Here is a 54825-nt window from a genome sequence, read left to right on the forward strand (position 1 = left end):
GATATCGGCGACAAAGGTTTCATACAGGATGTCGCGCAAGCGGCCCAGGGTGCGCACTTCCACGCTCGACAGCGGTTCCCCGCTGACATGGATGTTGGCGATGGTTTCCTGGAAATACGCCGTGCGCTGCGGCTCGCCCGTCAGCACTTGCAGGAAAGAAAAATGCTTGTAGCGCGGTGGCGCATAGGCGGTCATGCCCGCCGAATAGACCGGGTAGCCCACCTGGTATTTATAGCGAAACCGTTTTTCGTCCCTGAACCGATCCTGGGTACGTTGCGGCAGCCCGGACTTGTTCAGGCAGCGCTCGATAAGGTTCTGGATATAGTCCTTGGAGAGTTCGGCGTTCCACACACTGTTCAGCAGGTTGTCCCATTTTTGCCAGGCCTTGGGGGGCGTAACCGGCTGTGTCGACGTCGGCACGCCCTCCAGCCACTGTGCCAGGTCCCCAGGCAGTATCTGTATCGAAAAAGACGCCTGGGAGGCGTCGCTGCGCACGAACCAGAAATTCTGCTGGTCACTTTGAGCGCGGATCACGCCCTCTTCATCCATCACCCCGCAGTTCACCCAAGGACAACGGTGATTCAAATAGACCGCAAGATAATATTGCCAGCGTCCTGACGCTCGATATTCCTGGGCGACGGTGATCGAGTATTCCAGCGCCGGCGCACCGCCGGGAAGATTGCCGAGGGTCACCTTGAGCAATTGATTGGGCTCTATGTGAGTGTCTGGCAGCTGCACGTCCTTGAGTGTCCACCGCGGAAGGATACTCAAGATCGCAACCCCCACCGGCTCTTCGAAGGGTTTGAGCCACAGCCGGTTCTGGCTCGTATCGGCTGAATAATCGAAGCGGCTGCCTGATTGCGCACCAATGCGCATGCCCGGCCACTCCAGGCTGATCGCCTTGGGCCATTGGTTGGCCCCCCGGGATGTGGGAGGCAGGTCGAACCAGATTTCCGCCATCATTTCGGCGTGGGTGTTCCACACCGATAGCACCACCACCTCGGTCTTGAGTACCGCCTGGTTAGGCATCATCAACTCATGCTGCACCCAAAAGCCCGCGTGGATCTGCCCCCCGACCTGAATGCGACCGAGAAAAAATCGCGTGAAATTCAGCTCCCGTGCCACCTCGCCATAGAAATACGGCATCAGGACTTTGGTTTGTACGCTGTCGGTGTTTTGCTGTTTGCCTGCATATGCCTGCCAGGGAAACCGATCGTTGAGGATGTGCCACAGCGGCAACGAATCGTGCTCGACGATGATCGGCTGTCGCTGGCTGTCATCGGTATCGAATATCGAGAATTCGACGGGGATCAGGGCGTCTGCCCGGATCAGTGCCTTGGCCTGGGGTTCCAGCGTGGATTGAGCCACTACACGCTCTATCCATGCCTGCGTGTAAGCCTCGCTGCTCTCGGTGTTTGTCGCGCCCACGTCGATGTAAGCGTATTCCTTGCCCATGATGTGCTTCCGTTTCAGATCAATACGCCGCTCACTATCGCGTTGCGACCAGCGCCTGGCTGTCAGCCATGGGTGCGTCGACGGGAGGAAATCTCGACCGCGCGCCGACATCGATTCCAAGGATGGATTTCCCTTGCCATTTTTACGCTATATACCTATACATACAGCGCCTGGCAGCGCCCGTCCCTATAATCGGCACCAGGTTCTACACCTTCTCAAACGGAGCCGTTCATGACTTTCAATACCCCTCGCTTTGTACCCGCGTGCCTGGCGGCATTGGTTGCGTTGCTCGCGACCGCAGCGGCCCACGCCGATGAAGTCCAGGTGGCCGTAGCGGCCAACTTCACCGCACCGATCCAGGCGATTGCCGCCGACTTCGAAAAAGACACCGGCCACAAACTGGTCGCAGCCTACGGCGCCACCGGGCAGTTCTACACCCAGATCAAGAACGGCGCGCCGTTCGAAGTGTTCCTGAGTGCCGACGACACCACCCCGCAAAAGCTCGAAAGCGAAGGCGACACGGTCAAGGGCTCGCGCTTCACCTACGCCGTGGGCACCCTGGCGCTGTGGTCGGCCAAGGAAGGTTATGTAGACGCCAAGGGCGAGGTATTGAAGAAGAATGACTTCAAGCACCTGTCCATCGCCAACCCGAAAGCCGCGCCTTACGGCCTCGCCGCCACCCAGGTATTGGCCAAGGAAGGGTTGACCGAGCAGGTCAAGGACAAGCTCGTCGAAGGCCAGAACATCACCCAGGCCTTTCAGTTCGTTTCCACCGGCAACGCCGAGTTGGGTTTCGTCGCCTTGTCGCAGATCTATAAAGACGGCAAAGTCACCAGCGGCTCGGCCTGGATCGTCCCGGCCGCCCTGCACGACCCGATCAAACAAGACGCGGTGATCCTCAACAAAGGCAAGGACAGCGCCGCTGCCAAGGCTCTGGTCGAGTACCTCAAGGGGCCGAAAGCCGCTGCCGTCATCAAGTCCTACGGTTATGAACTGAGCAAGTAAATGCCCCTGTCGAGTGCCGATTTTTCCGCAATCTGGTTGACCCTCAAACTGGCGTCACTGACCACCGTGATCCTGCTGGTCATCGGCACTCCGATTGCCCTGTGGCTGTCGCGCACCCGTTCATGGTGGCGCGGCCCCATTGGCGCGGTGGTGGCCTTGCCATTGGTGCTGCCACCCACCGTCATCGGTTTCTACCTGCTGTTGACCATGGGCCCCCACGGCTACTTCGGCCAGTTCACCCAATGGCTGGGCCTGGGCACCCTCACCTTCAGCTTCGCCGGGCTGGTGATCGGTTCGGTGATCTATTCCATGCCGTTCGTGGTGCAGCCGTTGCAGAACGCCTTTTCCGCCATCGGCACACGCCCATTGGAGGTGGCCGCGACCCTGCGCGCCAATCCGTGGGATACCTTCTTCACGGTGATCCTGCCCCTGGCGCGCCCGGGGTTTATCACCGCGTCCATCCTGGGTTTTGCCCATACCGTCGGAGAATTCGGCGTAGTGCTGATGATCGGCGGCAATATCCCCGACAAGACCCGCGTGGTCTCGGTGCAGATCTACGATCATGTCGAAGCCATGGAGTATGCCCAGGCCCATTGGCTGGCCGGCGCCATGGTGGTGTTCGCGTTCCTCGTGTTGCTGGCGCTCTACTCCAGCCGTAAAACCAGGATGGGCTGGAGTTGATGCCGATGATCAATGTGCGCCTGAACTTGAAGTACACAGGCTTTGCCCTGGACGTGGACCTGCATGTGCCCGGTCGAGGGGTGACTGCGCTGTACGGGCATTCCGGCTCCGGCAAGACCACCTGCCTGCGCTGCATTGCCGGGCTGGAGCGGGCCGAAGATGGGTTTATCCAGATCAACGATGAAGTCTGGCAAGACAGCCGCAACGGTCTGTTCGTGCCGCCGCACAAGCGTGCGCTTGGCTACGTGTTCCAGGAGCCCAGCCTGTTCCCCCATCTGTCGGTGCGGGCCAACCTGGAGTTCGGCCTCAAGCGCATCCCGCGCTCGCAACGCCGGGTGGATATGCTCCAGGCCACGGAGTTGCTGGGGATCGGCCATCTGCTGGAGCGTCACCCCCAACACTTGTCCGGCGGCGAACGCCAGCGCATCGGTATCGCCCGTGCCCTGCTCACCAGCCCAAGACTCCTGTTGATGGATGAGCCCCTGGCCGCCCTCGACAGCAAGCGCAAAGGCGAAATCCTGCCCTACCTGGAACGCCTGCACGACGAACTGGACATCCCCGTGCTGTACGTCAGCCATGCCCAGGATGAGGTGGCGCGCCTGGCCGATCACATCGTGTTGCTCAGCGACGGCAAGGCCCTGGCCAGTGGTCCCATCGGCGAAACCCTGGCACGGCTCGACCTGCCCCTGGCGTTGGGGGACGACGCGGGCGTGGTGATCAATGGCAGCGTCAGCGCCTATGACGATCACTACCGTCTGCTCACGCTGCAACTGCCCGACAGCGCCCAGCACCTGCGCGTGGCCCATGCACCGCTGGCGTTGGGCAAGGTGTTGCGGGTCAAGGTACAGGCGCGCGACGTCAGCCTCAGCCTGCAGGCCGAAGAGCACAGCAGCATCCTCAACCGCCTGCCGGTGACGGTTACCCAGGAGATCGCGGCGGATAACAGCGCCCATGTGCTGGTGCGCCTGGACGCGGATGGCACGCCGTTGCTGGCGCGGATCACGCGGTTCTCCCGCGACCAGTTGCAATTGCGGCCCGGCCAGGCGCTGTGGGCGCAGATCAAGGCGGTGGCCGTGCTGGCATAAGAAACCTTTTGGCACGACCGCACACGGCTGCGGTCAATCAGGAATACCGGCCTGATCCGTTGCCAAAGGAACCCGCACCATGCCCGACTCCGCGCTGCCCGCCGACCTGCCCCGCGACCTGCATTACGTTGACGACACCCAGCCCGGCATCCGCCGCAAGCGAGTGCGCGGCAAGTTCCAGTACTTCGACGCCAAGGGCGAGCGCATCCGGGATGCCGATGAGATCAAGCGCCTGAACGCCCTCGCCGTCCCTCCGGCGTATACCGATGTGTGGATCTGCGCCGACCCGCGCGGGCACCTGCAAGCCACCGGCCGCGATGCCCGTGGACGCAAGCAATACCGCTATCACCCACGCTGGCGTGAGGTGCGTGACAGCGACAAGTACGCGCGGCTGCAGGAGTTTGGCAACGCCCTGCCGAAACTGCGCAAGCAGCTCGAAGCGCAAATCGCCGAACCCGGCTTCACGCGCGAAAAAGTCCTGGCCACGGTGGTGATGCTGCTGGACGCCACGCTGATCCGCGTCGGCAATACCCAATATGCGCGAGACAACAAATCCTACGGGCTGACCACCCTGCGCAACCGCCATGTGGATGTCAACGGCAGCGAGATCCAGTTCCAGTTTCGCGGCAAGAGTGGCGTGGAGCACCAGGTCAGCGTCAAGGACCGGCGCCTGGCCACGGTGGTCAAGCGCTGCCTGGAGTTACCGGGGCAGAACCTGTTCCAGTACCTGGATGAAGACGGCGAGCGGCACACCGTCAGCTCCCATGACGTCAACGCCTACCTGCACGACCTTACCGGTGCCGACTTCACTGCCAAGGATTACCGCACCTGGGCCGGCACCGCCATGGCGCTGGCGGTGCTGCGGGAGTTGGAATGGCAACCGGAATCCGACGCCAAGCGGCATGTGGTGGCGATGGTCAAGGATGTCGCCAGGCAACTGGGCAATACGCCTGCGGTGTGCCGCAAGTGTTATATCCACCCGGCCGTACTCGAGCATTTCAGCCTGGGCGAATTGTCCAGGTTGCCCAAGCCGCGGGTGCGCAAAGGCCTGAAGGCCGAGGAAGTCGCCTTGGCGATGTTCCTTGAACAACTGGCCGCCGACTTGCCCGGCAATGCCAAGGCGGGTTAGGCTCTGGCTCCCTTCTGACTTCCGGGACGACCGCCGAAGTGAATCACTAAGCCTTCCAGAATGTACCTGCAACGAGCCGCCTGGCGCGCTTGTTGGCCTGTCCGACATTTTTTGGAGGTGCTGATGACTGACGTCAACCGGCTGCCCGTATTGGTTTCCCTGCAACACCTGTGCTTCCAGTTCGCCAATGGCGAGACCTTGCTGGACGACCTGAACCTGTCCATCGACCACACGCCCACCGGGATTGTGGGACGCAATGGACGGGGCAAAAGTATCTTCGCCCAATTGATCGTCGGCGTGTTGTTCCCCTCCTCCGGCTCGCTCAAGCGCTCGGCCAGCGTGGCCTATGTCCCTCAGGACATGGCGGTTGCAGCAGGAGACACCCTCGCTGACCTGACGGGCACCACGCCCGTGCTGGCGGCACTGGCACGCATGGCGGCAGGGACGGCGCAGGTCGATGACCTTGAGTTGATCGACAACCGCTGGGACCTTGCCGAACGCTTGCGCGCCGCACTGGATACGGCAGGCCTTGCGCAGCTGGGTGTGGATACGCCGGCCGATCAACTCAGTGGAGGGCAACTGGCGCGGCTCAGGCTGATCGGCGCCGTGCTGGCCGCACCGCAACTGCTGGTGCTCGATGAACCCACCAACCACCTCGACAGCGCCGGCCGCCGGTGGCTGCTGCACCTGTTGCAGGAATGGCGTGGCGGCCTGGTGGTGGTGAGCCACGACCGGCAAATACTCAACACCCTCGGGCGCATCATTGAACTGTCCCCCCTCGGCCCTCACGTCTACGGCGGCAACTATGATGCCTATCGCCTGCAGCGCGACACCGAACAGCACGCCGCCGTCGCGGCGCTGGAGCACGCACGCCTTGAGCGCAACCGCGAACGCCGGCGCGTGCAGAAAGACCATGACAGCCTGCAACGCCAGGCGGCGCGCTCCCGCAAGCACGCCGAGACGGCCAATGTGGACCGGTTTACCAAGGCGCGCTGGAAAAGCGCCGCCACCGAAGTCGTCGGCACCGTGCGCAGTGCCCATCACGCGTACAAACACACGTTGGATGAGCAGGTGCGCCAAGCCTACGAGCGCGTGGTAGATGAGACGCCGACCCTGTTGGAGTTGCCGGGGTCCGTCGTGCCCAATGGCCGACAGGTCATGGCCTTGACGGAGGTCCGGTTACCCTGGCTGGAGCATCCCGCCCTCACACTCAACCTCACAGGGCCGGTGCGCGTGGCTGTGCTGGGACCGAACGGCTGCGGCAAATCCACCCTGCTCAAGGTACTGACCGGCCAATTGCAGCCCGCCAGCGGTGAGTGCACGGTGCCGTTGCCCTGCGCGTATATCGACCAGCACCAGGCGCTGCTGGATGACCGACGCTCCCTCGTCGAACAGCTCAACCTGCTCGACACACCGCTGCCCGAAGCCGAACTGCGTACGCGCCTGGCCTTGCTGCAACTGGATGCCCGGCGGGTCACCCAACCGACCGCGCAGCTCAGCGGCGGCGAGCGGTTGAAAGCCGCGATGGCGATTGCCCTGTGGGGTGAAACACCCGCGCAACTGCTGTTGCTTGATGAGCCCACCAACCACCTGGACCTGGAATCGGTGATCGCCTTTGAACAGGCGCTGCAGGGCTTCAGCGGGGCAATGATGGTTGTATCCCATGATGAGGCGTTCATCCAGGCGTTCGGGCCAACCCACCGTTTGCTCTGGCAACCTGAGGGTTGGCGCCTGGAGTGTGTCTGAGGTCATTGCGCGCGCAATCAAAGCGTCCTAGGGTAGTGGCCGGATAATCTCACCGAGGAACCCGGCCCTATGCTGCCTTCGCCCAACAAGCCTTATGCCAATGCCGCACTGGCCCATCAAAAGCGCTGGCGCGGCCGCGTCGGCCTGATGCTGGTGGCCAGCCTTTCGGTATTGGCGGGCATGACTGACGCCATCGGCTTTATGGCCAGCGGCGACTTTGTATCGTTCATGAGCGGCAACACCACGCGCCTGGCCGTGGCCATCAGTGTGGGGGATCTCGGCTTGACCGCACGCCTGCTGTTGCTGGTCGCCACATTCGTCGCCGGTAACGCCTTGGGCGTAGTGGTGGGCCGTCTCAGCCGGCGCCATGCCCTGCCCCTGTTGCTGTGTATCGCCACCTTGCTCTGCGGCGCAGCCTTGCTGCCCTTCGTCGACACCTTGCCGGCGCTGCTGGCGGCGATCATTGCGATGGGCATGCTCAACGCAGCCGTGGAAGAGGTCAACGGCTTGCCGGTGGGGCTGACCTACGTGACCGGGGCACTGTCACGCTTTGGGCGCGGGCTGGGACGCTGGATGCTGGGGGAGCGCCGCAACGGTTGGCGGGTGCAACTGATTCCGTGGGCGGGGATGTTTGTCGGCGCGGTGATTGGCGCGCTGCTGGAGCAGCACATGGGGCTGAGGGCGCTGGTGGTCAGCGGTGTATTGGCCGGCGTGTTGGGGCTGGTGTCGCTGAAGATTCCCCGGCGCTGGCATTTGGGTTTTATGCCGCGATAAGGACTAAAGGTGCCCGCCCGACGGTAAGGCCTCGACGTCCGTGTACTGGTAAAGAGCCATCATGTCGGGCGGGCGGATTGAATCATAAGCGAATGTCCGGCGGCTGTCCCGCCGGGCGTTTCCTGAAATGACTAAGGCAACGGATTACAGACAGGTCGCAAGTGCGGCCAAACGACGCTTGGCCGGCATCGTATCTTCAACGGCGTAGTACTTGACGGACGAACCGGCACCGGCGCTTTGCACGTCGACGAAGTAATCGCCACCCGTGGTATAGACGGTGAAACCACCGGCCCCGTTCGGCTCTTTGAAGCCACCGGCGTCGACGCCAAACACGCTTTCATCCTGCCAGCCGAACTGGATGCACTCGGCAACCACCAGCGTGGCCTTGTCCGATGCCATGGCCTTGTAGGGAGCCCCCAGGCGCGCCTCGTTCATCTTCGAACCCGCGCAACCGGCCAGTGCCGTCAATACCAATGCGCCCATTACCACCTTGTGCATGCCCTTGCCTCGTTGGAAAAAACGCGACTGTACCATTGCCGCAAGGCTGACTGACGCCCCCATGAATTTTGTTTCACTGTGGAGGGAGAATATGCCGCCTATAGTGGCCTGGCTCATTTTTAGAAGTGTCCTTCTGCCCGCCCTCCCGCGGGCTTTTTTTCGCCTGCGCTTCAGAGCCACCAGCGAAACAGGTAGAACAACGCCATGCTCAGCAGCACGGTCATCAATACGTTGCGCGTCCAGAACATCAGCGCCACGGCGCAGATACCGGCCAGCAAGTACGGATTGGCCGGGCTCAGGTTGAGCTGGTGATCAGCCAGGAAAATAATCGGCCCGCAGATCGCCGTGAGCATGCCCGGCACCGCAAACCCGAGAAACTCCCGTGCCCCACGGCTGAGGCGCACCGGCAGGCGCGGCTCGATAAACAGATAACGGTTGAAAAAAACCACCAGGCCCATGGCCACAATCATCAGGTAAATCATCGCTGCCCAACCCCCAGGCGTTTGCAGAAAAACCCTGCGCTCATGCCGAGCACACCCGACACCACCACCGCCGACTCCCAGTGCAGGAAGCTCAGCCATACCGAAAACAACAACGACACCGCCACGCAGACCACCGTTGGCACATCACGTACCACCGGGGTGATCAGCGCGATAAAGGTGGCGGCGATGGAGAACTCCAGGCCCAACTGATCAAGGCCTGGGATGCTTTTGCCCAGCACGATACCGGCCAGGGTGAACAGGTTCCAGGCGATATAAAACGTCAGGCCAACGCCCAGGGCGTACCAGCGATTGAAGGTTTCACGGTCATAGTGGTTGACCAGCGCAAAGAACTCATCGGTCAGCAGAAAGCCCAGGCTCATGCGCCAGCGGGTCTTGAGCGGCGACAGAATCGGGCGCAGGTGCATGCCATACAGCAGGTGCTGGGAGGTCAGCAGCAAGGTGGTCAACACGATGGAAATCAGGCTCGCACCGCTCTTGACCATGCCAATGGCGACCAACTGCGCAGCGCCGGCAAACACAATGGCGGACAAGCCCTGGGCTTGCAGTGGCGTGAATTGCGCATCGATGGCCATGGAACCGGCCAGCAGCCCCCAGGGTGCACAGGCCAGGGACAGGGGAATGACGGCGATTGCACCGCGAGCGAAGGCGTAATGAGGTAAGGCAGCAGGCATGGAAACGGCTCATCGACAGACAGTCCACAAGCATGCCAGCGTAGGATGGAGCTTGTCTTGAACGATCTTGCTCAGGCGAGCCTGACCGACACCTGCTCCACCGAGTCCCGCGCTTCACGCAGTTCGTGAGCGTCCTGGTTGAGCCGGTGAATGGTGTTGAGCAAGCGCTGGCGCAGCACTTCATCGCCGAGCTTTTCAACGGCACGCATCAGGTCGAATGCCGCGGTTTCGTTATTTTCCGCGACGGAATCCAGGGTTTTGCGCAGGTTGCGAGTGGCACGGGTCACGCGGGTCTTCCTTCATCAGCAATGGGGAGGCACTTTAGGACATTCGTGTTTCATTTTAATTTCAATCACTTGTGGCAGTTTTCCCGAGGTTTGATCCATATCAATTGAAACAGGATTTGACCAAAACATATGGATATACGTATATTCGAATTTCCATATGTATGTAGGCAATGGTCATGTCGGAACCCCTTACACCGCCCACCCTGTTCAAATGCCTGGCCGACGCCACTCGCGCACGCCTGACGCTATTGATTCAGCGTGAAGGCGAACTTTGCGTGTGCGAACTGATCCATGCCTTGGACGACAGCCAGCCAAAAATCTCCCGCCACCTGGCGCAACTGCGCAGTTGCGGTGTGCTGCTGGATCGTCGCCAGGGCCAATGGATCTACTACCGCGTCAACCCGGCACTGCCCGATTGGGTGACCCAGGTGCTGGACGTCACCCTGCAAGCCAACCAGCCATGGCTGCACAACGACACACAGCGTCTGGATGCCATGGGCGACAGACCACAACGAGACAGCACCTGCTGCTGAGCCACCGGAGCGTTAATTCATGCTTGTCGCAGTCGCCATTTTTATCTTCACCATCGTCCTGGTCATCTGGCAGCCCAAGGGTCTCGGAGTGGGCTGGAGCGCCACGATGGGCGCGATCCTGGCACTGGCCTGTGGCGTGATCAGCCTGGCGGATATCCCGGCGGTCTGGCACATCATCTGGAATGCCACCGGGACGTTTGTCGCACTGATCATCATCAGCCTGCTGCTGGACGAAGCCGGGTTCTTTGCCTGGACGGCACTGCATGTGGCGCGCTGGGGGCGCGGGCGTGGCCGGCGCTTGTTTGCCTATATGGTGCTGCTCGGCGCCCTGGTGTCGGCGCTGTTTGCCAACGACGGCGCGGCGCTGATCCTCACCCCCATCGTGATGTCGATGCTGCTGGCGCTGCGCTTTTCGCCGGCGGCGACCCTGGCGTTTGTGATGGGCGCGGGGTTTATCGCTGACACGGCGAGCCTGCCGCTGGTGGTGTCGAACCTGGTGAACATCGTCTCGGCGGACTATTTCAAGATCGGCTTCAACGAATATGCCGCGGTCATGGTGCCGGTCAACGTCGTCAGTGTCGCCGCCACCCTGGCGGTGCTGCTGTGGTTCTTCCGCCGCGATATTCCCCAGGCCTACGACCCCGCCGACCTGGCAGACCCCGCCAGCGCGATCCACGACCGCGCCACCTTCCGCGCCGGTTGGTGGGTGCTCGGCATCCTGCTGATCGGCTGCTTTGCCCTGGAACCCCTGGGCATTCCCATCAGCGCGATTTCCGCGGTGTGCGCCGTGCTCCTGCTGGTGATCGCCGCCAAGGGCCACAAGATCTCCACGCGCAAGGTGCTGAAGGAAGCCCCGTGGCAGATCGTGGTGTTTTCCCTGGGGATGTACCTGGTGGTCTACGGCTTGCGTAACGCCGGCCTCACCACCTACCTGGCGACCTGGCTCGATACCTTTGCCACTTACGGCGTATGGGGTGCGGCCATGGGCACCGGCGTGCTGACGGCCTTGTTGTCCTCGGCGATGAACAACCTGCCGACGGTACTGATCGGTGCGCTGTCCATCGAATCCAGCCATGCCGTGGGCGTGGTCAAGGACGCGATGATCTACGCCAACGTGATCGGCAGCGACCTGGGCCCGAAAATCACCCCCATCGGCAGCCTGGCCACCCTGTTGTGGCTGCATATCCTGGCGCGCAAGGGCATCACCATCACCTGGGGCTACTACTTCAAGGTCGGGATTGTGCTGACCTTGCCGGTGCTGCTGATCACCCTCGCCGCCCTCGCGTTGCGCCTGAGCATCTAACGGAGAAACCGCAATGAAAGTCCTGTTCATGTGCACCGCCAACAGCTGTCGCAGCATCTTGTCCGAGGCGATGTTCAACCACCTGGCCCCCCAGGGTTTTGCCGCGATCAGCTCCGGCAGCTTTCCCAAGGGCCAGGTCCTGCCGCGCAGCCTGAGCACGTTGCAGGCAGCGGGTATCCGCACCGAAGGCTTGTACAGCAAGGGCAATGATGCGTTTGAAGGCAGCCCGCCGGATGTGGTCATCACCGTCTGCGACAAGGCGGCGGGCGAAGCCTGCCCGGTGTATTTCGGGCCGGCGGTGAAGGCGCATTGGGGCTTGGCAGATCCCTCGGACGTTCAAGGTGACCAGGCCAGCATCCAGGCGGCATTCGATGCCACGCTGGAGACCATCGCCAGCCGTTGCCGGGCGTTTTTCGCCCTGCCCTTTGCCCGCCTCAGCCCTGGCGAGCTGAAGGTCGAACTCGAGCGCATAGCGCTGCTGGACATGAACACACCCTGACGGCTGGATGGATCCGCTGCGGCGATATGGATTCCCAGCCCTCTGCCAGCGTATGCTCTCGCACTTTCCTGAAAGGACGCGGGCATGCTGACGATCTTTTTTTACGCACTGGTATTCGGTTTTGTGTTTTGCCTCTCCCCCGGCGCGGTGCTGGCGGAGACCTTGCGCCGTGGCTTGCTGCACGGGTTTACGCCAGCCCTGCTTGTGCAGTTTGGCTCGCTGGTAGGCGATGCCGTGTGGGCGGTGATCGGCCTCACCGGCATCGCACTGTTGATCCAACATGACACCGTGCGCGTGCCGCTGACGATCATCTGCGCGCTGTACCTGGCGTGGCTGGGCGTACGCAGCCTGATCGACGCCTGGCACTTGCCCGAAGCCGATGATGCGCCGGCCAGTACTCGGCAAAACGCGCTGGCCGTGGGTGCGGCGATTTCCCTGGCCAACCCGAAAAACATCGTCTACTGGGGGGCACTGGGCAGCGCGCTGTCAGGCATCGTCGGCGCTACGCCCAGCCATGGGCAGACGCTGATGTTTTTCGCCGGCTTCATGTTGGCTTCGGTGCTGTCATGTTTTCTGATCGCCGCACTGGTGAACCTGCTGCGCAAGAATGCATCGCCCATGTGGCAACGCATCAGTTATGGCGCCTGCGGGTTGGTATTGATCTATCTGGCCGTTCTCGCCGCACAGGGCGTATGAAGTTATATATCGGGTAACTTTCGAGTGTCTCTTGTCTGAATGAACTCTGAACACCGGGCTATTTAATTAATCATACGTTGACATTTTGTAACTGCCTGAGTAGATTGCCCCTGCCCGCAACTGGGGCCTTTTTTAACCCTCACAAAAGAAGCCAATGGACACAGTATCCAGTCGCTGTCCGAGCACCGCCCTGGCGGGCATCGGGCGCCCAATCCAGAACATGACAGGACTCGCCTCCCCGGTCCGGTAAGCTGCGCTGGAGCTTGATGCTCCGCCGTAACTGCCTCGCCGGTCGCCCGTCCGGTCCCGAGGTGTGTTATGACCTTCCCAACCCTTGCTTTGCCCGATGTACCCACACTGGCCGCAGCCTTGCGAGCCAAGCGTTGCCATGCCCGCGTGGTTTTTCTGCCACGACGCACGCCCGGCGTTGCCCCCTCCCCCAAAGACCCGCAGAGACCGCCGCTTTTCAGCCTGGGATAGTGCAGAGCGCCCGCGCCGTTCAATCCCGCTGAAACAATAACTTCCTGATCAAGTCCCTGGAGTTCTTTATGAAACTTTCCAGTTGTAGTTCGCTGCGCGCCTTATAACTAACGCGCCAGTAGAAGTTATCCAAGCATCTTATTTAAACCGATCGCGAAGTCAGCGACTCGGCATGCTTTCGCTCGCCTGTATTCAGGCAAGTACCGGGTATGTTTTGTCGAGAATTGGCGACAGGAGCACAGACAATGAGCGCCGTAAAAAACACGCCACTGCAAAAGAAAACCGGCACCGCCAGCGACACCAAACTGTCGATGCGTGCCGCCCGCGAAGCCCACAACGGCCTGTCGGCCACCCTGGCCAACGTACGCGCCACCCAGGATGGCCTGACCGAACTGGACGCCACTGCCCGCCTGCACCGGGAAGGCCACAACGAAGTGGCTCATGACAAGCCGCCTCACGCCATCGTGCAATTCCTGCAGGCCCTGAACAACCCGTTCATCTACGTGTTGCTGACCCTGGGCGGCATCAGCTTTTTCACCGACTGCTGGCTGCCGATGCAGGACGGCGAGGAAGCCGACCCCACCAAGGTCGTCATTATCATGACCATGGTCCTGCTCAGCAGCCTGCTGCGCTTCTGGCAGGAGCACCGTTCGGCCAAGTCCGCCGAAGCCTTGAAAGCCATGGTTCGCACCACTGCCACGGTGCTGCGCCGTGAGCAAGTGGGCAGCCAGCCCACCCTGCGCGAAGTGCCGATGCGCGAGTTGGTGGCCGGCGATATCGTGCAGTTGTCGGCTGGTGACATGATCCCTGCCGACATCCGCCTGATCGAGTCCCGCGACCTGTTTATCAGCCAGGCGGTGCTCACCGGCGAAGCCTTGCCGGTGGAGAAGTACGACACCCTCGGCGACGTCACGCAAAAATCCGCCGGGCCGGTAGCCGCCGACCAGGGCAACCTGCTGGACCTGCCGAACATCTGCTTCATGGGCACCAATGTGGTCAGCGGCCGCGCCAAAGCCGTGGTGGTGGCGACCGGGCCGCGCACCTACTTTGGCTCCCTGGCCAAGGCGATTGTCGGCTCCCGGGTACAGACCGCATTCGATCGCGGGGTGAACAGCGTCAGCTGGCTGCTGATCCGCTTCATGCTGGTGATGGTACCGATCGTGTTCTTCCTCAACGGCTTCTCCAAGGGCGACTGGGGCGATGCATTTTTGTTCGCCCTGGCGGTCGCCGTGGGCCTGACCCCGGAAATGCTGCCGATGATCGTCAGCGCCAACCTGGCCAAGGGCGCCACGGCGATGGCCAAGCGCAAAGTAGTGGTCAAGCGCCTCAACGCGATCCAGAACTTCGGCTCGATGGACGTGCTGTGCACTGACAAGACCGGCACCCTGACCCAGGACAAGATCATCCTCGAGCATCACGTCAACGCCTTCGGCCAGCGCGATGATGCGGTGCTGTCCCTGGCCTGGCTCAACAGCTACCACCAGAGCGGCATGAAAAACCTGATGGACCAGGCCGTGGTGCAGTTCTCGGAGCAGAACCCCAGGTTCCAGGTGCCGTTTGCCTACAGCAAGGTCGATGAATTGCCGTTCGACTTTGTACGCCGTCGCCTGTCCATCGTGGTCAAGGACGCTGCCCACGACCACCTGCTGGTGTGCAAAGGCGCCGTCGAGGAGATGCTGGACATTGCCACCCACGTGATGGAGGCCGGCAGTGCAGTGCCTCTGGATGAGCGCCGCCGCGAGGAATTGCTGGCGATCGCCAATGACTACAACGAAGACGGCTTCCGCGTGCTGGTGGTGGCCACGCGCAACATTCCCAAGGCCCTGGCCCGCCAGCAGTACACCACCGCCGATGAGCGCAACCTGGTGATCCAGGGCTTCCTGACCTTCCTCGATCCGCCCAAGGAAACCGCCGGCGCGGCGATTGCAGCCCTGCAGCAGATCGGCGTGGCGGTCAAAGTCCTTACCGGCGACAACGCCGTGGTCACCAGCAAGATCTGCCGCCAGGTCGGCCTCGAGCCAGGCCGGCCGCTGCTGGGGGTGGAGATCGAGCTTATGGACGACGCCACCCTGGCGCGCCATGTGGAGGAGCGCACGGTATTTGCCAAGCTCACGCCGCTGCAGAAATCCCGGGTGCTCAAGGCCTTGCAAGCCAACGGCCACACCGTCGGCTTCCTCGGCGACGGCATCAACGATGCACCGGCATTGCGGGATGCCGACGTGGGTATCTCGGTGGACAGCGGCACGGACATCGCCAAGGAATCGGCCGACATCATCCTGCTCGAAAAGAGCCTGATGGTGCTGGAAGAAGGCGTGCTCAAAGGCCGCGAAACCTTCGGCAATATCATGAAGTACCTGAACATGACCGCCAGCTCCAACTTCGGCAACGTGTTTTCGGTGCTGGTGGCCAGTGCATTCATCCCGTTCCTGCCGATGCTGTCGATCCATCTGCTGCTGCAGAACCTGATGTACGACATCTCCCAGTTGGCCCTGCCGTGGGACAAGATGGACAAGGAGTACCTGGCCAAACCACGCAAGTGGGACGCCAGGAACATCGGCCGCTTCATGATCTGGATCGGGCCGACCTCGTCGATCTTCGACATCACCACCTTTGCCCTGATGTGGTACGTGTTCGCCGCCAACAGCGTGGAAATGCAGACCCTGTTCCAGTCCGGCTGGTTTATCGAGGGCCTGCTTTCGCAAACCCTGGTGGTGCATATGCTGCGCACCCGCAAGATTCCGTTCTTCCAGAGCACGGCCGCATGGCCGGTATTGATGATGACCGGAGTGGTGATTGCGCTGGGCATCTACGTACCGTTCTCGCCCCTGGGCGCCCTGGTAGGCCTGCAACCGCTGCCGCTGGCGTACTTCCCGTGGCTGGTCGGCACGCTGCTCAGCTATTGCTGCGTGGCCCAACTGATGAAAACCCTCTACATCCGCCGCTTCAAGCAGTGGTACTGAGTTCCCCCGCCGTTTAAACGGTGGCGGTCGCCCGGCCGCCACCGTGCATTACAAGGAATAGGATCATGCGCGTCTTGATCTGTGCCGGTCGTCATTACGCCGACTGCAAAAAGTCCCGCCAAGTGCTGGACGCTTACCACCGCCTGCGCCCGGTGCAGGTGCTGATTCACGGCGGCAACCAGTTCCTCGGCAGCGCCATCGAGGACTGGGCGCGGGAACTCGGCATCGACGTGGTGCGCTACCCGCCCAACTGGCAACGCCACGGCAAGCAGGCGGAGCGCCAGCGCAACCATTTCATGCTGACCGACAGCCGCGCGGATGTGGTCATCGCGCTGCCAGGTGGTGACGACACGTCGGAGCTGGTCTGCCAGGCCAGGGCCAGCGGCATTTCGGTGCTGAGCGTAGAGAACTGATATTCAAGCGAGGTGCATCATGCACAACAAACACACCCCGAAGCGCCCGGACGGGTTTGCCAAATACCGTGCGCGGCACTATCGCGGCGCGCGCCAGACCCTGCTGCTGTTGCCGCCGGCAAAACAGCGAGCGCTGCGGCGCAACCTGCTGTTTATCGGTATCACCCTGGGTTCGATCCTGTTAATCGCCCTGGTGTCCAAGGCCCATGCCGCCGGTGGCGCCTATGTGGTCGATGACGGCGCAATCAACGCACCGGGTGCCTGCAATCTCGACGCCTGGTACAGCGCCGACCGGCACGCCGGCAACACGCACACGGCAACGCTGTCTCCCGCGTGCACATTCAGCGCACTGCCTTCGGTGCAGTGGGGCGCGGCGCTGTCACGGGCCGACAGCGCAGGCCGGGGCGAGACCCAGGTGAGTCCGCAACTCAAGGCGCAGGTGCTGTCACGGCAAGACCTGGGGCTGGAAATGGCGATCTCCGCCGGGGCGCATCTTGCCCTTGATCGACGACACGGGTTCGACGGCGCCGACTTCACCCTCCCCTTGACCTGGCAACCGCTGGCACCCCTGCGCTTGAACCTGAATACCGGCTGGGCCCATGCCTACAACGACGGCGAGCCAACCCAGCGCCTGACCTGGGGCACCGGCGTCGAGTATCAACTGATGGATGTCCTTACGCTGATCGCTGAACGTTACGGCCAGGAAGGCGGTGACCAGGCCTGGCAAGCAGGGCCGCGCCTGCACCTCGGGGAATTTGTCGACGTCGACCTGGTGCTCGGGCGCGACCTGGGCGGTGAACGCAATCAATGGCTGACCACCGGTGCGACGCTCAGGTTTTAGGCCTGGCCTGCTGCTCCCGGTGCAGTTGCCGTGGCGGGTCGTCCAGGTAATTGCCTTATGATGGCGGCACCATTGCCAACGAGGGGTAAAGCACGTGGACCGTATCGAACAAATGACGCTGCTGGCGACCTACAACCAGTGGATGAACCACAAGGTCTATGACGCGGCTGCCAGGCTTACGGACGATGAGTTGCGCGTGGACCGCCAAGCGTTTTTCGGTTCGGTCTTCGGCACGCTCAACCATCTCACGTTGGGCGACACCGTCTGGCTCAAACGCTTTGCCCTGCACCCCGCCGGCTACGCGGCGCTGGCGCCGCTGAACAGCTTCGCCGCGCCGTCGGACCTCAAGCAACTGGCGTTCACCGACTTGGATGAACTCGCCGCCCGGCGGCGTTGGCTGGACCAATTGATCATCGATTGGGTACACACCCTGCGCGAACCCGACCTCGACCATCGCCTGCACTACCACAACATGCGCGGCGCGGCGGCCAGCAAGCCGTTCGGCGCCCTGCTGGTGCATTTTTTCAATCACCAGACCCACCATCGAGGCCAGGCCACCACGCTGCTGACCCAGGCCGGGCAGGACGTGGGCGATACGGACCTGCTCGCCTTGATTGACTGAACTCAGCGAGCGCTGAATTCGGCATAGGCCTGCAGCAACCGTGCAAAGTCCTCGGGTTGCGGCAACCGCTCGAAGCTTTCGACTGCCGGCGTGGTAGCCCAGGCCAGTTTTTCGCGGGTCCAGGTTTCCATAAAGGGCACGTACTCCGCGGCATTATCCAACAACGTCGCACGCACGTTGACGAACTCATCGATGCCATGGGGGCGGGTAAACAGCCAGCTCATGCAGTGCGGGCAGCAATAGTGACGATCGACCCCGTGCAGGCCGCCGACCACCGGGCAGCCCTGGGTCACCGTGAACGCGCTGGCGGGAACCAGTGCACTGAGGGAGAACGCACTGGCGGTCATCTTCTGGCAGCCGGTGCAGTGGCACGCCATGGTAATCACCGGCGCCTGGCTCACGCTGAAGCGCACCCGGTTACAACGGCAACTGCCTTCCAGGGGCAGGGTTTCGACGCTCATCACACACTCCTTTTCATGATCAGTGGCGTGGCAGGGTAGCGCCGAGGCGGGGGTGTTGAACAGGTCCGGGGGCAAAACCGAACGCCACTGCGCCCATGGGGTCCTAACTTCAGGTGCCGGGATTTTTCAGCCCCGCCCTCCCCGCGTGCATTGTGGGTTTACCGATGTGCGTACCCAATAAGAAGGAGACGCTTACATGGTCATTCACTTCAAGGTTGCCGGGCATCTGGCCTGCGGCCATCACGGCAATAACCTGCCCTCCAGCACCGAGCTGAATCGGGTCAAGTGCCGCACCTGCCGCAACACCGATGCCTACAAGGAAGCGCGCCGCAACCAGCGCAACGCCGCACGCCGCGCTTCACGCCAGGCCAAGACACACACCAGCACCGACTGGCGCAGTGCCTGGACGCAGCGCCTGACCGACCTGCCAGGGCGACAACGCCTGCCCCGCGGCTTCGGCGCACAGCCTTTCGTATAAGCCAGAAACGCAGAAGCCCCGGACAAACCGGGGCTTCGTTTTCAATCAATCATCATTGGACATCGGCCTGTTGCGTGCCTGGTAACCCGGCAACGTGGCGGCATACGCCAGTGCCTGTTCACGGGAATTGAAGGACGCCAGCCGATCCTGGGGCGTACACACCCGCCATGGCCCGAAATTGACCTGCACGATGTCGTATCCATTCAGGTGCAGCTTCTTCAGCAGTGGAGCGCTCATAGTCACCTCGCTTTCCTGAGATTTCCCAGCGTTGCACGCCCTACCTTACACCCGCATCCAGGCTCATGACTGACCGCATGTCGCGGCGGCCAGGCTACTTGACCTTGCTGCTCAAGGTATCCAGGCTGCGCTTGAGATCATCCAGGCTGCGCTTCAAACCGTCGATGTCGTTTTTCTGCCGTTCGATCGTGCTGTTCTGATCCTCGACCGTGCGCTTGAGGCTCGCCAACTGGCTGTCACTGGAACTGGCGCTCGAACCGTCCCTGCGCTTGAACTCATCGAACGCGCGGTCCTGCCCCTCCAGCTTGCCTTTCAGGCCTTGTACCTCACTCTCGGTACGTTTCTGCGCAGCCTGCAGCTGTTCAATATCCCCCACCGAAATGCTCGACGCCTTCAACACATACTGGTTGCCCGCCTCCAGCGAAGCCCCCGTCAACCGGTCACCGCCTGACGCGCTGAAATCCCCCCACTTCACCGCACTCCCAGCCTGTGCCGTACCGGCCAACAATCCCACGACACCTGCAATAACCATCCAATAGCGCCTGTGAACACTGAGCATCAACTGATTCCTTTCCAGACGGCCGGGATGGCATATCGCTATGACTGTCATTTATGCCGCTTGTTCCCGTGCAGTAGGAATCCTCTGGTTCGCCTGTTAAAGCCGATGTAGATCACTGATCTGCCAAGCTTTTTCATACGCCGTCCATGCAAGAAAGCGGCAGCCCGACCTTGCGTCGAAGCGCCTGGATCTATATATTCCCAACCCTGCAACAACGCGCTACCGCCCGAATGGCGAAACTGGTAGACGCATGGGACTTAAAATCCCCCGCTCGTAAGGGCGTCCCGGTTCGATTCCGGGTTCGGGCACCATCTCTAGTTCCACTGACAGCCAGTAAAGTCCATGGAACCCTTTAAAACCCGCCACTTGGCGGGTTTTTTCGTTTATGGCGTTCCGTTGGTTTCCAAGTGATTCCGGCATTTTTAAGGGGAAGATCTGGGGTACAGGTCAGTTCGATAATAGGTAGTACCCTTATGTCGCACACTACAACTCTTCTACCTGACGCAGCTTTTCGAACAGCCAAACCGCGAGACCGCGCTTATAACCTTTTTGATGGAGAAGGTCTCTCTCTTAGTGCAAGCCAACGGTGGAAAAGCTTGCAAGTTATCTAAAGAATCCGGGACGATTCCGTTTGCCAGATACGGGTTGCTCAACAGCATACGAAGGCGCACTGAATACCAGCCACTGCCATCCTGGAGTCCGTCGGAGATCGCCATCCGCGATCGCTCGCACATTCGGTGCGAATGGGGCCAAAAAAGCTTTATCGACCTGAAAACACCGCCCTAGAGCCCTGTCAAAATGTTCTTCGGCGACCCTGAGAGCCTTTAACGCCAGGTTACGCCGACGTTCAGACAAATAGTGTTGCAGGGCACGTTTCTCGATGTTGGTGCGCTTCCGACGTTACACGATCGCTACGGTATTTCTACCCATGCTGTGCGCGTGCAGATCAAGGGTTGATCATAGGATTTAAAACTGCAGGGGCTGAATCATCCCCCTTGAACACCGACAGTCTGTTTTGGGGTAAGCGTTATGCCTGAAAAGGCTGTTCCGAACAAAAAATTTCCGAGAAGAACTAGAGGAGAACGGGTCAGATTTGGGCAACTGATGGAATGACGTGCACGTTGGAACCACTTAAGCTGCTGGCTGCCATGCATTCTTCCAGAGGCTAACAATGTCATTTGATCTGCACCACTTACTGCTGGTATTCACAGCCTACATTGTGGGAGCTGCCAGCCCTGGCCCCAGCAACATGCGAATCATGGGCGTTGCCATGCACCAAGGCAGAAAACCTGCGCTGATGCTTGCAGCCGGAGTCATCAGTGGTTCTTTTTTTTGGGGATCAATGGCCGCCACAGGCGTCTCGGCCATTCTGCTTCAATTCGCAGAGGCACTCTTCGTACTCAAGATCGTCGGCGGAGCATACTTGTTGTTCCTAGCCCTGAAAGCGGGACGTTCTGCCCTGACACCTGACGAGAAAATTGAGAAAGCGCTGGCCGCAGCACCGCCTATCTCGGGTTTTGGCCTCTATCGGCGGGGCTTGCTTATGCACCTGACCAACCCAAAGGCTTTACTGGGTTGGATCGCCACGATGACGCTCGGTCTGGGACCACAAGCGACACCTGAAACAGTTATGATCATCCTGGCTGGCTGTGCCGTGTTGAGCATTTCTATTTTCTGCGGTTATGCGATCGTTTTCTCTACGGCGCCGATGATTCGGGGTTATCGCAGGGCGCGTCGATGGATTGAAGGCACCCTTGCGTTGGTCTTTGGCGCCGCAGGTTTTAAGCTTCTACTCTCCCGCACCTGATTTAACGCTTCCCTCTGTGGGGGATGGCCTATGTTCGAAAGCCATCCACCAACTGCTGGAGTCGTGTGGCTTGTCGTTCAAGATCATCACAGGCAAGCAGTGTGGCGTGCAGGTTTGCCACCCCTTCCTGGTTGAGGGTTTTGATCTCGGTGATGTCCATGTTCAGTGAGTCGATAACTGAAGTTTGCTCTTCCGTTGCTGTCGCTACCGACTGGTTGATTCCGTCAATCTCGCCGATGCGCTGACTGACACTGCCCAGCCGCTCACCGGCCTGGTTGGCGATAATCACACCGTCCTTACTGTAGCGCTCGCTTTCGTTCATGGTGAGTACCGCCTCACGTGCGCCCATCTGAAGCTCTGCAATCATTGAATGGATCTCCTGGGCTGAGGTCTGAGTGCGGTAAGCCAGGCTGCGGACCTCGTCCGCTACAACAGCAAACCCACGCCCGGCTTCACCCGCCCGCGCGGCCTCGATTGCGGCATTAAGTGCCAACAGGTTGGTCTGTTCGGAAATGCCTTTGATGACTTCAAGAATCCGCCCGATATTTTCCGTCTTACCATTCAGCGCTTCTATGTTGCTGCATGACGTGCGGATTTTCCCCGAGAGCGCGCCCATGGCATTTATCGTTTGGGTCACTACCTCACGACCATCTTCAGCCTGGCACCGGGCATCCGACGCCTGGAGGGAAGCATCACCCGCGTTACGCGCGATTTCCTGGGCCGCCGCGCCGAGTTGGTTAATCGCGGCCGCAATACTGTTGGTGCGATTGGCCTGGTCGTCCGAGTTTGCCATGGAGGCACTGGAGGTCTGCGTTACGTGCCTGACCACTTCATTGACGTGCTCGGTGGCAGAAGACACCTCACGTATTGAGCGCTGGATGCGCTCCACAAAAAGGTTGAAGTCTGCGGCCAACTCTCCGAACTCATCTTTCGAGTGTGCACCCAAGCGGCGGGTAAGGTCGCCCTCTCCCTGGGCGATATCCCGCATGGTTGTACCCATCAATCTCAGGGGCCGCATCAGTACGCGAATAAGCAGCCCCAGCAGAAGCAGCGTGGTCGCCACGGCAACAATCATCGATAAAATGGCGGAAGTGCGAAAATCATCAAGTGCCGCATAAGCTTTGCTTTTGTCGATGCACAAACCGATATACCAGTTCACCGAAGGCAGTCCCTTGATCGGCGAGAACATCAAAACTTGAGGTTTTCCGTCCTGCTCCGTCTCGCTGATATGAGAGCTAAGGGATGGCGTGTTCAGCGGGTAAATATCGTTCAATTGCTTCATCACCCGTTCTTTTTCGGGATGAACCAGCACCCTGCCATCTGCGTTGACCAGAAAGGCATAGCCCATTCCACCCAGGTCGAGCGAGCGGACTATGGTCGACAGCGTCTCAAGTGTCAGGTCCCCGCCTACCACCCCAAGCGCCTGGCCATCGTGACTGACCGGCGTTGCAATGGTCATCATCAGTTGCCCTGTCGTCACATCCAGGTAAGGTTCGGTCAGCGTTGTCCCTCCGGCAGCCATTGCGTCGGTATACCAAGGCCGGGTGCGAGGATCATAATCAGCAGGTAGATCGTCCTCTGGCCTGATGACGAAACTGCCGTCACGACTGCCTAGATAAGTGAAGGTGAACGTCGAGAGCAACGACTTCTGCTCCAGCAGCCGCGTGATGTGTTGCGACGCGGGATCATTGGCAACCGTCTGGGCAACATGATCAACCAGAAGTATTCGCCCGGAGAGCCAGGACTGAACACTTGCAGCAGTGATCTTGCTCATTTCCTCGAGGTGGTTTTCAAGGTTCGTTCGGATGGTTTTGCGTTGAATCGAGTCGTTGTAAAGCGTAAAAAGCGAAAACGCTGCGACAACAACGGATGATGCCGCAAGCAATACCTTATGACTGAACTTCAGGTTCGCAATCATCATGGTTTATCCATAGGCTTGGGGTGTTGTAATTGTTATTCGATACCGAGGTGCGTTGATGACGGCTTGATGACGGCCAACTGTGGATAGGCCACCAGTTTCTCGATGTGCAGTTCAGTGCTCTCAAACCAGCATTCAGTGATTGATCGGAAATGCTCCATATCCCGGCAGCGTATCCGCAGGCAGTAATCAAGCGCACCACTCACCAGGTGACACTCAATGACTTGCGGGCAAGCAATGATAAGGGCCTCAAATGCTTTTTGCGTGTTGCTTCCCCTGCCCTCAGCCAGTGTCACTAGAACCACCAGTGACAAACCGGGCGATAGCTTATGCTCGTCAATGAATGCCCCGTAGCCGCGGATGACGCCCAGCCTCTCCAGCTTGCGAACGCGTTGCTGACAAGGGCTCTCGCTCAAGTGCACCAGCGAGGCAAGTTTTTTATAGGTAATACGCCCGTTACGGCGCAGTACATCGACGATGGCCTCGTCGATGCGTCCCAAACACTCCGGGGGCCCGTGGATCTTCCTTCCGCTGGTCATAGCCAAGGTATTTCACTTCAGCCCGTTGGAGAGAAACTGCTGCAGACGTTCACTTCTGGGATTATCCAGGATCTCAGGTCCGCCCTGCTCTTCAACCAGTCCCTGGTGAAGAAACAGCAGCTGGTTTGACACTTTGCGTGCAAACCCCATTTCATGGGTCACCATGATCATGGTGCGCCCCTCTTCAGCAAGGCCCTGGATGACTTTGAGCACCTCGCCCACCACCTCTGGGTCGAGCGCCGAGGTGGGTTCGTCGAACAGCATGACCTCGGGCTCCATGGCAAGGGCACGGGCAATCGCTACCCGCTGCTGTTGACCTCCGGAAAGAAACGCAGGGAACTGATCGGCAACACGGGCAGGCAAGCCGACTTTATCCAAGTACCGCCGGGCACGATCTTCTGCGTCTTTTTTGCTGACGCCTAGCACCCGCCGCGGGGCAATGGTGATGTTTTCCAACACGGTCATGTGTCCCCACAGGTTGAAATGCTGGAAGACCATGGCCAAGCGGGTACGCAGCCGTTGCAGCTCGCGGTCATCCGCCACACGTAATCCTGCATGATTTTTAACCATGCAGATCTGCTTGCCATCCAAACTCATGGCGCCGTCGTTGGGTGTTTCGAGGAAATTGATACAGCGCAGGAACGTGCTCTTCCCCGAGCCACTGGCGCCGATCAGGCTGATGACATCGCCCGTTTTGGCTTGCAGGGAAACACCCTTGAGTACTTCATGGGTACCGTAACTTTTGTGTAGCCCGTCAACCGTCAATTTGTACATGTTCGCAATCTTCCTCTAAGCAGTTCGGGAGCGGCCCTGTCAGACACAGGACTCAGTGAGTCGGCCCTAAGAAAGCCAACCAATGACGTTCGGCAATTCGGAACAAACCGACCAGCGCAAAGGTCACCGCCAGGTAAATCAGCGCCGCAATCCCAAACGATTGAAAGGTCAAGAAGGTCGCAGAGTTAGCGTCACGGGCGACTTTGAGAATGTCCGGAACCGTGGCGGTGAATGCCACAGTGGTCGAGTGCAGCATCAGGATCACCTCGTTGCTGTAATACGGCAGCGACCGACGCAAGGCTGACGGCATAATCACAAACGCGTAGAGCTTCCATCCAGAGAGGCCATACGCTTTTGCAGCCTCGACCTCCCCATGGGCGATGTTGCGAATAGCCCCGGCAAATATCTCCGTGGTGTAGGCGCAGGTGTTCAGCGCGAAGGCAAGAATGGTGCAGTTCATCGCATCGCGAAAGAATGCATCCAACACAGGCTGAGCACGTATTGCGGCCAGGCTATAGATCCCGGTGTAGCAGATCAGCAGCTGGATATAGAGCGGTGTACCCCTGAACAGGTAGGTATAAAACTGCACCGGCCAGCGCACATAAAACCTGGACGACACGCGTGCGATGGACAGTGGGATAGACACGATAAATCCGATGAAAAGCGATGCACTGAGCAACCACAATGTCATGGCCAGACCAGTGATTTGCTGGCCATCGCTGTAGACGAATGACCTCCAGTACTCCTGCAGTAGTTCGATCATCGCACCGCCTCCCGTGAACCGGCGGCGTAGTATTTTTCCAGACAGCGCAGGATGAAATTGGAGGCGCTGGTGATGATCAGGTAGGTCAGTGCAGCCAGTACCAGGAAAAAGAACAATTGGTAGGTGCTTTTTCCTGCGTCCTGGGCAGCCTTTACCAAATCAGCGAGGCCAATGATCGACACCAACGCGGTGGCTTTGAGAATCACCATCCAGTTGTTGCCAAGACCCGGTAAGGCAAACCGCATCATTTGCGGGAACACCACGAAGCGAAAACGCTGTGTGCGACTTAACCCGTAGGCGGTAGCAGCTTCAACCTGGCCACGGGGTACCGCCAGCATGGCGCCGCGGAAAGTTTCGGTGAAATAGGCGCCGTAGATAAACCCAAGGGTGATGATTCCTGCGACGAAGGGATTGATTTCGATGTACTCCCAGCCCAACGCCACCGTGATGACCGTCAGCCAGGTTTGCAGGCTATAGAAAATCAACAGCATCAGTACCAGATCGGGCACCCCACGAATCAGCGTGGTGTAGAGCTGCGCTGGCAGGCGCAGCAGCCTAAGACTGGACAGTTTGGCGCTGGCCCCAATCAGCCCGAGCAATACGCTGAGCGCCAGGGCGGATAGGGACAGCTTGACGGTCATCCAGGCGCCTTCGAGCAGCAGTGGGCCGAAGCCTTGCAAGCTGAATGCAGACAGCCCCAATGCGCCTAATAGTGTTTCGAACATGATCAACAACCTATAGCGAAAAACGCCCATCCAGCGGACGAGCGCCGGGTGGTTATTTACCGCTGTAAAGATTCAGATCGCCAAAGTGCTGCTTCTGGATCGAATCATAGGTGCCATCGTCGTGAAGGGCCTGGATCGCTTTATCCAGCAGGGCCTTGAGCTCTGCATTGCCCTTGGCGATGCCGATGGCTGTCTTGGAGGGAAGATAAGGGCTCTCTACCGATGGGCTCATTTCGTAATCAGTGCCCAGGGGTGAGTTGATAAAACCCAGTTGAGCTTGAAGCGCATCCTGCAGGGATGCATCCAGCCGCCCCGCTACCAGGTCGTAATACACCTGGTCCTGGTTCTGATAGGACTGGATTTTTACCCCGGCTTTGTCCAGCACGGCCTTGGCGTAGGCTTCCTGGATACTGCCTTGAAAATAGCCAACCGTTTTGCCTTTGAGTGACACCACATCTGTGCTCAGGCCCGAACCTTTCTTGAACACATAGGACGTGAACCCGGAAAAAAGCTCGTTTGAAAAATCAATGGCTTTTTCACGAGTGGCCGTCACGGTCATGGATGACAGGATGCCGTCGAACTTGCCGGCCCTGAGGCCCGGAATCAGGCCATCAAAATCGCTTTCCACCCAGATGCATTTGACTGAAAGCCTGGCGCAAATCGCGTTGCCCAAGTCAATATCAAATCCCTTGAGGCTGCCATCGGCGGCCTTGGACTCAAACGGTGCGTAGTTGGCATCTACGCCGAAACGCAAGGTGGAGTATTCCTTGGCAGACACTGCACTTGTGCACAACGCCAAGCCCATTACTAAATACAGTTTCTTTAGCGAAATCATAATTACATCCCTAGATATTGTAGTTGGATTAAGGGCAGTAAACATCTGTCAGCATTAACCGTGACACTCATTATTATTTAGCGAGACCTGCGTCTCGACTTGAACGTTACCTGAGTACGACGACTTTACGAATATGGCAAATTGAACGTTATCACGAGCAAAATGCTCGCCTTTCAAGCAGACACCAGCTTCATCATTAACAACCCACTGACAATCAATACGGCCGCCACGATACGCAACAGCGTGGCGGGTTCACCCATGAAGAAAATACCCGCCGCAAAAGCGCCCACAGCGCCGATCCCCGTCCAGATGGTGTACGCCGTACCCAGCGGCAAGCTCTTCATCGAGAAGGATAAAAGCGCGAAACTGGCAATCACAGTGACAAATGTAATGACTGTGGGCACTAACCGCGTAAATCCTTCAGATTGTTTCATCGAAAAAGCCCACACGACTTCAAATAGTCCTGCAATGATCAAACTCACCCAAGCCATGAGCAACTCCCAAACAATAAAAAACGCAAAGACTGTCCGCGCCAGGCGCAATTAAAACGTCAACGTTATTAAAAAGACCCCCGCGAGGACGGGGGTAAAGACGGGTTGACCAAACCCTAGTTCCGTGACGCTATCAACTAAATCACTTGAATGTTGCGTCCAGCGCGAACGCAATATCCTTGATCAAGTCATCTGGATCTTCCAATCCGACAGAAAAGCGCAAATGACCATACTCGCGGAACTCTTCAGGGTACTTGTCAAAGCCACCTCGACCCTCTGCCCCTACGTGCACGATCAGTGATTCGTCATGCCCTAATGAAACGGCCGACGTGATGATGCGCAGGTTCGAGACAAAGCGATTCTGGGTGTCAGGATCGCCCTCTACGGCAAACGCCATCACAGCACCATAGCCTTTGCCCGCAAATTGCCGGCGCGCCAACTCATGCTGCGGGTGGGAAGGCAAACCGGGGTAGTAGACATAGGCAATCCGATCGTCGCCATCCAGAAACTGGGCCAACTTTTCGGCCGTGTTCAGCAATTGCTTCAAGCGCAGTGGCAACGTGACCGAACCGCGCATGATCATCCACGCGTTGAACGGCGAAATGGTCGCGCCGAGGTCAACCAATGCATCATTCTTGATCTTGTTGATCAACGGATCGGAGCCGATCACCACCCCGCCCATGGCATCACCATGGCCATTGATGTACTTGGTCAATGAGTGGATGACGAAGTCGACACCATGTTGACTTGCACGAAAAAATGGAGGCGGCGTGAATGTGGCATCCACAGAGATCAGCGCGCCATGGGCGTGTGCAATCTCAGCCAATACGGCAATGTCCGCAACTTTCGTGGTGGGGTTGGCAATCGTTTCAGTGTGGATCAGCTTGGTATTGGGGCGAATGGCGTTACGTACCGATTCCAGGTCACCGACGTCTACGAAGGTTGCCTCAATGCCGTAACGTTCAGGCAGTAGTTCGGCGAAAAGCCGCCAGACTGCCTGGTAGGTGATGTCACTGACGATGACGTGATCACCACTTTTCAAGAATGAAAAAAATACCGAGTGCAAGGCGGCAACACCGGTCGCGAATACCACCGCGTCTTCACACCCTTCAAGGGCTGCGAGTTTCTTCTCAAGGCAAACCTGGTTGTGGCCTTGATTGCGTGTGTACACGAGCCCGTCCGGGCTCGACCAGTCCATGGTCGCCGGATCTTCCGGCAAGAGATAGGAGTTTGCCATGACCAATGGTGTACGGACGGCGCCACTGGTGACATCCGCGACATTGCCGCCATGAACAGCCAGCGTCGCTGCAGATAATGTCGAAAGATTGTGCTTGTCGGGGCGCATGTCGTTTCCTCTTTATTGTTGTGTGTTTCATTCTTGAGTTGAGTGAGTTGCTTAGCTTCCACTCACACCGTTAATGCAAACGACCTTGGGTTGGGTCATGTCTTCGTAAGCGAAACGTACGCCCTCACGGCCCATGCTCCCGTACTTGAAACCGCCGAAAGGCATTGCATCAAAGCGGTAGTCGGAAGAGTCGTTGATCATCACCCCGCCCGCCTCCAGTCGTTTAGCGGCGGTCAATGCAACCTTCAGATTGCTGGTGAAGATCCCGGCATGCAGGCTGTATTCTGGTTCGTTAGCCAGCGCCAATGCTTCATCCAGGGAGCCGACGCGCTGGAGGATGACTACCGGGCTGAACACTTCTTCGCACCACAACTTGCAATGGCGGTCGACGCCTTCCAGCACGGTAGGTGAATAGAGCGAGCCGTTACGTGTGTTGCCAACCAACAACGTGGCGCCTTTGGCAATGGCGTCATTGACCACTTCCTCGGTACGCTTGGCTGACGCCTCGGTAATCATCGGCCCTACGTCCGTCTGCTCATCTGCAGGGTTGCCGACGATCAACTTAGAGGTCTGTTCAACAAAGCGCGTTTTGAAGGCTTCATAGAGTGAAGCTTCGATGAGGATCCGTTGGGTACCGATGCAGTTTTGTCCGGCCGCCCAGAAAGCCCCCGACACGCATGAATCAACGGTTTCATCCAAGTCACAATCAGCCATCACGATGACCGGCGCGTTACCGCCAAGGTCCATCGCCAGCTTCTTGAGGCCAGCTGTACGAGCGATCTGCTCACCCGTGACAAAGCCGCCGGTGAAAGACACCATGCGCACTGCACGGTGGGCCACAAGAGCCTTGCCCAGGGCGCCGCCGCCTGTCGCGACGGTGACAACAACCGGAGGCAGACCCGCGTCGACCAAGCACTCCACCAGCTTGATCGCTGATAGCGGTGTGAGCTCAGACGGCTTGAGAACAACTGCATTTCCTCCTGCAATGGCAGGCCCTAATTTATGCGCGACCAGATTAAGCGGGTCGTTGTAAGGGGTGATGGCGACGATGACGCCCAACGGTTCACGGGTGAACCAGCCCTGACGGGATTCAGACCCGACATAGGCGTCAAAAGGAATGACTTCACCGGCGTTGCGCTTGGCTTCTTCGGCAGACAACTTCAAGGTGTTGACGCAGCGCAACACCTCCTTTCGCGCCTGCTTCAGCGTTTTTCCCGACTCCGCGACGATCAGTTTGGCAAAGGCGTCTTTGTCACGCTCGACTGAGCTTGCAGCCTTTTCCAAGATACGCGCACGCTCATGGCGTGGCAGATCCTTGGCAATCAAGGCGCCTAAAATGGCGGTGTCAACTATCGTGGTAGCGGAGGATGCGGGTATGTCTGCCACTTCACCCACCTTGCTGCCGTCAAACGGGCTGAGCACCGTAATGGCCTTATAATCAGCAGCGAGCGAGAGACTCAAGCTATTCATGATTACTTACCTGACGTGGTTTTGTGGTTGTGGATGCTTACGATGTCGGCGAGCAAGGCAAATGCGGTTTCAAAACGACCTGCCCCCGCCCCCACTACAGTGACGGGACCGAGAATGGCCGTGTTGAAGGTAATTGCGTTGGTGGCTCCGCTCACGGCTGAGAGCGCGTCGTTCGCCGGTAAGAGCTGGGGACTCACCGATGCCGAAATCGAACCATCGCTCCGTTTCTCTGCGCTGCCAATCAGCTTCCAGCGGGCATTTGCTTTCGTCGCCTCGGCAATATCCTTGGCCGTGATTTCAGAGATCCCTTTGCACAAGACATCGCTTGGTTTGAGTTTTGCGCCCAGTAGTTCATTGGCGAGGATGACGACCTTCAAGCGCACATCGTGCCCTTCTACATCCGCTGTTGGATCGGCTTCGGCGTAACCCAACTCCTGGGCTTTTGCGACAGCACTCGAGAAGTCCAACCCCGTCTCCATGCTGGAGAGGACAAAGTTTGACGTGCCGTTGAGGATCCCCTTGAAGCCGGTGATTTCCGAGCCTGCCAGTGACTCCTTGGCCAAACGGATAACCGGGGTCCCGCTCATGACAGAACCTTCAAATTCAAAGCGGGCGCCGGTGCTATCGGCCAGCGTCTTCAAGCTTTGTGCATGCAGCGCCACGGGCCCTTTGTTGGTGGTCACGACACTGACGCCCTTTTCCAGAGCCCAGCGGCAGAAGGTCGTAGCCGGTTCACCATCCACAGGATTGGTGAACGTTGCCTCAGCGACAATATCGGCGCCAGAGAAGCGGATAACGGTTTCGTTTGCCGGCTCAGCAGTCCCGCCGGCCAGGGTCCTGAAACTGCCTTTAGCAGCAGGCACTGCTGCCAATTCACGAGCGTCCAGGCCGTCTTTGTTAATGATCGAACCGAGGTAAAGGTCACTGACACCGACAATCTTCAAGGTAAAACCTAATTCATCGGCCCAACGCGAATTCTTATCGGCAATAAGCTGGGTCAGCGCGCGGTTAACGCCACCAAATCCAAGCAACGCAATTTTGTATTCAGTCACGACAGGGTTCTCATTGTTATGTTGTGGTGCTGAGATAGTAAGCCGCCAACTTAACTTTACGAATATGGCAAACAGAACGTTGTTGCGAGCAAAATGCTCGTGCAACAGCGCAACTTGCTATTTTGTGCTCGACAGAACAAAAGACGTTACGGTATTCAGGACTCCCGGCAGCGTCGAGATCTCACTCCATACCCTGTGGATACGATCTGCATTCATCGCCTGAACCGTCAGTACAATATCGAGGTCGCCACTCATCACATTGCAGGAAATAACTTCAGGCATTGCACCAACGGAGCGAACAACTTCTGAATCTCGCATACGATCCTTACGGTAAACGAAGATTAATGCATTAATGGGTCCTGCATCGGCTGAGGGCATACCTTTAATAATTGTGTAGCCTCGGACATACCCATCGCGCTCCAATCGCTCAATCCGCAGCCTGACTGCGTTCCTGGACAAATTGACTTTTAGGGCAATATCGTTGTGGGCCAACCGTGCATTGCGAGTTAGCTCCTCCAAAATCTTTTCATCAACCTTATCTAAAACACGTTTCATCTCTGGCTCCGGACTTATAACGAGTGAGACTCCGTGTCTTTTGATAAGGCCCTGACCAGTGAGATCAGCGACCTGACGTCGTTGGGAATTGAAGTACAGTCTTGTTCGGCTACTGCAGGAGCACCAACAGTATTTATGTGGCCAACAACCTCTGACTTTTGGGTTGCAGTGCCAACTTTCGACGGATGTGTGGTTGCCAGGCAAATCATGGGGATCATCAAGCTGCGTCTGTTTATACGTGCAGCGCGCAAGCCGATAGCGGTATTGGGACTGACCAGATATCCACTCTCTGCAAAGACCTCATGAATACAACTGAATGCGTCTGCATCGTCCACAGCCAATGAGTCAAACAGTTTGCGTGCCTCCAACCATTCATCCTGCGCTAACTGAATAGTGCCCTCGCCTTCTAGCAGCTGCATATTACGAGCTACTTTTTTTCCGCATCGATTTAAGATGCTCCACTGTATGCGCTCAAAATTAGAGGCCAATGAAACATTCATAGTGGGGATTTTGGTAGCACGAATCTCATTTCGCCTGTAAAAATTTGATTGGAGAAAATTATGCAGTCCGGCGTTAGCATTCGTGGCAACGATAAGCTGTCGAATGGGCAGCCCCATTTGCTTGGCAATATAACCAGCATACAGGGCGCCAAAATTTCCAGTCGGGACACTGAAAGCAATCTCTCTTTTAGGCGCACCGAGTTGAAGAGCAGAATAGAAATAGAACGACAGGTGCGCAAGCACGCGAACCCAATGCACTGAGTTGAACGAAATGAGATGCTGCTGCGCATCATTATTTTTTTTCAGGAACTGCTCACACAAACGATGACAATCAGAATAGTCTCCGTCAATCTCAACATTCACAACATTATCTTCGTGCGTACTCAGTAAGCGTCGGCGGTCCTCCGCCGTCAACCCCGTGGAAGGATGCAATACCAACAGCGTAACGCCCTTCATTCCCGAAAATGCTTTTATTGCTGCAGCGCCAGTATCTCCACCGGTACAACCTATAACCAGCGCCTTCTTCCCAGACCTCAGCAAATTATGATCGATAAAGCGAGCCATCAATTGAAGGCCGACGTCTTGATAGACGCCTGACGGCCCATGAAACAATTCGAGTATCCACTCGTTACTCGCGGTCTGGTAAAGCGGTGTCACTGCGTTACTTTTAAAACAATCAAAAGTCTTCTCAAGGATACGAGACAACTGATCCCGCTCGATCCAACCTCCCAGAAAGGGCTCGATTACGTAGCGAGCCAATTCATGGAAGGGCAACCATTCGAGCTTTGAGAGCTCCTCCTTTTTGAAGCGGGGAACCTTGTGCGGCACGTACAAGCCCCCGTCAGGCGCGTACGCCCCCATCAGCACCTCGCTGAATTCGTACGTTCTACCAGGGGTCCGTGTGCTGACGTATTTCATGATCCAAGACACCCTCAAGCTATTCCCGAGCGGGCCACCTGCAAGCTGGGTCTTCGCCGGAATTCAATGCGGTAGCGTTAATCGCCTTTGATCCAGCTTCAAGCCAACGACCAAAAAAGTCAATATATCGACTATAATATCTCACCAACGGTATTCCGTTCCTGATACACGAGCCCCCCTTTTGCACCAGCTCATGGGATGTGCCACGGCCGACAATGCTTGAAAAATGGGAGAACACTATGTGTGCCAAGAATCTGCTGCACTCGCTTTATCAGTACAAGGCATGGTCTGAGGATGTGTTACTCAGGTGCTTGAAAGCGCCCGTTGCACAGTCCTTCCCTGTGGAGATGGAGAAGGCCTGTTATTGGCTCAGGCACATCAATATTGTGGACCAGCTATTCATCGCCAGACTGCAGGGAAAACCGGAGAAGTTTGACGACGTCGTCACTGAGCAGCAGCAAGACATTCGTCAGTTGGAAGAGGCATTCACAAAGGCAAATCAATGGTTTGTTGACTACACAAAATCAGTCACTGCAAAAGAGCTGTGTGAACCGGTGGAATTTTTCTTCAAGGATGGCAAACCGGGCAATATGACCAAGGAGCAAATCCTTGCTCATGTGCTTTCTCATGGGCTCCAGCATCGAGGAAGTGTTAGCACGATCCTACCCAGGGAAATCCTGGAGGGATACCAAGATCATTTCACAACGTTTTTAAAACTGTAGGCAGTTGGATGTCTGCCTCCTCAACCATGAGGAGGCAGAGTATTCACCGCAGTGCTCAGCTCAATTCAAGCGCGTCTATCACCGCTGCAATTTGCTTGCGTCCTTCCCCTTCGATGGGTCTAAGCGGCAAAGGCAGGCTCGGAGAGTGAGTCATGCCGCGTAGCTCTGCTGCAGTGGCTATCACGCGAAAGCTACCTCCAAATTGGCTGAACAATGCCCAAAGCGGCTTCAAGGATTCGGAGAGGCGCGTAGCCTCAAAGGCGTCACCTGACAATGCTGCTCGTGTGATGGCGAGCGCCGTATTGGGGAACAAACCGCCCATGACCGAATACCAGGCATCGCAGCCGGCGTTCATTCCAACAGCGGCAAACGCATCGCCGCTTATTCCAATAGTTACGTGACTCGGAATCAATTTTCGCAGGCGCTCCACGCGCTCCCTGGCCAGATGCGGCGCCTCGGGGACGCCAGGGATTTTGATTGAGCTGATATTGGGTAGCTCTGCAATACGCCCGTGTAACTCATCGGTAAATTCGAAATGGGTGGTACCAGGATTGTCATAGACACATAGCGGGATTGAGACGTTGGCCGAAACCATTTCGTACATCGAAAACACATCGTCCTGAGTCAGTTTTTGATACGACACGGGTGGCAGCAGCAAGGCTTTGACTCCCACGGCTTGCGCATCCTCGGCCAGCAGCAAAACGTCGCGTGTACGCAGCGCACCGATGCTCACCATCACTGGCACGCCCTCCGCGGCCTCTACTGCCAACTGAGCAACTCGAGAACGTTCGGCTCGAGAAAGATACGCATAGCCCCCAGTGGATCCTAGAGCCCCGATGGAATCTACTTTGGCTGCCACCAATTGCTGCACAAGACGAGTAAAAGCATTTTCGTCCACACCCTGCTCATCCATAGGCGTCAGAGGAAATACACTAAGGCCGGTAAACATCGTCATCACTCCTTGCAGTGGTCTATGGACTATTTGGCCCCAGGACCAATCAGTGAGCTTTCGATCTGGACGCCTGGCATCATTTGCTGCAACCCTTCGATGAGTTTGTCCCCCGCTTCCGTCAAGGCTTCAAGCGGCATCGCCGGCAGACTCTCCAGAATGAACCACATGCTCTTCGCGTCAGCACCGAGACGGGTCCTGACACCTTGCCGCCAATTCCAGCGACGGCAGGTCACGCCTTTGTCATCGCGCCAGACAACCTCGCCGGGGTCTGGATATTCGAAAGCAGGAGCACCTTCTTTCATCGTGTCAAAAGGCTCAGTGCCATCAGCGACTACGAGCCGAGGGGAGCCCACATAGGCTTCAATGTTTTCCCCGCCAACAGGGATGGCGTACTCAATACTGATTGCGTTGTAGAGATCGACGATGGGATCCAGGCTAGGCAAGCTTCCGTCACGTAAAACCCGTTTACGCAGCGCCTCAGCTGAACAGGGCGTACGCTGCGGCTTGGCGCCGAACTTTCGGAATGTCTCCGCCCATGCGGCCAGGTGAGCTTCTCCCCAGCTTGGCCCACCTTCCTGTACAGCCTTGCAAGCACGGTCCAGGGCTGCCTGAGCAACCTCAGGATGGGTCAGTGACGCAGCGTCCACCACAATGCTCAGGGCCCTGAACTCCGGAGCCAATTCTGCAACGGCTTGATCGATCAACGGCAGTAGGGACAGCATCAAAAACCTCCAGAAATCCAAATGTCATTTCATGCTAGTCAGTGACGACCAATAAAGTCAATATAATGACCAATATCATCTACTATAACGCGTGCGCAGATTGACGGGGCAATTGGTAAAGGCCGAGAATCCCACTACATTTTTTTCATGACATTCATCAATGACCACGAATACCAGCCTGTCGATTACCCCTGGCGCTGATGCTCAAGCCGTCAGCCTGGCCGTTGCGCGCACGCTCAAACAGGCGCGCAAAGCACAGAAGATCACGCTGGATGAGCTTTCTCGCCGCTCAGGGGTGAGCAAAGGAATGGTTGTCGAAATAGAGAAATGTACGGCGAACCCCAGTATCGGCATCCTTTGCAAAATCGCCGCCGCGCTGGGCCTGTCCGTTGCAGACATCGTCAACGTGACCGAAGCCCCATCCGCCCATATCATCGACAGCCAAGACATCCCCACGCTCTGGACCGGGGACCTGGGAGGAACGGCGCGGCTTCTGGCAGGAACGTCCGGTCCTAATATGATCGAGCTGTGGCGTTGGGAAATGCACCCAGGCGAATTTTTCGCTTCACAGGGACATCCTCAGGGCACGCTTGAGCTGTTTCATGTGGAGAAAGGCACGCTGAAATGCGTGGTAGGGGAAACAGAGCTGGTCATCCCTGCGGGGAGTTCGGCAGTGGCCAGAACCGATGTTCCCCATTCCTATTCCAACGCTGGCAGATCCAAGTTGGTATTCACTATGTCCGTGACCGAGATGCATCAGTAGATAGCAGCAGGCTGGCCGTCAGTAAGCATCTGCAAAGTGGACGAACCTGCCAATTTCAAAGGGGTTGTACCACTGAGCCCGATCAAATACTGCGGTGGATCACCGCTAGGGCGCGAATTCACAATTGCTCGAGCAGCGCATGTGACTGGGGGCACAATGGGGGGCAAATTTCGGTTCCTTAAAAAGGATGCCCCCACCGATGCCCCCAGATATTGCGGTTGTTTTCAAACGAAAACTCAGCGATGCCTTGATCCGCTCGCTGGCCGAACCGGGTAAACACGCCGATGGCGAAGTCCCTGGGCTCTACTTGGAGGTAAGGGCGTCAAGCAAGGTCGACAAATCTCCTTCCAAGGTTGGGCGATTGAAGTATCGCCTGCATGGCAAGGAAAACCGCTTCTCCATCGGCGCTTACCCCGACATTGGTCTCAAGGAGGCGCGCGACATTGCCCGCGGCGCACGCCGCGATGTGGCTAATCACATCGTCCCGCTCAAGGCCAAGACCGCCAAGATCGAGGCGAAGTTGCTCAATGAAGAGCGCACCTTCGCGTACGTGGCCAAGCAAGGGTTGGCATTCAAGCCTGCCGAACTGGTGACCAAATCCATCTCGGGTCGACCGGAGCGCTGAACAACCACATCTTGCCCGCCATTGGCAAAAAACCGGTCAGCGAGATCAAGCTGGAGCACATCACTACGATCATCACCGAGTTGCGTCGTCAACGCACCCTGGCCATGGCCCGGCGCGTGCGCACCATCATCCGCGCCATCCTGGGGTTGCCGAGGGCCGCGGCTGGGTGGAGCGCAACGTGGCGCTCAGCAACATCGAGGAGCTGAAGATCCGCCATATCGTCACCAGCAATCCGGCAATCGAAAGGCCAGTCGACCTGGGCAGGTTTCCGCTGCGTCTGGATGACTGCAACGACGGCAGCGTTGCGCCTGCTGGTCATGTTGCCGGTCCGCCCTGGCGAATTAGTGCAGATGCGGTGGGAAGACGTCGATCTGGGCGGCGCCGATTGGCGTTACGTGGTCGGCAAGACCGAACATCTGATGTAGTGCCCTTGAAACCTTGGATAAGCACTCTATTCATCACACACTGCGGCAACCCAACAAGAAGTATCAGGAGTCTGTCCGCAGTTTAGAAGGCAGCTTCGTATCGAAGCTATAGCGCAAGTGTGCTGCAGCCAAATCGTGGCGTTTCCCTTTAGAACCAGAAATCCGATCAGCGCGTGCAGGCAAAGCTATTTATTGAGTTTTATATTGCGCTAAAGCTATGGAACGACCGAGTTGGGCAAGCTTTGCGCACGAGCTCATACGGGTTCCTTGTGATGGACAGACCGTAGCAAGCCAACAGCCTACTATCCGGAAACCTGCGGTTTACTTGCCCAGAATGTTCTTCAACGCAGCGGTATGGCCGGCCGGGTCGTTTACGCTGGACATCACTTCGATGATGGTGATCGTCTGATCGTTCATCGCCATCAACGAGGCCATCAGTAGTTTCAGGCCGTTGAAATCGTCGGTGCCGTCCAGGCGGTACATCTTCAAGTCGTTCACCTGAATGGTCTTCTCGCTGGTCATGCGAAAGTTGGGTGAAGCGGCCTGCTGCTTTTCCTTCAAGGTATCCACGGCAAGGCGAAACGCAGCGTCCGGGGTGGTGCCCGCAGTCGGCGCCGGACCTTCGGTAACGATGATGGCCCGCTCGCTTTTCGGATCGAAGTACATCGTGCCGCCGTTCTCGCTGTTCAAGGCACGGGCCTCGACGCCTTCCAGCACGAACTTCAGCTTGCCGCCTGCCAGGGACACCGATTGCATGTCCGATGGCGCCGTAGCGGTTTTTTCAGGCGGGGCAGCAACTGCCATGGTGGCCGCGCCGCTCAAGGCAGCAAGCACGCACAAGGAACGGGTCCAGCCCAACAGCAAATGCTTTGACATTCATAGCGCCTTTATTTTCAGGCCATCGAATATCGACGGACTGTCGTGCGAACAGCCTAGCTTACTTGCCTGCTCACTTGCCCATATGTTGTTCACAGCCGCAGCGTGTCGCTTATATTTGCGGTCAGCATGGGGATTGATTTGTCAGCTGGAGCAGCTATGCGACGTTCCTGGTAATTACCACGACGAAGCGAATGACTTTGCTCACAAGGCGAATATCAGATTCTCCATGGGGCTCCAAGTCTCAAATGAAGCGATAACCAAGCCGCTACACATCGTTGCCTCATCTTCAGGCTGCGCGAATCGTAGCTCAGATCGATTTGGTAATCCCCCCTGTGAGCTACTCGACCTACAGCTGCGACCAAGCTGCCCCGGATGTCCTCCGTGCCAGCGACTTTAAAAACGGCCGGTTCGGTATCGTTAAGCGCATAGATTGAATCTGAGGCAGGACTCTCACTTATGAAGAATACCCTAATCGCAACTGGCATCACTCTGCTACGTCATACGGCCTTACGTGCCACGATCGGGCACTAAACAGTGAGCAGGAAACGAAATGGCTTTCAGCGATGACAACGGTGTTTTTGCGTTCGCGTGCCGCCCGCTGGAAGACATTGGTGGTGCACCTGGGCATGACGATTTTCTGGCAGCGTTGGCGGATCCGAATCACCCTGAGCATGAGGCAATGTCGGAGTGGTATGGGGATGATGGGTTCGATCCGACGGCGTTTGACTGCGAGTGGATCAATCAGAGGTTGAAGCAGGCAAAGGTCTGATCAGCAAGAGGGTGTCGGGCGGACGCTTACAGCCAAACTTTTTTCGGACTTTCCAATAAAAAACTCACTAAAATCACTTCACAAAATGACCAGGATCCGAACACGCAGCAGACCTGGAAAATTAGGATATTTTTAGGGATAGAAGCAGCACACAAAACGCAAATACTCTATACATATCAAAAGCTTATTTTTTTTATGATTCCGGGTTCGGGCACCATCATTACGTTCCACGACCTCCCAAGAAGTCGCTGAAACCCACATAGAACCTGCCTTGTGCAGGTTTTTTGTTGCCAACATTTGTCCCCCACACTCACTTCACCCCAACATTTTTCTAGTACATCCTGAGTTCGATTTTGGGTGATGTACTAGTTGGCACTCCCTGATACCGCCGCCAGGCAAGCAAAACCCAAAGCTTACGCCTACAGCCTGTGAGATCGAATACATGAAAGACAGGACATGACCATTTGTGGATGAAGGCTTGGCAAACAGGTGAGGCCATTTACGTATTTGCGAGTCCCCATCCGATCTGGTCACCAGAACAGCATCCTCAATGCCAACGCGACCACGACTAGATTGAAAACTGCTTCCATCCACTGGTCGCCCTTCTTTAAGGCAAACTTCGCGCCGGCATTTGCACCCAATAGCGTGCCAATAATCAGGCAACATCCGTACTGCCAGTCAATGAGGCGGCTGACGCCGAAAATCAGTAATGAACCCACGGAGAGAACCAGCCCACCGACTTTGCGGGTCCCCACCGATTCGCTGATGGTTTTTCTGAAAAAGATAATGAATAAATACGTCGAGAGTTTGGCTTGCCCACCAAATAGCCCGCCGATCATTCCCACGGGGATAAAGAGGATATAGCCAAACAGACGTCTGATCGCTGAGGGAGGTGTTTCGCCGCTACGAGGTTTTTTTATAAGAGACAGTGCGACGAGCAGCAATGTCAGCCCGCCAATTACCTTGTGCAGCAGCGCGGGATCTATTTGAAGAAGCAGGCTCGCGCCTGCCAGAGCCCCAACCAACCCCAGTACCGCAGCTGGAAAGGCCAGCGCATAATCGACCTTTCCCTGGTTATGGAAGTGCCGCAGTCCGGCAACGATGGTGCCTACCGAGGCCAGGCGCGCAGTGGCGATCGACGACTGAGGTGCAATCCCCAGCCAGATCATCACCGGAACGGTCAAAAACACACTGCCACCGGTGTTGGTCCCGACGAATCCCGTTATTATTCCAAGGAAAATCAGACCGACGCCTGTCAACCACTCATGCCCCATCATGTTGAGGTGCTCGCATAAGATTCATGGCACGGCTTACTCGCTCAAGTAAACCGGGTCTATCCAGTGATAGCAGTTTCTATTTCGGGAGCCGGCGGTCACATGAAGCTTTGCGGTATGTACGAAGCTGTACTCGCCGATAATCGGGCGGCGTAGCGAACTTTCAGGCCCAGTGATTTTGCATACAGTACACCTCGGTTAATGAGATCTTGTATCTGTGCTTTTGATTTTCTAATTCGATATTTATGTGACGTTTCATTGATACCAGAAAATATGCCTACCCAGTTTGCTCCTATCGCCGTAACCGCATCAATACCATCTTGATGCGCGCGGGAAGAAGGTAACTTCCTGTTGGTGAGCGTTGATACTGGAAGTTAAATGAAATGTACTTGAAGGGTTGCAGCAATATCAAGCATCGCAAATCAGGGCTCCTCAGCCACCAACATGAATAAAACTTCATGGTTTCGCATATTGACTTTCTTAAAGTTACTGACTGCCTGTTCTCACCCATTGAATCAAAAGAAATTTTATTTATGACACTTTTTCGCACAAGGCAGCTTAGTGCCTGACCTTTTAACCCTCTTATGACTTCCAACAGCTTTGCACTCGGCAAGCTATATATATTTAATCTAACAGAGGACCTGAGATAGATGGCACTGATTAAAAGCCGTCCAGTTGCAGCTTTTCGGGTGCTTGCTTGCTGGAGGGGGTCGAGGGAGGACGCCCCCCAGCGACTCGCCGTGCACCTTGGGCAATCGCCGAGAACGGGCGGACAAAGGTCGCGAAACCCACAGGCCGCAGATAGCGCGATAGACGCCTGCGAAACCCGCTAGAAAAACTTAAACCATAGAATGAGTGATCGGAATGTACTTTTGCGCAGAATTAAGTCATTTAGGGACCTACCTGGCTCACCCCTCAGCACTTTAAAGTACGCCAATCATTCAACTATCGGCGTCTTTATGAATCTCTGGTTTCGACTTCTCCTCATGCTGCTTCGTCGACCTTGGCGCAGACCGGCAAAAGCGCTGGAATCAACCGTCATCCGAATGCGCGTCTGGCCACTGGACCTCGACTTCAATCGACATGTCACCAACGGCCGATATTTCAACCTGGCCGATGTCGGACGCATGGATTTCGTTTTGCGCAGTGGCGCCTATCGAGTAGCTATTAGAGCAAAGGCGCTGCCCATCGTCGGAGACACTTGGGGTAAATTTCGTCGTGAGCTTAGACTGTTTGAAGCGTTTGAAATCCACACAAGGATGCTTGGCTGGGACGACAAGTGGAGCTTCATGGAGCATCGATTTGTGAGCAAAGGCAGAGTGATCGGCGTTATCGTAATGCGAGGTCTATTTCGTTCAGCGAAAGGTATTGTTCCGCCAAGCGAGTTTGTTCGAGAACTGGGACTGCCCGAACGGTCGCCAGAGATGCCGGAATGGCTGGCCTCGTGGTCGCAGAGCTGCGATGCCATGAGCCGCCAACTCAGGGATGAAGAAAGCACCAATGATTGACTTGACGTGCAGGCAGCCCATGACCAGCGCGCTATTGGGACCGTTGATTGCTCCGCCGTTGGCGTGTGCGGCGTAACTTCGCCAGCCCGTGTAATTCGTCAATAATGGGCTGTATGTACTTTTCTCCGAGCAGGTGCTGGTATACCTCGAAGTGGTCCTATCGCCAAGCGCACTTGCTTCTTTATTTCCTCTATGGCCAGGCACGCCTCATGCACGAAGCGTTCGTCGAATACGCCATGCAACTCAAGCTCAATCCCACTTTTGTCATGGTGTATTTGCACATGGCAGTATCGACCACCATATTGGCCGCCGCTGCAAAATAACATCAAATTAAAACCATGACCGAGGAGCTTACGTAATTGATCCTGAAGACTGTCTTGGTGCAAGCCAGATATTTCCAGCTGCCGAGACACACATGGGCCATTGGCGAATTGCTTACTCAACATAACCACCTCCACTTTTATCGGTTACGCAGTGCCAGCACTACTGCGCACTATCACGAACAAGCTTACGACGTACCCAGCCTGAAAAATGTCAGAAGTCGGTAAGGTTATGGTAAATACCACGAGCGCTTCGAGTTACTTCCCACTCTGTTATTTACCCACCTTAACCATAAATTAACGCTACCAAACAGAACAACCTATTAAGCTTGGCTAATGCGCCTCTCCTGCCCCGACAACTCATGAGGTGATGGCGACCCATCGAGCCTGCCGGCCGGGTCGCAAACGGCGCACGACCGATATATCATTCTGGAGTGTTTCACTAATGCCTGACGACAACGCTCATTCGGCAAAACATGCCTTGTTCAGTATTGCCCTGGTTAATTATAAAACGCTGCACATGACACGCCTTTGCTTAGGATTGCTACGCGACTACGCTATATACCATCAAGTTCCGGTCTGGGTAGTGGATAACGGTTCCGCCGATGAAAGCATCCACTACTTGCGGACACTTGATTGGATCAACTTGGTAGAAAGGATCCCCCACCCTCGAGAAGCCGGATATATCGCGCATGGTAAAGCCCTTGATCTGATTTTGGGATATGTTGAAACTCCGTACTTATTCCTGCTTCATACGGACACATTTGTATTTGATACCGATGTGTTCAGTATGATGATGAGCCAAAGCACTGCAACGCCGCGTACAGTGGCAGTCGGTTGTACAGAACAGATCAATCGCGGTTTTTTAAGAACTGCCTGGCGGTTCGGCACTCGACTGATGAAGTACCACTACCGAACACTCATGCGTTACGTGGGGCTACCCTCTAAAAACCCCAAGCCTTTCAGAGAAACCCACTTGAAAAGTTTTTGCACCTTATGGAACTGCGATGTAATTAAACAACATAACTTGCGCTTCATGATGGATAACCGGGTACCGGGATACGCGCTACAAGACAAGATGGTCAAGCTGGGTTATGCGATCAGCTTTCTGTCAGCACGAAGATTGTTCAGTTACCTGGACCATATTCAAGCCGGCACTGTCGCCGCTAACGGCGGCTATGACACGGACCATCGTCGAAGAAAAACGTATCACGATACCCTGCTGCGCTTTCAAAAAGAGGCGTCAAATGATGCGAAAACGACCAGTACGGAAAAATGATGGTTGCTGATAAGACCGGCCCGCGAGATTCGAACTGAGTGGGAGCGCACAGCTGACTTGAAAATCGAACCTGATAGAACTTTATCCACGGCCCAGCCCATAGGGCGCTTGTTCGATGCTCATCGCTTACTCTGCGGCGCATCAAGAGGGGTCTCGAGAATGAAGGTTGCGCCCTGCCCTGCCCCGTCGCTGTGCACGGTCAAGCTGGCACCCATTTCCTGCGCGGCGAGCGCGCAGCTGTGCAGGCCGAAACCGTGACCGTCTTTGCGAGTCGTGAAGCCATGGGAAAAGATACGCGTCAGGTGCTCTGGCGTAATCCCGTTGCCATTGTCGGCCACCGTGATACGCAAGACTGCCCCGTCAGCGATGAGGGAGGCGCTGAACGTGATGCACGGGCTGCGATCGACCACGCCGTCCAACGCCTGCCTGGCGTTTCTGATCAGGTTTACCAGAATCAGCAGCACCCGGTGCCGGTCCAGCGACAGCAGGGGCAAGTCGGCAATGTCCTTGACCACCGTCACCTCCTGATTCATCCGTGAGCCGGCACTCATGCGCCAGGCATCATCGATTAATTCCGAGACCGGTATTGTCTCGACGACACTGACGGCAACGGCATAGGACTGCTGGGCAGCGACAATGGTCTTGATGTGGTCAATGCCTTTGGTGAGTTGCTCGAGCTCTTCGATGATGCCCTGCTGTTCTGCCGCCACCGCCTGCGCCAGCTTGAGCAGGTAGTCGGGCAGCATCTTTCCCCGCTGGTCCTGGGTGAAGAAATCGCTCAGCTCATGGATGTGTTCGTTCATCATCTGCGCCACCTTGCCCAGGCCCTGGGCCTTGGAGGTGCGCATCTGGCTGCTGACCAACTCGGCCGAAACGTTCACGCTGTTGAGGACGTTGCCGACATTGTGCAGCACCGTCGTGGCGATCTCGGCCATGCCCGCCTGACGGGATTTCGCATTCAGCTCGGATTGCACCTGGCTCATGCGTAGCGCCGCGCGTACGCGAGCCTTGAGCTCCAATGGCGAGAAAGGTTTGGCGATATAGTCATCGGCGCCACTCTCCAGCCCGGAGATGCAAGCTTCGCTGCCGCCGCGGGCGGTCAACAGGATGACGGGCAGATGGGCAAAACCGGCGCTCGCCTTGATTCTGGCGGTCAGGCCAAAGCCGTCAAGCTCCGGCATCATCACATCCGAGAGAACGACATTGATCGGTTGACGCTGCAGCATGGCCCAGGCCTGTTCTCCATCAGCGGCGGTGACGACGCTGTAGTCGTCGCGCAAAAGCTCGCTGAGGTAGCCAAGCATTTCCGGGCTGTCATCGACCACCAGGACCCTGGACTGCGAGGTGCGTTCCGGGTGCCGTTCGTTGTCTGCATCGGCCATGGACGCCTGGTCGTTGCTACTGCCACGGCGGCCGTCGTCGAACAGCAAGTGGCGCTGCTCGGTTGTGATCATTGCGGTGGGTGACGATCCCTCATGCAGATGACCGGCTTCGGTCGGCACCGTGTCTTGCTCGGTTCCCCGAGGAAATCGAACAAGGAAGCACGAGCCCTTTCCAGGCTCACTGTTGACACTGACTTCGCCCCCCATCAGTTCGACCAGATCCTTGACCAGGGCCAGGCCGATACCGGTACCGCTGTAATGCCGCGTGGCGGAATTGTCGATCTGGGAAAAACGCTGGAACAGCAGGGGTAATTTGTCAGGCGCGATGCCAATGCCCGAGTCTTGCACCGCGAGCTCAAATCGCTCGTCATCAAGCGCAGTGACTGCCAGATGCACCGTACCGCCAGCAGGGGTGAACTTGATGGCATTACTCACCAGGTTGAGCAGAATCTTCTCGAAGTGTCGGGGGTCCAGGAACACGGTACCGAGGGCAGGATCGATGCTGCAGGTTAACGTGCAGCCTTTGCCCTTGGCCACCATGGCGGCGTCCTCGGCCAGCACACCCACCGCCTTGTTCAAATCAACGGGCGCCGGACACAGCTCAAACTTGCCTGCTTCGGCCTTGGAGAAGTCAAGGATATCGTTCACGCGGTTCATCAGGCGCAGTGCGTTTCGTTGTGCGCGCTCGATTTGCACGCGCCAGTCCGTCGGCGGCGTGATCGCCACCGAGAGCTGCTCCAACGGGGCGAGAATAAGGGTCAAAGGGGTGCGCAGTTCGTGGCTGACCGTGGCGACGAAATCACTCTTTGCCTGGTTGGCCGTCTCGGCCTGGTTGCGCGCCTGAATAAGTGCAACCGCCTGCGCCTCCAGCACCTCGGTCTGCCGGTGCAGCGTGTCGGTCCGCTCGGCGACCATTCTCTCCAGAGAGGCCTGCACCTGCTGTCTTTCGGCTTCGGCCTCGGCCTCCAGCACCCGGATGCGCAAGGCATTCTCCTGGAACACCCGGACGGCGCGAGTCATGATCCCAATCTCATCGCCGCGTCCAGCACGGGCGATTTCGGCGGTCAAGTCACCGGCAGCGAGCCGGCGCATGGCCGAAGCCAGGGCGACGATGGGCTGCGCGACAAACCGCGAGGTGCTCCAGGCAATGGCTCCGGCCAGCAGGATGGCGACGGCGCCAGCGACTATTGTCGCCAGCATGCCGCGATCCTTGTGGACCAAGGCGTCTGAACGCGCTTCGCCTGCGAAGCGCGCAACCAACAGGCCAGCGCTGCGTGCCTCGATACGAACCTGGTCGCGCGCGTCGCCCAAGGCGTTGCTCGCCTGATGGAACCCGGCAAATGCCGCCCGGTAGCCAGCAATCTGATCGCTGACCGTCAGGGGCGTAGCGCTGGCCTGCTGCCCCACAGACGATGGCAGAACCCGGGCGAGACGGGAGAGTTCATCGAGGATGACGCCTACAGAGCTGGCGACCTCGGCCGACGGCACCAGGCGAAACGACAAGGTCTGCGCTTCCAGGGTGGCAACACGTTCGGCGAAACGCTTGGACAACGCGGCGGCGTTTTGCAGCAAACCGATGGCGGCCTGAATGTCACTGGCGTCATGGGCAATGTGCTCGTCCACTTCAGCCAACATGACTTCAAGGCGCTCTGCCACGCCTCCAACAGCCCCCAGATGCCGCAAAGCCTCGCCGCCCCGGAGCCTGGGAGCCTCGCCAAGCTGCTCGAGCGCCAGGCTGGCTGCAGCCACCGCCGTCGCCAACTGCTCCAGGGTCTCCACCTGTTGCGGCGCCCCCATCAACTCACGCAATTGCTCGACCACAGGCGGCAGCGCCGCACAGGCGTTGCGCGCCGCAGTGGCGGCGGCACCATCACCGCTCACCAGCACCTGGGCCACATTGGCGGTAATGATGCGTTCGCCGTTGCGCAGGATATCCAGGATGCGATGGGCGCTCTGGGCGTTGCTCACCCGCGCCTGGTGGTCGGCGGCGCGGGAGTCCAGGCCCTTCAGCCCAGCGGCGATACCCAGTTCAACGAGGGCCGTCGCCTCTCGCATCCGGGCGTAATGGGCGGTCATATTCTCGGTTTCGCCATCCATGGTCAGGGTCGCCGCCCGCAAGGACGCGATCGCCGCAGCGAGCCTCTCCAGGCTGCCCTTGAGCGATTGCGCCTCTGCCGCCGGGATGGCGTTAAGGCCGTTGATAGCGGTCGCGACCAAGCCCTCGGCCTGGGACACGCTGCCCTGGTCGCGGGTGGCAATGAAGTTTTCCACCCGCCCGGTAGCCCCGTTGACCGAGGCCAGAATTTCCGCGGAATGGCTGGCGGAATCCACCGCACGTACCATGCCTCGCAGGCCGTAGAGGTTCACGAGCGATACCGCCAGCATCAGCAACACCAGTGCGGCAACCGCCAGGCCGATCCTGACGGCAATGGGCCTGGCCGTGGCTGATTTGAATGTCAACATGGGGCCTCGCCTCCTAGCCCGCCGCTACTGTTTCGTCACCTCCGGCAAAGGCGCCGGCGGCGCCGTATGGTTGATGGCCGCATCGATCATCGCCGCAACGGAAGCCTGGCCGTAGAACGGATTGGCGGCACCGCCCACCGGCATAGTGGCAAGCCAGGCGTCCAGGTCTTTGGCATCAATACGTACCAGCGGCACTTCGACGAACTTCGGCACCTGCTTGCCCGCCAGTATCTGCTGGGCCACCCAGAACCCCATCTGGGAGACGCTCGGGGAGGCAGAGACAGAGACGGTCTCGTAGCCATTGGCATCGCGTTCCTGTTTCCACAGGGCAAGTTCGTCCTGACGGTTCCCCATCACAATGATCGGCAAAGGGCGTCCCGCCGCCTTGAACGCCATGGCCGCACCATATCCGTCGCCACCCTGGGTAGCCACGGCATCAATGGTGGGCAGCGACGGCAGCGCCAGCGTCACTTCCCTGCGGGCGACAGAAGCCGTCCAGTTCCCGTAAACGGTCTTGACGAATTTCAGGCCCGGATAGTCGCTGGCGGCCTTGCGAATGCCATCGCTGATGTTTTTATCCGTGGCATCGCCAGCGATGCCGCGGATCTCCAGTAATGTCCCGTTGCCCTTCAGGCGCTCGGCGATGTAGTCCATTTCCACACGGCCCATGGCGGACCAGTTGTAATCCACGGTATAGACACAGGGCTCGGTGATCAGGCTGGCCATGACGACCACCACGATGCCGGCGTTGCAGGCATCGCGGATCACCCCGTTGAGGGCCGTGTCGGAGGCAGCGAGGATCACGATGGCATCGACGCCCTTGACGATCATGTCCTGGATATGGGCCGCCTGTTCCGAAGCCGAGTTATTGGCGCTGACGACGGGAGCCTCACGGATCAAGCCCTCCTTTTGCGCCTGGAGCGCAATTTCCTGCCAGTTGCGCACCATCACCTTGCGAAAATCGCTGCCTGCGTAGGAATTGCTGAAGGCAATGCTGTAGCTCGCGGTAGGGCCGCTGGCGATGCCCTCGGCGGCAGCCTGGGCCGGATTGGCGGCAACCATCGCCAGCCCCGCCACGCAGCCGGCGAAGCGCCTCAAGATCGTGTGGATCGACTGGGTGTTCATGCTGTTCTCCATCGTGCTTGGCATTTACCAACAGTTATCCACCCGCTCCGGCTTACAGCCTGGATCGACGGCGTGTTCTGGTTGGAGCCGTTGGCCCCCACATTGGAGATTTTCAAGCAGGTGAGGTGTGGGGCAGGCATTGAACGTTTCCCTGTATGCCGCGTGCGGGTTGTTGCGTGAGCCGTTGAAAACGCCTGAAGACCACCCACCGGCTGTCGCCAACGTCAATGACTTTGCCAGGGTCGGAGCCCTTGGCGGCCGAACATTGAAACCCGTAGATGGCTCGCATTGGCAATGAGCATAGTATCAAAGTGCCCGCTTTGCTTGCGGTCTGTAAACGGATGCGGCGCTCTTAGCCATAGTTTTGTGTTTGACTGCCGCCCCACCCAACCCTGCCTGCTGTTCTACGCTTGTTGCTCGACCCACTTATCGGAGACCCGACATGAACCCACACACCACCGCCCTGGTGCTGATCGAATACCAGAACGACTTCACCACCCAAGGCGGCGTGTTCCATGACGCCGTCAAGGACGTCATGCACACGTCCAATATGCTCGCGAACACCGCCACCACGGTTGAACAGGCGCGCACGCTCGGCGTGAAGATCATCCACCTGCCGATCCAGTTCGCCGAGGGCTACCCGGAGCTGACCACCCGCGACTACGGGATTCTCAAGGGCGTTGCCGATGGCAGCGCTTTCCGCGCCGGCAGCTGGGGTGCCGACATCAGCGAGGCGATTACCCGGGAAGCCGGCGACATTCTCGTGGAGGGCAAGCGCGGGCTGGACGGTTTCGCCACCACGGGCCTGGACCTGGTGCTGCGCAACAATGGTATCCAGACTCTGGTGGTGGCGGGCTTCCTGACCAATTGCTGTGTCGAAGGCACGGTACGATCAGGTTATGAGAAGGGCTACAACGTGGTGACCCTGATCGATTGCACCGCGACCTTTACCGACGAACAACAACAGGCAGCCGAACGCTTCACGCTGCCGATGTTTTCCAGGACGTTGCAACACACCGAGTTTCTCGACGGGCTGAACGCCCGGTAGCCATCGCCCAGGAGGCGGCTTTACAGCCGCCTTCGGATTCCCAGCCACCTGCGACACCCTGGCCGGGTTCGTTGATCTGAAACACCTCAGTTGTCAGGGTGTTCGCTCGCCACTGAATCGGCAGCGTCCACATCAGACATATCCTCCTCAAGGGGGGCATCGTCGTCCGGCGGCAGCGGGATCTTATCCTCATCACGCCTCGGGTCGTGCCCTGTCTCGTTGTCCGTCCCGCGCGTTACAGCCTGCTGTGAAATGTTGCCCGGGGCATTCTCATTGATTTCCATGCTGGCTCTCCGTTCTTGGGCTCGGGATATCCGTGCTTAAGGTTGAGAAACGCCATGCCCCCCAGAGTGCCGGGCAACAGACGAATGGACGCGCCCAGGCTGGCACAAGGTGACACTGCCGGTGCGTGTTTCGATCCATTCGACGCCGTGGGTATTTGCTGGATGGCGCTGACGGCGGCGCAATTATCGATGCGATTGAAAGGTGATAGTGCCCGGAGGTGCTTCGTTCATTTGTCCAGATTCATTGGTTCATGCATCCGTTCGCCTATTATTGCGCGCAGCCATGCAGCATGAAATTCCATGTCTTCCAGAGAAGTCCCCTCAGCCAATCGATATTCGAACTCCTTGCCCCTCCGCCCCTGACACACGACGCTGAAATGGCCATGGCGGTCATAACTGGCGAGCACGTAAGGGCTGATACAAATGATATCGCTGAAGGGCACCTGCACTTCGGCGGGTTTACGGCCGCGACGGGTGACGGTGAGAGTCAGCAGTTGCCGGTTTTCGTCAAAGGTGAAGGCCAGCACTCTGGACGCAGAGAACATCCACGCGAAAACCAGCCCCATGAGCACAACAACACCAAGCATAGCCAGGATGAGAGGCGACGTGGTGGGACTCGCCCCATCGCTGGACGATGCGCCTTGCATCGCTTCGAGACCGAAAAGGATCAGCACCGTCACCCCTATGACCGGCAGGAACATAAGCAGCACAAAACAGAAACCCAATATGGCCGCCCCAGTGCTGCCAAAGGTGGGTAAGTCCGGATTGCCATGCCACATAGGTGGGTGAGCGCGCGGTTCTTCAGCGCCTGGCGCGGCTGGAGGCGTTGCGATGGGGTGAACTGAAGTTTGATGGGGCATCCAGCAGGCTCCGGGGGGACTGCGTAGACAGTAGCACTATCGCCAGACAGTCTGGTCCGGTACCCACCGATAAACGTCAACACCTGGCTCGCACTGCCGGCCGGCAGACTGGGGAAAGCCCTCCCGCAAATGCTCAAATCGCAGCCCGCAATTCACGGGGTGACAGGCCATAGTGTGAGCGAAAGCGCACGGCAAAACGGGAGGCGGAGGCGTAGCCGCAGGCGCTGGCAATTTCACCGATCGGGCGAGACGTTGTCTGCAGCCGTTGTAATGCTGTCGACAGTCGAACGCCCTCCAGAATGTTCCTGAAACTATTACCCTCGTTCGCCAGTTGGCGACGCAAGGTCGACTCCCCCAGGTTCATGTGCTGTGCGATGCTCGCAACCGTCCAGTCTCTCTCCGGGCTGGCCATTACCAGTTGCTGCACCCGCTCGCACAAGGGATCGTTGCGCCCCATCAGCAAAGGTCCGGCCTGGCCGCCAAGGCTTAGGCTCAGCAGCACTGCTTCCCCATAATGTGTGCAGAGTGCCTGCGGGGCGTTTGCATGGATGGCGACCAGCAACTGCTCCCATGCCTGGGTGGTGTGCCTGTCCAGGGGAACGCATAGATCGCTCTTCAGTGCCCCGCGACCACTCTTGATCTGCTGGCTATATCGGCTGCTGAATTGACGCAATGTCGAGACGGGAAAGGTCACCGCATCGGCGATGTAGTGACCCTGAGGGCCGGGGAAGTTTGAGATACCCAGCTCGCGCCCGGCCGGCATCAGAATCAGATGCCGAGGCCCTGCGCGCATTTCCCGGTCATCCCATTGCAACAGTTTTTCCCCCTGCCGCACTCGACACAAGGTGGTCACGAACACCGGCACCCTGGGCAAGGTAAGGGCATGTCGCGCCCGAATGACACAGGCATCGATAATATTTTCCCGGTGCTGTATGCCGTCACAAGGGCGCATGGTTCTTAACGTCCGTAAGTGGAAGTAATGGTCGCTTTGGCCAGGACGTTGGCGTTGAGCATGTAACCGACCAAGGCTCCGCTGGCCTGGTTGTCGAGCGGTAGCTTATCGGCTTTCAAGGCCCACACGGTGAATTGATAGCGATGGGGTTTATCGCCGACAGGAGGGCAAGCGCCACCGAACCCCGGCTGGCCATAATCGGTTCGCCCTTGCACAGCACCCGCAGGCAGGTTCGCCCCCACGCCGCTTGGCAAACTATGGGTGGAGGCTGGCAGGTTGACCACCGTCCAATGCCACCAACCGCTGCCGGTGGGGGCATCGGGATCGTAAACGGTGATCGCGTAACTTTTGGTCCCTGCGGGGGCGTTTTTCCACGAAAGCTCAGGAGACGTGTTGCCACCTTCGCAACCGAAGCCCTGGAACACTTCGCGACGGGTCAACGGGCGGTTGTCTGCAATATCCCGGCTGGTCAGTGAGAAATCCGCAGCGTAGCCACTGAGTGTGACGGCCATGGAAAGTGCTGGCAGGATCAATCTGATGTTCATCGCGGCTCCATCTGAGTCTGAAAGTGAAGCTCGAGTCTAGGTTGAACAAAACCGGGAGACTGTGCCGAAATGCTCGATAACAGTGCCGAAATGCTCGATTGTCCGGACGAACGATGGCTCTCCACGTGCCCGACGACCTTCAGATGCTCAAGAGCTCGCTGACGGGCAGTCGATGAGTGGTCTTCATCTCTCGCAGGGAGAGGTTCGAGCGAATACTGGAAACCCCAGGGAGCTTCCTCAGCACTGTTTCGACAAAGCGGCTATAGCTGTCCAGGTCCCGTGCAACCACCTCAAGGAGAAAGTCCGCCTCCCCCGTTGTGTTATGGCAACTCAATACCTGCGGGGCCGCCTGGATAATCTTTTCAAACGTTGCCGTGGCTTCTTCGCTGTGATCCGTGCAGGAGATCTGGACAAAGGCCTTCAGGCCCAGCCCGAGTTTCTTTCGATTGAGAATGGCCTGGTATCCCTCGATAACCCCGCATTCCTCCAGCCGTCTTTGCTTGCGCCAACAGGACGCTTCGCTGAGGGACAGCTGCTCGGCCAGCTTGACATTCGACAGCTTGCCGTCCCGCTGCAAACGCTCCGATATTGCAATGTCCGCCTTGTCGAGCTGCTCAATCATGAAATACCCCTTCAAATTCTCGCCTAAAAATGAAGGTTAATTTCAATTCTTGCGTTCGGTCAATTGCAAATTGAAAGGTAATTTCAAGGCGCTCATTCATAATGGCAATGCCTGAATCGCCCCTCCAAGCCGAGGTAATTTGAATGAAAGCAGTCGTCTACGAAGCCTTTTCCAAGCCGCCGCGCCTGATGAACGTGGCAGACCCATCCCCGGAACGCCATGGCGTGGTGATCCAGGTGCTTGGCACCGGGGTGTGCCGCAGCGACTGGCATGGCTGGAAAGGTCATGACCCCGACATTGAACTGCCCCATGTACCGGGTCATGAGCTGGCGGGCATCGTGGCCGAGGTGGGCCACGACGTCACGCGGTGGAAGGTCGGCGACCGGGTGACCGTGCCGTTCGTGGGTGGCTGTGGTGCTTGTGCGCAGTGCAACAGCGGCAATCAGCAGGTGTGCCACACGCAATTCCAGCCGGGCTTCACTCATTGGGGCTCTTTTGCCGAGTACGTCGGCATCCACCAGGCCGATCTGAACCTGGTCGCGCTGCCCGAGAGCATGGACTTCGCAACCGCTGCAAGCCTGGGTTGTCGCTTCGCCACCTCGTTCCGTGCAGTCGTCGACCAAGGCAACGTCAGCGCCGGTCAGTGGGTCGCGGTTCACGGCTGCGGAGGTGTCGGCCTGTCTGCGGTGATGATCGCCCAGACCATTGGCGCGAACGTGATCGCCATCGATATTTCCCAGGAAAAACTCGATATGGCACGCGCCCTCGGCGCTGTCGCCACCATCAATGCCCAGTGCGTCGCGGACGTCACCGAAGCCGTGCTGGAAATCACCCAGGGCGGTGCCCACGTCTCGCTGGACGCCTTGGGCCACCCAACCACCTGTTTCAACTCCATCAACAACCTGCGCCGTCGCGGCAAGCACGTCCAGGTCGGGCTGATGCTCGCTGATCACGCCACGCCGGCCATCCCCATGGGCAAGGTTATCGCCCATGAACTTGAGATCTACGGTAGCCACGGCATGCAGGCGCATCGCTATGGCGCCATGATCGAGATGATCACCTCAGGCAAGCTGGCGCCTGAAAAACTCGTGGGCAAAACCATCAGCCTGGAACAGTCCATCGACGCGTTGACGAACATGGACCGCTTCGAGACGGCAGGGGTAACCGTCATAACCGAGTTTTGACCCATAGCGCCACCCTGAACATCCACCTATCAAGGGCTTGCCTGATTAACCTCATGCAGGCCCTTGTTTCCTTCGCACGAATTTCCGGCCGCTTTGACAAAGGATCAGGCGCCCACGGAAATATTTAATAGACTAATGATTAGCGCGCAATAATTTATCGCAACTATCACCTCGATTCATTTTTTTGAATTCCTCACTGTACGCATCGCCGCCAGGATGACAGTCAGCGCCAATGTGCCGCCTGCAAAGGCAGCCCTTGTTCGTGATCAACAAAAACTGACGCAGGGGCTGCCCCCTCCCCTGACACCTCGGCCTTCGGAGGCCTATATGAAACTAAGATCCTTGAATATCGCGCGCAGAGCGTTCGTCTGCTTCGGTCTGATCACCCTCTTGCTGATCAGTTTGGCAGGCTTCTCCTATTTACAAATCGGTCATTTGCGCACGGCGGAGCAGAACATCGAGCAAAACTCCCTGCCGAGCATCCAGGTGATTGACGATATTCAGATCGCCCTTC

58 protein-coding genes, 1 tRNA gene and 5 pseudogenes (2 of these 64 running past the window's edge) are annotated in these 54825 nt (G+C 57.9%); 29 read left to right on the forward strand and 35 right to left on the reverse strand.

Going from position 1 to position 54825, the window contains the following annotated elements; translation table 11 throughout:
* Positions 1-1455, reverse strand: the 5' end (the start) of a protein-coding gene (locus FX984_RS02600; RefSeq protein WP_146476321.1) for a hypothetical protein. 2295 nt of this gene lie to the left of the window's left edge; only the first 1455 of its 3750 coding nucleotides appear in the window; the start codon lies at positions 1453-1455; the stop codon falls past the left edge of the window.
* A gap of 231 nt (positions 1456-1686) precedes the next feature.
* On the opposite strand from FX984_RS02600, the gene modA reads away from it, so the two are divergent.
* From modA to FX984_RS02630, 6 genes are all read left to right on the forward strand, one after another.
* Positions 1687-2460, forward strand: a complete 774-nt coding sequence (gene modA, locus FX984_RS02605; RefSeq protein WP_146476320.1) for a molybdate ABC transporter substrate-binding protein — start codon at positions 1687-1689, stop codon at positions 2458-2460.
* Positions 2461-3141 carry a molybdate ABC transporter permease subunit gene (gene modB / locus FX984_RS02610; protein WP_065927477.1) on the forward strand — a complete coding sequence of 227 codons (681 nt, stop codon included), beginning with the start codon at positions 2461-2463 and terminating at the stop codon, positions 3139-3141.
* 5 nt (positions 3142-3146) lie between these two features.
* Positions 3147-4226, forward strand: coding sequence for a molybdenum ABC transporter ATP-binding protein (modC, locus tag FX984_RS02615; protein WP_027606600.1), 1080 nt, complete (start codon positions 3147-3149; stop codon positions 4224-4226).
* A gap of 79 nt (positions 4227-4305) precedes the next feature.
* Positions 4306-5355: a DNA topoisomerase IB gene (locus tag FX984_RS02620; protein ID WP_146476319.1), complete on the forward strand. Its 1050-nt coding sequence runs from the start codon at positions 4306-4308 to the stop codon at positions 5353-5355.
* Positions 5356-5478: 123 nt separating this feature from the next.
* Entirely contained in the window at positions 5479-7101 is a 1623-nt protein-coding gene (locus tag FX984_RS02625) for an ABC-F family ATP-binding cassette domain-containing protein (RefSeq protein ID WP_146476318.1), read from the forward strand.
* Between the two features lie 69 nt (positions 7102-7170).
* Entirely contained in the window at positions 7171-7875 is a 705-nt protein-coding gene (locus tag FX984_RS02630; RefSeq protein ID WP_092357938.1) for a YoaK family protein, read from the forward strand.
* Positions 7876-8019: 144 nt separating this feature from the next.
* Here FX984_RS02630 and FX984_RS02635 read toward each other — a convergent pair whose 3' ends face one another.
* From FX984_RS02635 to FX984_RS02650, 4 genes are all read right to left on the reverse strand, one after another.
* Positions 8020-8373, reverse strand: coding sequence for a hypothetical protein (locus tag FX984_RS02635; RefSeq protein ID WP_027606604.1), 354 nt, complete (start codon positions 8371-8373; stop codon positions 8020-8022).
* 170 nt (positions 8374-8543) lie between these two features.
* The gene (locus tag FX984_RS02640; protein ID WP_027606605.1) at positions 8544-8855 is read right to left on the reverse strand and encodes an AzlD domain-containing protein; all 312 of its coding nucleotides are present in this window, start codon (positions 8853-8855) and stop codon (positions 8544-8546) included.
* On the reverse strand, positions 8852-9547 hold the full coding sequence (locus FX984_RS02645; RefSeq protein ID WP_027606606.1) for an AzlC family ABC transporter permease: 696 nt from the start codon (positions 9545-9547) through the stop codon (positions 8852-8854). Before FX984_RS02645 ends, FX984_RS02640 begins: the two co-directional genes overlap by 4 nt.
* 71 nt (positions 9548-9618) lie before the next feature.
* Positions 9619-9834, reverse strand: a complete 216-nt coding sequence (locus FX984_RS02650) for a hypothetical protein (RefSeq protein ID WP_025856028.1) — start codon at positions 9832-9834, stop codon at positions 9619-9621.
* Positions 9835-10010: 176 nt separating this feature from the next.
* Between FX984_RS02650 and FX984_RS02655 the strand changes: the two genes are divergently transcribed.
* The 8 genes from FX984_RS02655 (at position 10011) to FX984_RS02690 (ending at position 18181) form a co-directional block, all read left to right on the forward strand.
* Entirely contained in the window at positions 10011-10367 is a 357-nt protein-coding gene (locus tag FX984_RS02655; protein WP_027606607.1) for a metalloregulator ArsR/SmtB family transcription factor, read from the forward strand.
* Between the two features lie 19 nt (positions 10368-10386).
* A complete protein-coding gene (locus tag FX984_RS02660) occupies positions 10387-11670 on the forward strand; it encodes an arsenic transporter (RefSeq protein ID WP_027606608.1) in 1284 nt (427 codons plus the stop codon).
* A gap of 13 nt (positions 11671-11683) precedes the next feature.
* Positions 11684-12169 (forward strand): arsenate reductase ArsC, encoded by a 486-nt coding sequence (locus FX984_RS02665; protein ID WP_092357934.1) that lies wholly within the window; start codon positions 11684-11686, stop codon positions 12167-12169.
* Between the two features lie 84 nt (positions 12170-12253).
* Complete coding sequence (locus tag FX984_RS02670) at positions 12254-12865, forward strand: LysE family transporter (protein ID WP_092357932.1); 612 nt, start codon at positions 12254-12256, stop codon at positions 12863-12865.
* Positions 12866-13590: 725 nt separating this feature from the next.
* Complete coding sequence (mgtA, locus tag FX984_RS02675) at positions 13591-16305, forward strand: magnesium-translocating P-type ATPase (RefSeq protein ID WP_146476317.1); 2715 nt, start codon at positions 13591-13593, stop codon at positions 16303-16305.
* Positions 16306-16370: 65 nt separating this feature from the next.
* Entirely contained in the window at positions 16371-16718 is a 348-nt protein-coding gene (locus FX984_RS02680) for a DUF2493 domain-containing protein (RefSeq protein WP_027606612.1), read from the forward strand.
* Between the two features lie 19 nt (positions 16719-16737).
* Positions 16738-17559: a hypothetical protein gene (locus tag FX984_RS02685; protein WP_146476316.1), complete on the forward strand. Its 822-nt coding sequence runs from the start codon at positions 16738-16740 to the stop codon at positions 17557-17559.
* Between the two features lie 94 nt (positions 17560-17653).
* A complete protein-coding gene (locus tag FX984_RS02690; protein WP_027606614.1) occupies positions 17654-18181 on the forward strand; it encodes a DinB family protein in 528 nt (175 codons plus the stop codon).
* Positions 18182-18183: 2 nt separating this feature from the next.
* Here the strand turns inward: FX984_RS02690 and FX984_RS02695 are convergent, their stop codons facing one another.
* Positions 18184-18642 carry a GFA family protein gene (locus FX984_RS02695; protein WP_146476315.1) on the reverse strand — a complete coding sequence of 153 codons (459 nt, stop codon included), beginning with the start codon at positions 18640-18642 and terminating at the stop codon, positions 18184-18186.
* Between the two features lie 196 nt (positions 18643-18838).
* On the opposite strand from FX984_RS02695, the gene FX984_RS02700 reads away from it, so the two are divergent.
* Entirely contained in the window at positions 18839-19120 is a 282-nt protein-coding gene (locus FX984_RS02700) for a hypothetical protein (protein WP_146476314.1), read from the forward strand.
* Positions 19121-19165: 45 nt separating this feature from the next.
* On the opposite strand, the gene FX984_RS02705 is transcribed toward FX984_RS02700, so the two are convergent.
* Entirely contained in the window at positions 19166-19357 is a 192-nt protein-coding gene (locus tag FX984_RS02705) for a DUF2188 domain-containing protein (protein ID WP_092357922.1), read from the reverse strand.
* Positions 19358-19451: 94 nt separating this feature from the next.
* The gene (locus FX984_RS02710; protein WP_223841591.1) at positions 19452-19889 is read right to left on the reverse strand and encodes a hypothetical protein; all 438 of its coding nucleotides are present in this window, start codon (positions 19887-19889) and stop codon (positions 19452-19454) included.
* A gap of 251 nt (positions 19890-20140) precedes the next feature.
* Between FX984_RS02710 and FX984_RS02715 the strand changes: the two genes are divergently transcribed.
* The 3 genes and pseudogenes from FX984_RS02715 to FX984_RS02725 all read left to right on the forward strand — a co-directional run bounded on the left by FX984_RS02715 (position 20141) and on the right by FX984_RS02725 (position 21723).
* Positions 20141-20227 (forward strand) — tRNA-Leu (locus FX984_RS02715).
* A 523-nt stretch (positions 20228-20750) separates the two neighbouring features.
* Positions 20751-20873: pseudogene (locus tag FX984_RS32635) on the forward strand (transketolase family protein); the annotation flags it as partial.
* Positions 20874-21087: 214 nt separating this feature from the next.
* Positions 21088-21723 carry a LysE family translocator gene (locus FX984_RS02725; protein WP_027606619.1) on the forward strand — a complete coding sequence of 212 codons (636 nt, stop codon included), beginning with the start codon at positions 21088-21090 and terminating at the stop codon, positions 21721-21723.
* Between the two features lie 28 nt (positions 21724-21751).
* On the opposite strand, the gene FX984_RS33065 is transcribed toward FX984_RS02725, so the two are convergent.
* The 13 genes and pseudogenes from FX984_RS33065 to thrC form a co-directional block, all read right to left on the reverse strand.
* Positions 21752-22516: a methyl-accepting chemotaxis protein gene (locus tag FX984_RS33065; protein ID WP_371263382.1), complete on the reverse strand. Its 765-nt coding sequence runs from the start codon at positions 22514-22516 to the stop codon at positions 21752-21754.
* 93 nt (positions 22517-22609) lie between these two features.
* A pseudogene (locus FX984_RS33070) lies at positions 22610-23644 on the reverse strand (HAMP domain-containing protein); the annotation flags it as partial.
* 32 nt (positions 23645-23676) lie between these two features.
* Positions 23677-24180: an Lrp/AsnC family transcriptional regulator gene (locus FX984_RS02735; protein ID WP_146476493.1), complete on the reverse strand. Its 504-nt coding sequence runs from the start codon at positions 24178-24180 to the stop codon at positions 23677-23679.
* A 12-nt stretch (positions 24181-24192) separates the two neighbouring features.
* A complete protein-coding gene (locus tag FX984_RS02740; RefSeq protein WP_027606621.1) occupies positions 24193-24954 on the reverse strand; it encodes an ABC transporter ATP-binding protein in 762 nt (253 codons plus the stop codon).
* A 52-nt stretch (positions 24955-25006) separates the two neighbouring features.
* A complete protein-coding gene (locus tag FX984_RS02745; protein WP_027606622.1) occupies positions 25007-25717 on the reverse strand; it encodes an ABC transporter permease in 711 nt (236 codons plus the stop codon).
* The gene (locus tag FX984_RS02750; RefSeq protein ID WP_027606623.1) at positions 25714-26442 is read right to left on the reverse strand and encodes an ABC transporter permease; all 729 of its coding nucleotides are present in this window, start codon (positions 26440-26442) and stop codon (positions 25714-25716) included. Before FX984_RS02750 ends, FX984_RS02745 begins: the two co-directional genes overlap by 4 nt.
* A 52-nt stretch (positions 26443-26494) precedes the next feature.
* On the reverse strand, positions 26495-27277 hold the full coding sequence (locus FX984_RS02755) for a transporter substrate-binding domain-containing protein (RefSeq protein WP_146476312.1): 783 nt from the start codon (positions 27275-27277) through the stop codon (positions 26495-26497).
* Between the two features lie 173 nt (positions 27278-27450).
* A complete protein-coding gene (locus tag FX984_RS02760) occupies positions 27451-27768 on the reverse strand; it encodes a DMT family transporter (RefSeq protein ID WP_027606625.1) in 318 nt (105 codons plus the stop codon).
* 142 nt (positions 27769-27910) lie between these two features.
* Positions 27911-29113, reverse strand: a complete 1203-nt coding sequence (locus tag FX984_RS02765; protein ID WP_146476311.1) for a trans-sulfuration enzyme family protein — start codon at positions 29111-29113, stop codon at positions 27911-27913.
* A gap of 51 nt (positions 29114-29164) precedes the next feature.
* Complete coding sequence (locus tag FX984_RS02770) at positions 29165-30583, reverse strand: aldehyde dehydrogenase family protein (protein WP_146476310.1); 1419 nt, start codon at positions 30581-30583, stop codon at positions 29165-29167.
* Between the two features lie 2 nt (positions 30584-30585).
* Positions 30586-31635, reverse strand: a complete 1050-nt coding sequence (locus FX984_RS02775; RefSeq protein ID WP_092357208.1) for a homoserine dehydrogenase — start codon at positions 31633-31635, stop codon at positions 30586-30588.
* A 117-nt stretch (positions 31636-31752) separates the two neighbouring features.
* The gene (locus tag FX984_RS02780; RefSeq protein ID WP_027606629.1) at positions 31753-32190 is read right to left on the reverse strand and encodes an Lrp/AsnC family transcriptional regulator; all 438 of its coding nucleotides are present in this window, start codon (positions 32188-32190) and stop codon (positions 31753-31755) included.
* A 14-nt stretch (positions 32191-32204) separates the two neighbouring features.
* The gene (gene thrC, locus FX984_RS02785; protein ID WP_146476309.1) at positions 32205-33608 is read right to left on the reverse strand and encodes a threonine synthase; all 1404 of its coding nucleotides are present in this window, start codon (positions 33606-33608) and stop codon (positions 32205-32207) included.
* Between the two features lie 239 nt (positions 33609-33847).
* Here thrC and FX984_RS02790 point away from each other — a divergent pair, with 239 nt between their 5' ends.
* Positions 33848-34330: a DinB family protein gene (locus FX984_RS02790; RefSeq protein ID WP_027606631.1), complete on the forward strand. Its 483-nt coding sequence runs from the start codon at positions 33848-33850 to the stop codon at positions 34328-34330.
* A gap of 55 nt (positions 34331-34385) precedes the next feature.
* On the opposite strand, the gene FX984_RS02795 is transcribed toward FX984_RS02790, so the two are convergent.
* Together FX984_RS02795 and FX984_RS02800 are read right to left on the reverse strand one after the other, a co-directional pair.
* Positions 34386-35279, reverse strand: coding sequence for a dihydrodipicolinate synthase family protein (locus FX984_RS02795; RefSeq protein WP_146476308.1), 894 nt, complete (start codon positions 35277-35279; stop codon positions 34386-34388).
* 29 nt (positions 35280-35308) lie between these two features.
* The gene (locus FX984_RS02800) at positions 35309-36004 is read right to left on the reverse strand and encodes a B3/B4 domain-containing protein (protein ID WP_146476307.1); all 696 of its coding nucleotides are present in this window, start codon (positions 36002-36004) and stop codon (positions 35309-35311) included.
* A 160-nt stretch (positions 36005-36164) separates the two neighbouring features.
* On the opposite strand from FX984_RS02800, the gene FX984_RS02805 reads away from it, so the two are divergent.
* The 3 genes and pseudogenes from FX984_RS02805 to FX984_RS33075 all read left to right on the forward strand — a co-directional run.
* Complete coding sequence (locus FX984_RS02805) at positions 36165-36767, forward strand: helix-turn-helix domain-containing protein (protein WP_027606634.1); 603 nt, start codon at positions 36165-36167, stop codon at positions 36765-36767.
* A 199-nt stretch (positions 36768-36966) separates the two neighbouring features.
* A complete protein-coding gene (locus tag FX984_RS02810; protein WP_092357196.1) occupies positions 36967-37392 on the forward strand; it encodes an Arm DNA-binding domain-containing protein in 426 nt (141 codons plus the stop codon).
* An 11-nt stretch (positions 37393-37403) separates the two neighbouring features.
* A pseudogene (locus FX984_RS33075) lies at positions 37404-37478 on the forward strand (hypothetical protein); the annotation flags it as partial.
* Between the two features lie 2 nt (positions 37479-37480).
* Here the strand turns inward: FX984_RS33075 and FX984_RS32645 are convergent.
* Entirely contained in the window at positions 37481-37711 is a 231-nt protein-coding gene (locus FX984_RS32645) for a hypothetical protein (protein ID WP_027606635.1), read from the reverse strand.
* On the opposite strand from FX984_RS32645, the gene FX984_RS32920 reads away from it, so the two are divergent.
* Positions 37695-37817, forward strand: coding sequence for a hypothetical protein (locus FX984_RS32920; protein ID WP_283810731.1), 123 nt, complete (start codon positions 37695-37697; stop codon positions 37815-37817). The genes FX984_RS32645 and FX984_RS32920 overlap by 17 nt on opposite strands.
* A 321-nt stretch (positions 37818-38138) precedes the next feature.
* Here the strand turns inward: FX984_RS32920 and FX984_RS02820 are convergent, their stop codons facing one another.
* Positions 38139-38693 carry a DcrB/PsbP domain-containing protein gene (locus FX984_RS02820; RefSeq protein ID WP_027606636.1) on the reverse strand — a complete coding sequence of 185 codons (555 nt, stop codon included), beginning with the start codon at positions 38691-38693 and terminating at the stop codon, positions 38139-38141.
* Positions 38694-39246: 553 nt separating this feature from the next.
* Here FX984_RS02820 and FX984_RS02825 point away from each other — a divergent pair.
* Complete coding sequence (locus tag FX984_RS02825; protein WP_027606637.1) at positions 39247-39465, forward strand: IS1096 element passenger TnpR family protein; 219 nt, start codon at positions 39247-39249, stop codon at positions 39463-39465.
* 530 nt (positions 39466-39995) lie between these two features.
* Here FX984_RS02825 and FX984_RS02830 read toward each other — a convergent pair.
* Positions 39996-40742, reverse strand: coding sequence for a sulfite exporter TauE/SafE family protein (locus FX984_RS02830; protein ID WP_027606638.1), 747 nt, complete (start codon positions 40740-40742; stop codon positions 39996-39998).
* A 956-nt stretch (positions 40743-41698) separates the two neighbouring features.
* Here FX984_RS02830 and FX984_RS02835 point away from each other — a divergent pair.
* Both FX984_RS02835 and FX984_RS02840 read left to right on the forward strand, forming a co-directional pair.
* Complete coding sequence (locus tag FX984_RS02835) at positions 41699-42247, forward strand: thioesterase family protein (RefSeq protein WP_146476306.1); 549 nt, start codon at positions 41699-41701, stop codon at positions 42245-42247.
* A gap of 765 nt (positions 42248-43012) precedes the next feature.
* Positions 43013-43846 carry a glycosyltransferase family 2 protein gene (locus FX984_RS02840; protein WP_098479440.1) on the forward strand — a complete coding sequence of 278 codons (834 nt, stop codon included), beginning with the start codon at positions 43013-43015 and terminating at the stop codon, positions 43844-43846.
* A 119-nt stretch (positions 43847-43965) separates the two neighbouring features.
* Here the strand turns inward: FX984_RS02840 and FX984_RS33080 are convergent, their stop codons facing one another.
* The 4 genes and pseudogenes from FX984_RS33080 to FX984_RS02850 form a co-directional block, all read right to left on the reverse strand.
* The gene (locus tag FX984_RS33080) at positions 43966-44829 is read right to left on the reverse strand and encodes a sensor histidine kinase (RefSeq protein ID WP_430713931.1); all 864 of its coding nucleotides are present in this window, start codon (positions 44827-44829) and stop codon (positions 43966-43968) included.
* Positions 44830-45300 (reverse strand): annotated as a pseudogene (locus FX984_RS33085) (response regulator transcription factor); the annotation flags it as partial.
* A 78-nt stretch (positions 45301-45378) separates the two neighbouring features.
* Positions 45379-47691 (reverse strand): annotated as a pseudogene (locus FX984_RS33090) (ATP-binding protein); the annotation flags it as partial.
* 24 nt (positions 47692-47715) lie between these two features.
* Positions 47716-48816: an ABC transporter substrate-binding protein gene (locus tag FX984_RS02850; RefSeq protein WP_092357190.1), complete on the reverse strand. Its 1101-nt coding sequence runs from the start codon at positions 48814-48816 to the stop codon at positions 47716-47718.
* A gap of 442 nt (positions 48817-49258) precedes the next feature.
* Between FX984_RS02850 and FX984_RS02855 the strand changes: the two genes are divergently transcribed.
* Positions 49259-49864 (forward strand): cysteine hydrolase family protein, encoded by a 606-nt coding sequence (locus FX984_RS02855; RefSeq protein ID WP_027606645.1) that lies wholly within the window; start codon positions 49259-49261, stop codon positions 49862-49864.
* Positions 49865-49950: 86 nt separating this feature from the next.
* On the opposite strand, the gene FX984_RS02860 is transcribed toward FX984_RS02855, so the two are convergent.
* The 5 genes from FX984_RS02860 to FX984_RS02880 form a co-directional block, all read right to left on the reverse strand.
* Positions 49951-50148 (reverse strand): hypothetical protein, encoded by a 198-nt coding sequence (locus tag FX984_RS02860; protein ID WP_141157677.1) that lies wholly within the window; start codon positions 50146-50148, stop codon positions 49951-49953.
* A 227-nt stretch (positions 50149-50375) separates the two neighbouring features.
* On the reverse strand, positions 50376-51008 hold the full coding sequence (locus tag FX984_RS02865) for a hypothetical protein (RefSeq protein WP_223841592.1): 633 nt from the start codon (positions 51006-51008) through the stop codon (positions 50376-50378).
* 133 nt (positions 51009-51141) lie between these two features.
* Positions 51142-51960, reverse strand: a complete 819-nt coding sequence (locus FX984_RS02870) for a helix-turn-helix transcriptional regulator (protein ID WP_146476304.1) — start codon at positions 51958-51960, stop codon at positions 51142-51144.
* 5 nt (positions 51961-51965) lie between these two features.
* The gene (locus tag FX984_RS02875; protein WP_027606649.1) at positions 51966-52505 is read right to left on the reverse strand and encodes a kinase inhibitor; all 540 of its coding nucleotides are present in this window, start codon (positions 52503-52505) and stop codon (positions 51966-51968) included.
* A 139-nt stretch (positions 52506-52644) separates the two neighbouring features.
* The gene (locus FX984_RS02880) at positions 52645-53127 is read right to left on the reverse strand and encodes an Lrp/AsnC family transcriptional regulator (RefSeq protein WP_065941773.1); all 483 of its coding nucleotides are present in this window, start codon (positions 53125-53127) and stop codon (positions 52645-52647) included.
* A gap of 143 nt (positions 53128-53270) precedes the next feature.
* Here FX984_RS02880 and FX984_RS02885 point away from each other — a divergent pair, with 143 nt between their 5' ends.
* The gene (locus FX984_RS02885) at positions 53271-54311 is read left to right on the forward strand and encodes a zinc-dependent alcohol dehydrogenase family protein (RefSeq protein ID WP_146476303.1); all 1041 of its coding nucleotides are present in this window, start codon (positions 53271-53273) and stop codon (positions 54309-54311) included.
* A gap of 327 nt (positions 54312-54638) precedes the next feature.
* Positions 54639-54825 carry the 5' portion of a methyl-accepting chemotaxis protein gene (locus FX984_RS02890; RefSeq protein WP_027606652.1) on the forward strand. 1439 nt of this gene lie beyond the right edge of the window, so only the first 187 of its 1626 coding nucleotides appear in the window; the start codon lies at positions 54639-54641; the stop codon falls past the right edge of the window.

It is taken from the genome of Pseudomonas marginalis (genome assembly GCF_008692035.1).
Taxonomy (GTDB): Bacteria; Pseudomonadota; Gammaproteobacteria; order Pseudomonadales; family Pseudomonadaceae; genus Aquipseudomonas; species Aquipseudomonas marginalis.

What these genes read in the sequence shown, in the direction of transcription:
- modA (WP_146476320.1), top strand. Translation starts at nt 1,687, where the DNA reads ATGACTTTCAATACCCCTCGCTTTGTACCCGCGTGCCTGGCGGCATTG.
- modB (WP_065927477.1), top strand. Translation starts at nt 2,461, where the DNA reads ATGCCCCTGTCGAGTGCCGATTTTTCCGCAATCTGGTTGACCCTCAAA.
- modC (WP_027606600.1), top strand. Translation starts at nt 3,147, where the DNA reads ATGATCAATGTGCGCCTGAACTTGAAGTACACAGGCTTTGCCCTGGAC.
- FX984_RS02620 (WP_146476319.1), top strand. Translation starts at nt 4,306, where the DNA reads ATGCCCGACTCCGCGCTGCCCGCCGACCTGCCCCGCGACCTGCATTAC.
- FX984_RS02625 (WP_146476318.1), top strand. Translation starts at nt 5,479, where the DNA reads ATGACTGACGTCAACCGGCTGCCCGTATTGGTTTCCCTGCAACACCTG.
- FX984_RS02630 (WP_092357938.1), top strand. Translation starts at nt 7,171, where the DNA reads ATGCTGCCTTCGCCCAACAAGCCTTATGCCAATGCCGCACTGGCCCAT.
- FX984_RS02635 (WP_027606604.1), bottom strand. Translation starts at nt 8,373, where the DNA reads ATGCACAAGGTGGTAATGGGCGCATTGGTATTGACGGCACTGGCCGGT.
- FX984_RS02640 (WP_027606605.1), bottom strand. Translation starts at nt 8,855, where the DNA reads ATGATTTACCTGATGATTGTGGCCATGGGCCTGGTGGTTTTTTTCAAC.
- FX984_RS02645 (WP_027606606.1), bottom strand. Translation starts at nt 9,547, where the DNA reads ATGCCTGCTGCCTTACCTCATTACGCCTTCGCTCGCGGTGCAATCGCC.
- FX984_RS02655 (WP_027606607.1), top strand. Translation starts at nt 10,011, where the DNA reads ATGTCGGAACCCCTTACACCGCCCACCCTGTTCAAATGCCTGGCCGAC.
- FX984_RS02660 (WP_027606608.1), top strand. Translation starts at nt 10,387, where the DNA reads ATGCTTGTCGCAGTCGCCATTTTTATCTTCACCATCGTCCTGGTCATC.
- FX984_RS02665 (WP_092357934.1), top strand. Translation starts at nt 11,684, where the DNA reads ATGAAAGTCCTGTTCATGTGCACCGCCAACAGCTGTCGCAGCATCTTG.
- FX984_RS02670 (WP_092357932.1), top strand. Translation starts at nt 12,254, where the DNA reads ATGCTGACGATCTTTTTTTACGCACTGGTATTCGGTTTTGTGTTTTGC.
- mgtA (WP_146476317.1), top strand. Translation starts at nt 13,591, where the DNA reads ATGAGCGCCGTAAAAAACACGCCACTGCAAAAGAAAACCGGCACCGCC.
- FX984_RS02680 (WP_027606612.1), top strand. Translation starts at nt 16,371, where the DNA reads ATGCGCGTCTTGATCTGTGCCGGTCGTCATTACGCCGACTGCAAAAAG.
- FX984_RS02685 (WP_146476316.1), top strand. Translation starts at nt 16,738, where the DNA reads ATGCACAACAAACACACCCCGAAGCGCCCGGACGGGTTTGCCAAATAC.
- FX984_RS02695 (WP_146476315.1), bottom strand. Translation starts at nt 18,642, where the DNA reads ATGAGCGTCGAAACCCTGCCCCTGGAAGGCAGTTGCCGTTGTAACCGG.
- FX984_RS02700 (WP_146476314.1), top strand. Translation starts at nt 18,839, where the DNA reads ATGGTCATTCACTTCAAGGTTGCCGGGCATCTGGCCTGCGGCCATCAC.
- FX984_RS02705 (WP_092357922.1), bottom strand. Translation starts at nt 19,357, where the DNA reads ATGAGCGCTCCACTGCTGAAGAAGCTGCACCTGAATGGATACGACATC.
- FX984_RS02710 (WP_223841591.1), bottom strand. Translation starts at nt 19,889, where the DNA reads ATGGTTATTGCAGGTGTCGTGGGATTGTTGGCCGGTACGGCACAGGCT.
- FX984_RS02725 (WP_027606619.1), top strand. Translation starts at nt 21,088, where the DNA reads ATGTCATTTGATCTGCACCACTTACTGCTGGTATTCACAGCCTACATT.
- FX984_RS33065 (WP_371263382.1), bottom strand. Translation starts at nt 22,516, where the DNA reads ATGGCAAACTCGGACGACCAGGCCAATCGCACCAACAGTATTGCGGCC.
- FX984_RS02735 (WP_146476493.1), bottom strand. Translation starts at nt 24,180, where the DNA reads ATGACCAGCGGAAGGAAGATCCACGGGCCCCCGGAGTGTTTGGGACGC.
- FX984_RS02740 (WP_027606621.1), bottom strand. Translation starts at nt 24,954, where the DNA reads ATGTACAAATTGACGGTTGACGGGCTACACAAAAGTTACGGTACCCAT.
- FX984_RS02745 (WP_027606622.1), bottom strand. Translation starts at nt 25,717, where the DNA reads ATGATCGAACTACTGCAGGAGTACTGGAGGTCATTCGTCTACAGCGAT.
- FX984_RS02750 (WP_027606623.1), bottom strand. Translation starts at nt 26,442, where the DNA reads ATGTTCGAAACACTATTAGGCGCATTGGGGCTGTCTGCATTCAGCTTG.
- FX984_RS02755 (WP_146476312.1), bottom strand. Translation starts at nt 27,277, where the DNA reads ATGATTTCGCTAAAGAAACTGTATTTAGTAATGGGCTTGGCGTTGTGC.
- FX984_RS02760 (WP_027606625.1), bottom strand. Translation starts at nt 27,768, where the DNA reads ATGGCTTGGGTGAGTTTGATCATTGCAGGACTATTTGAAGTCGTGTGG.
- FX984_RS02765 (WP_146476311.1), bottom strand. Translation starts at nt 29,113, where the DNA reads ATGCGCCCCGACAAGCACAATCTTTCGACATTATCTGCAGCGACGCTG.
- FX984_RS02770 (WP_146476310.1), bottom strand. Translation starts at nt 30,583, where the DNA reads ATGAATAGCTTGAGTCTCTCGCTCGCTGCTGATTATAAGGCCATTACG.
- FX984_RS02780 (WP_027606629.1), bottom strand. Translation starts at nt 32,190, where the DNA reads ATGAAACGTGTTTTAGATAAGGTTGATGAAAAGATTTTGGAGGAGCTA.
- thrC (WP_146476309.1), bottom strand. Translation starts at nt 33,608, where the DNA reads ATGAAATACGTCAGCACACGGACCCCTGGTAGAACGTACGAATTCAGC.
- FX984_RS02790 (WP_027606631.1), top strand. Translation starts at nt 33,848, where the DNA reads ATGTGTGCCAAGAATCTGCTGCACTCGCTTTATCAGTACAAGGCATGG.
- FX984_RS02795 (WP_146476308.1), bottom strand. Translation starts at nt 35,279, where the DNA reads ATGTTTACCGGCCTTAGTGTATTTCCTCTGACGCCTATGGATGAGCAG.
- FX984_RS02800 (WP_146476307.1), bottom strand. Translation starts at nt 36,004, where the DNA reads ATGCTGTCCCTACTGCCGTTGATCGATCAAGCCGTTGCAGAATTGGCT.
- FX984_RS02805 (WP_027606634.1), top strand. Translation starts at nt 36,165, where the DNA reads ATGACCACGAATACCAGCCTGTCGATTACCCCTGGCGCTGATGCTCAA.
- FX984_RS02810 (WP_092357196.1), top strand. Translation starts at nt 36,967, where the DNA reads ATGCCCCCAGATATTGCGGTTGTTTTCAAACGAAAACTCAGCGATGCC.
- FX984_RS32645 (WP_027606635.1), bottom strand. Translation starts at nt 37,711, where the DNA reads ATGACCAGCAGGCGCAACGCTGCCGTCGTTGCAGTCATCCAGACGCAG.
- FX984_RS02820 (WP_027606636.1), bottom strand. Translation starts at nt 38,693, where the DNA reads ATGTCAAAGCATTTGCTGTTGGGCTGGACCCGTTCCTTGTGCGTGCTT.
- FX984_RS02825 (WP_027606637.1), top strand. Translation starts at nt 39,247, where the DNA reads ATGGCTTTCAGCGATGACAACGGTGTTTTTGCGTTCGCGTGCCGCCCG.
- FX984_RS02830 (WP_027606638.1), bottom strand. Translation starts at nt 40,742, where the DNA reads ATGATGGGGCATGAGTGGTTGACAGGCGTCGGTCTGATTTTCCTTGGA.
- FX984_RS02835 (WP_146476306.1), top strand. Translation starts at nt 41,699, where the DNA reads ATGAATCTCTGGTTTCGACTTCTCCTCATGCTGCTTCGTCGACCTTGG.
- FX984_RS02840 (WP_098479440.1), top strand. Translation starts at nt 43,013, where the DNA reads ATGCCTGACGACAACGCTCATTCGGCAAAACATGCCTTGTTCAGTATT.
- FX984_RS33080 (WP_430713931.1), bottom strand. Translation starts at nt 44,829, where the DNA reads ATGAGCCAGGTGCAATCCGAGCTGAATGCGAAATCCCGTCAGGCGGGC.
- FX984_RS02850 (WP_092357190.1), bottom strand. Translation starts at nt 48,816, where the DNA reads ATGAACACCCAGTCGATCCACACGATCTTGAGGCGCTTCGCCGGCTGC.
- FX984_RS02855 (WP_027606645.1), top strand. Translation starts at nt 49,259, where the DNA reads ATGAACCCACACACCACCGCCCTGGTGCTGATCGAATACCAGAACGAC.
- FX984_RS02860 (WP_141157677.1), bottom strand. Translation starts at nt 50,148, where the DNA reads ATGGAAATCAATGAGAATGCCCCGGGCAACATTTCACAGCAGGCTGTA.
- FX984_RS02865 (WP_223841592.1), bottom strand. Translation starts at nt 51,008, where the DNA reads ATGCCCCATCAAACTTCAGTTCACCCCATCGCAACGCCTCCAGCCGCG.
- FX984_RS02870 (WP_146476304.1), bottom strand. Translation starts at nt 51,960, where the DNA reads ATGCGCCCTTGTGACGGCATACAGCACCGGGAAAATATTATCGATGCC.
- FX984_RS02875 (WP_027606649.1), bottom strand. Translation starts at nt 52,505, where the DNA reads ATGAACATCAGATTGATCCTGCCAGCACTTTCCATGGCCGTCACACTC.
- FX984_RS02880 (WP_065941773.1), bottom strand. Translation starts at nt 53,127, where the DNA reads ATGATTGAGCAGCTCGACAAGGCGGACATTGCAATATCGGAGCGTTTG.
- FX984_RS02885 (WP_146476303.1), top strand. Translation starts at nt 53,271, where the DNA reads ATGAAAGCAGTCGTCTACGAAGCCTTTTCCAAGCCGCCGCGCCTGATG.